Genomic DNA, 53,431 nt, shown 5'->3' with positions numbered 1-53,431 from the left:
CGGGCGAGCGAGCGAGCAAGCGGGCGGGCGCCAGCAAGCCGGAGGTGCGATGTCGGCATCCGATCAGGATCGTCTGTTCACGGGCTCGATTCCGCAGCTCTACGACGAGTACATGGTCCCGCTGATCTTCGAGCCCTATGCGGCCGATCTGGCCGCCAGGGTGGCGAGCCGGCGGCCATCCAAGCTGCTGGAGATCGCCGCGGGCACGGGCGTCGTCACCCGGCAGCTGGCACGCGCGCTGGCGCCCGAGGTGGGGATCGTCGCGACCGATCTGAACCAGGCCATGCTCGACCGGGCCATCGAGGTCGGCACGAGCCGCCCCGTCCAATGGCGCCAGGCCGACGCGACGCAGCTGCCCTTTGCCGACCAAAGCTTCGATCTCGTCGTCTGCCAGTTCGGCGTGATGTTCTTTCCGGACAAGCCCCGGGCCTTCTCCGAAGCCCGACGCGTCCTGCGCCCCGGCGGCGCGTTCGTCTTCAATGCCTGGGACCGGATCGAGCACAACGAGTTCGCCGACGCGGTCACCTTCGCGCTGCAGCAGATGTTTCCTTCCGATCCGCCCCGCTTCATGGCCCGCGTCCCGCATGGCTACGGCGACACCACGGCGATTGCCGAAGACCTGGCCGCGGGCGGCTTCGTGCGCCCGGCCATGATCAGCACGCTGGCGGCAACGAGCCGCGCCGCTTCGCCCAATATTCCGGCCATCGCCTACTGCCAGGGAACGCTGCTCAGGACCGAGATCGAGACCCGGGCGCCTTCGCGCTTGTCGGAGGCCACGGCGGCCGCCGCGGCAGAGATCGGCCGGCGCTTCGGCCAGGGTGCCGTCGAGGGGAAGATCCAGGCGCATATCGTCGCCGTCGAGCGCTAGGGCGGCACGCGCGCCCCTGCCTCAGGGCCGCGCCCCCAGGCCGTCCACCGCGTCTCGCAGGCAGGCGATCAACTGCTCGCTGGCCGGCGTGCGCATCCGCCCCCTCATCGTGATGATCCCGACAGGCGGCAGCGCGATCGGTACCTCGACGTCCAGCGTGGCCAGCAGGCCCTCGCGCTCGAAGTGCCTGGCGACCTGGCTGGCGACGAAGCCGACGCAGCCGCGTTCGCGAACGGCGCACAGCGTGGCCAGGAAAGACGCCGTCTCGATCAGGTCGACCGGCGGGTTCAGGCCGTGCTGGTAGAACATCTGGTTCAGCTTGATCCGTGAGGACGCCCAGGGCGGCGGCACGACCCAGGCCTGCCCGGCGAGCTCGGCCCAGCCGGGCGGCTTCTCGAGCCGGCGCAGCGGATGCTCGGGCCGCACGACGATGGCCATGCCCTCCTCGTACAGCGCCTCGGTCTCCAGGTCCGGCGCCGCATAGCCGGGCTCCAGCCGGCCGACGATCAGGTCCAGTTCGCCGACGCGCAGGCGCGGCAGCAAGCGGGTCAGGTCGCCCTCCTCGACCAGCACCGAGGTTTGCGCCGATTGCGCCTTCAGCCGCGCGATCGCGTCGCTCAAGAGGCCCGGCATCGCCACCACCATCGCGCCGACATGGGTGCGGCCGGCCGCGCCGCTGGCCACGGCGGCGATCTCGTCGCGGGTGCGGTCGTAGTCGGCCAGCACCGAGCGGGCGAAGCGCACGACGCTGGCGCCATAGGGCGTCGGCTCGGTGCCGCGGGTCGAGCGGCTGAACAGGGCCAGGTCGAACATGCGCTCGATCTCGGCCAGGGTCTTGGACACGGCCGGCTGCGTCACCGACAGGAACTCGGCCGCCCGGCCGATGTGGCGGAACTCGTCCAGCGCGACCAGCAGCTGCAGATGGCGCAGCTTGAGGTTCGAGCGCAGGACGCGATCGGTGTCGCTCAACATAACCTCCCGGCAATGAAGACAGTCAAAAATATGATTGGATTGTAATGAAGCGATATCCAAGAATGGCGGCACCTGAATCCCTACATGGCAGGAGACAAGCCCCATGACGACGACGATCTCGAACCTGAAGCGCCGACATCTGCTGCTCGGCGGTCTCGGTCTGGCCGCCACGCTGAGCCCGCTGGGCCGCGCGCTGGCCGCCGGCTACCCGGAGCGCCCGATCACCTTCATCTGCCCCTGGCCGGCCGGCGGCACGGCCGATACCACGATGCGCGCGCTGTGCGCCGCCGCCTCGAAGTCGCTGGGCCAGACCATCGTCGTCGAGAACCGCGCCGGCGCCTCGGGCATGCTGGGTGTCAAGGCGCTGGCCAGCGCCAAGCCGGACGGCTACACGGTCGGCCAGATCCCGATCTCGGTGACGCGCTTCTCGCAGCTGGGCTCGGTGCAGCTCGATCCGCTGAAGGACTTCAGCTACATCGCCCGCGTCTCGGGCCAGACCTTCGGCATCGCCGTGCCGGCCACGGCGCCCTGGAAGACGCTGAAGGACTTCGTCGCCGCGGCCAAGGCGCAGCCGGGCAAGATCACCTACGCCAGCGCCGGCGTCGGCGGTGCGACCCATGTGGGCATGGAGGAGTTCGCGCTGGCCGCCGGCATCGAGCTGAACCACATCCCCTTCAAGGGCGGCTCCGAGGCGCTGCAGGCGCTGCTGGGCGACCATGTGGACGCTCTGGCCGATTCGAGCTCCTGGGCGCCGCATGTGCGCTCGGGCAAGCTGCGCCTCTTGGCCACCTGGGGTGAGCAGCGCACGGCCGAATTCAAGGACGTGCCGACCCTGAAGGACGCCGGCTACAACGTCGTCGTCGATGCGCCGAACGGCATCGGCGCGCCCAAGGGTCTGGACCCGGCCGTCGCCGCCAAGCTGCGCGAGGCCTTCCGTGTCGCCGCGGCCAGCCCGGAGTTCGCGGCGGCCTGCGCCAAGATCGACGCCCCCTTGATGTACCTGGACGCCGCCGACTACGAGAAATATGTGGCTGCGACCTACCGCAAGGAAACGCAATTGATCGAGCGTCTGAAGCTCAAAGAACTCATTGCGAAGGGCTGATCCGCGATGGCCACCATCACCGCCTCGCCGCTGATCCGGCTGCACGCGAACGACAACATCCTGGTCGCGCGCGAGCCGATCGCGCTGGGCCAGCAGATCGAGGACCTGGGCCTGCGAGTGCGTGCCCAGGTGGCGGCCGGCCACAAGATCGCCGCGCAAGCGATCGCCGCCGGCGCGCAGGTGCGCAAGTACAACACGGTGATCGGCTTTGCCGCCCGCGACATCGAGGCCGGCGAGCATGTGCACACGCACAATCTGCGCTTCGAGGAGTTCGACCGCGACCCGGCCTTCTGCGCCGATGTGCGGCCGGTCGAGCTACTGCCGGAAGACCAGCAGGCCAGCTTCATGGGCATCGTGCGGCCGGATGGCCGTGTCGCGACGCGCAACTACATCGGCATCCTATCCTCGGTGAACTGCTCGGCCACCGTCTCGCGCCGCATCGCCGACTGGTTCACGCCGGAGCGGCTGGCCGAATTCCCCCATGTCGACGGCGTCGTCGCCTTCACCCACAACAGCGGCTGCGGCATGTCCACGCCGGGCGCCGGCTTCGATGTGCTGCGCCGCACCTTGGCCGGCTATGCGCGGCATCCGAACCTGGCCGCCGTGCTGATCGTCGGTCTGGGCTGCGAGCGCAACCAGATCGCCGATCTGCTGGCCAGCCAGGGGCTGGAACGCGGGCCGAAGCTGATCGCCTTCAATATGCAGAACTGCGGCGGCACGCGGGCCACCATCGAGGCCGGCATTGCCGAGGTGAAGAAGCTGCTGCCGGCGGCCAACGACGTGCAGCGCCAGCCGGTCAGCGCGAAACACCTGGTGATCGGCCTGCAATGCGGTGGCTCGGACGGCTTCTCCAGCATCAGCGCCAATCCGGCGCTGGGTGCCGCGATGGACATCCTGGTGCGCCATGGCGGCACGGCCGTGCTGTCGGAAACGCCCGAGATCTATGGCGTCGAGGACATGCTGACCCGCCGCGCGGTGAGCCCGGCCGTCGGCCAGAAGCTGCTCGATCGCATCGAGTGGTGGAAGGACTATTCGCGCGGCCAGAGCGGGCAGATGAACGGCGTCGTCGTCGCCGGCAACCAGGCCGGCGGCATCGCCAATATCTTCGAGAAGAGCCTGGGCTCGGCGATGAAGGGCGGCACGACGCCGCTCAACGCCGTCTACGAATACGCCGAACCGATCACCGAGCGCGGCTTTGTCTTCATGGACTCGCCCGGCTTCGACCCCTGCTCGGCCACCGGTCAGATCGCCAGCGGCGCCAACCTCATCTGCTTCACCACCGGCCGCGGCTCGATGTTCGGCGCCAAGCCGGTGCCCTCGCTCAAGCTGGCCAGCAACACCGCCATGTACGAGCGCCTGCAGGAAGACATGGACATCAACTGCGGCGTCGTCGTCGATGGCCGGGCCACGGTCGAAGAGCTGGGCCAAGAAATCTTCGAGGCCATTCTGCAGGCGGCCTCGGGCCGGCCTACCAAGAGCGAAGAGCTGGGCCTCGGCGACAACGAATTCGTGCCCTGGCAGTTGGGCATCGTCACCTGAAAGACTCACTCTCCATGTCGTCCCTCACCCTGAGCCGAGGCGAGCTGCTGCGCTCGCAAAACTTCATCAATGCGCGCTGGCAGGACAGCGGCGACGGCCGCGCCTTCGAAGTCAGCAATCCTGCCGACGGCAGCCGCATCGGCACCGTGCCCGACAGCGGCCCGGCCGAGGCGCGCGCCGCCGTCGATGCCGCTGCCGCCGCCCTGCCCGGCTGGCGCGCGACGCCGGCGCGCGAGCGGGCGCGGCTCTTGCGCCGCTGGCATGCGGCGATCCTCGAACAACAGCAGGATCTGGGCCGGCTGATCTCGCGCGAGCAGGGCAAGCCCATGGCCGAGGGCATAGCCGAGGTCGCCTATGCGGCCAGCTATGTTGAATGGTTTGCCGAGGAGGCGACGCGCGCCTACGGCGATGTGATTCCGGCGCCGGTGGCAGGCCGCAAGATGATCGTCGTCAAGGAGTCGGTCGGCGTCGTCGCCGCGATCACGCCCTGGAACTTCCCGGCCGCGATGATCGCCCGCAAGATCGCGCCGGCGCTGGCAGCCGGCTGCACCGTCGTCTGCAAGCCGGCCGAGGACACGCCCTTGACCTCGCTGGCCCTGGTGCGCCTGGCCGAAGAGGCCGGCCTGCCGGCGGGCGTGCTGAACATCGTCACCGCCTCGCGCGAGCGCACGCCCGAAGTCGTCGACGCCTGGCTGGCCGACCCACGCGTGCGCAAGATCACGTTCACCGGCTCGACCCCGGTCGGCAAGCATCTGGCGCGCGAATCGGCCTCGACCTTGAAGAAGCTGTCGCTGGAGCTAGGCGGCAACGCGCCCTTCATCGTGTTCGAGGACGCTGATCTGGACGCGGCCGTCGAAGGCCTGATGCAGAGCAAGTTCCGCAACGGCGGCCAGACCTGCGTCTGCCCGAACCGGGTCTACGTCCACCGCGCCATCCACGATGTCTTCGTCGAGAAGCTGGCGCGAAGAGTCGGCGCCTTGAAGGTCGGCCCGGCCAGCGAGGCGGCTTCGCAGATCGGCCCGATGATCAATGCGCGCGCGGTCGAGAAGATCGAGCAGCACATCGTCGACGCCTTGGCCCATGGCGCGCAGCTGGTCGTTGGCGGGCGCCGCGTGCGCGAGCAGGACGGGCCGCACTACATCGCGCCGACGGTGCTGGTCGGCGCGACGCCGGCGATGCGCCTGGCGCAGGAGGAGACCTTCGGCCCGGTCGTGCCGGTGTTCCGCTTTGCCGACGAGGCCGAGGTGATCGCCCTGGCCAACGACACGCCCTTTGGCTTGGCCGCCTACGTCTACTCGCGCGATATCGCGCGCGTCTGGAGAGTCGCCGAGGCGCTGGAATGCGGCATCGTCGGCATCAACGAGGGCGCGCTGGCGGCCGAGGCCGCGCCGTTTGGCGGCGTCAAGGAATCGGGCTATGGTCGGGAAGGCTCGCGCTACGGACTGGATGACTATATGCACACGAAGTACTTGTGCCAGGGCGGATTGACATGAACAGCGGCAACCCCTTCAAGGCCGCGCTGGCGCGCGGCGCGCCGCAGATCGGTCTCTGGCTGTCGATGGCCCAGCCCTACAGCGCCGAGATCTGCGCGACGGCCGGTTTCGACTGGCTGCTGATCGACGGTGAGCATGCGCCGAACGATGTGCGTTCTATGCTGGCCCAGCTGCAGGCGCTGGCGCCCTACCGCGGCCAGCCGGTGCTGCGCAGCGTCGACGGCGATCCGGCCCGGATCAAGCAGCTGCTGGACATCGGCGCCCAGACGCTGCTGGTGCCCATGGTCGACACGGCCGAGCAGGCGCGTGCGCTGGTGGCCGCCACGCGTTATCCGCCGCAAGGCATCCGCGGCGTCGGCGCCGCGATCGCCAGAGTCTCTCGCTGGGGCGAGCGGGCCGACTATGTGGACGTCGCCAACGACGAGGTCTGCCTCTTGGTGCAGGCCGAGACGGTGACGGCGCTGAAGAACCTGGAGGCGATCTGCGATGTCGACGGCGTCGACGGTGTCTTCATCGGCCCGGCCGATCTGGCCGCCTCGATGGGCCATCGCGGCAAGCCGAACCACCCCGAGGTGCAGGCGGCGATCGAGGATGCGATCAAACGCATCTCGGCCAGCGGCAAGGCCGCCGGCACCTTGACCGGCGATGTGGCCGCGGCGCGACGTTATCTGGCCCTCGGTGCGCGCTTCGTCGCCGTCGGCATCGATGTGACCCTCTTGGCGACGGCGGTCCGCCAGCGCGCCGCAGAATTCGGACTCGGCCCGGCCCCGCTCGCGCGCAGCGGCCCCTACTGAACACAGAAGAGAACCACGATGAGCAAGAAGACACTGAAGATTGCCGTGATCCCCGGCGACGGCATCGGCAAGGAAGTGATGCCCGAGGGCCTGCGCGTGCTGAAGGCGGCCGCCCAGCGTTTCGACCTCGCGCTGGACTTCCACGAGATCGAATGGGCCAGCTGCGACTACTACCTGGCCAAGGGCCAGATGATGCCGGACGACTGGAAGGCCCAGCTCAGCGGCATGGACGCGATCCTGTTCGGCGCCGTCGGCTGGCCGCAGACGGTGCCCGACCATGTCTCGCTATGGGGCTCGCTGCTGAAGTTCCGCCGCGAGTTCGACCAGTACATCAATCTGCGCCCGGTGCGCCTGTTCGACGGCGTACCCTGCCCCTTGGCCGGCCGCAAGCCCGGCGAGATCGACTACTTCGTTGTGCGCGAGAACACCGAGGGCGAGTACACGAATCTGGGCGGCGTCATGTACGCCGGCACCGAGCGCGAGATCGTGATCCAGGAGACGGTGATGTCGCGCTTCGGCGCCGATCGCGTCCTGAAATACGCCTTCGAGCTGGCCAACAGCCGTGCCCGCAAGCACCTGACCGTCGCGACCAAGAGCAATGGCATCGCGATCTCGATGCCCTGGTGGGACGGCCGTGCCGATGCCGTTGGCGCCGACTTTCCCGAAGTGACCATCGACAAGCAGCACATCGACATCCTGAGCGCCCGCTTCGTCTTGCAGCCGGGCCGCTTCGACGTTGTCGTGGCGAGCAATCTGTTCGGCGACATCCTGTCGGACCTGGGTCCGGCAACGACCGGCACCATCGGCCTGGCGCCATCGGCCAATCTGAACCCGGAGCGTAAGTTCCCCTCGCTGTTCGAGCCGGTGCACGGCTCGGCCCCGGATATCTACGGCCAGAACATCGCCAACCCGGTCGCGATGATCTGGTCTGCTGCGCTGATGCTGGACTTCCTCGGCCAGCGCGCGGCCCACGACGCGATCCTGAAGGCGATCGAGCGCGTGCTGGTCGAAGGCCCGCGCACCCGGGATCTCGGCGGCCAGGCCTCGACGACCGAGATGGGCGAGGCGATCGCGGCCCTGGTCTAACTAGAATGGCGGCATGACCGCCTCCGCCCCCTCCCAATACGAAGACTTCATGCGCCATGTGTTCGAGCATGGCGTTGCCAAGAGCGACCGCACCGGCACCGGCACCCGCTCGGTCTTCGGCCACCAGATGCGCTTCGATCTGCGCCAGGGCTTCCCGCTGGTGACGACGAAGAAGGTGCATCTGAAGTCGATCATCCTGGAACTGCTCTGGTTCCTGCGCGGCGATTCGAACGTCAAGTGGCTGCAGGAGCGCGGCTGCACGATCTGGGACGAGTGGGCGCGCGAAGACGGCGAACTGGGCCCGGTCTATGGCGTGCAATGGCGCTCGTGGCCGACGCCGGACGGCGGCCACATCGACCAGATCGCCGAGGTCGTGAAGACCTTGAAGACCAATCCCGATTCGCGCCGCATCATCGTCAGCGCCTGGAACGTCGCCGACCTCGGCAAGATGGCCCTGATGCCCTGCCACGCCTTCTTCCAGTTCTATGTGGCCGAGGGGCGGCTGTCCTGCCAGCTCTACCAGCGCAGCGCCGACATCTTCCTCGGCGTGCCCTTCAATATCGCCAGCTACGCATTGCTGACCCATATGCTGGCCCAGCAATGCGATCTGGAGGTCGGCGACTTCATCTGGACCGGCGGCGACTGCCATATCTACAGCAACCATTTCGAGCAGGTGCGGACCCAGCTGGCACGCCAGCCCCTGCCCTATCCGCAGCTGAACATCAAGCGCCGCCCGGCCTCGATCTTCGACTACGAGTACGAGGACTTCGAGGTGCTCGGCTACGAGCACCATCCCCCGATCAAGGCGCCGGTGGCGGTCTGAGCGGCGGCATGAGCATCGTCAGGCTGATCGCCAATGTGGCGCGCGACGGCGCGATCGGACGCGGCAACGAGCTGCTCTGGCGCCTGCCCGAGGACATGGCGCGCTTCAAGGCGCTGACCCTCGGGCATCCGGTCCTGATGGGCCGCAAGACCTGGGACTCGCTGCCGGCGAAGTTCCGGCCGCTGCCGGGTCGGCGCAATATCGTGCTGAGTCGCCAGCAGGACCTGGTCCTCGACGGCGCCGAGGTCTTCACCTCGCTGGAGGCGGCGCTGGCCGCCTGCGCCGGGGCCGCGATCGTCGACGTGATCGGCGGCGCACAGATCTATGCGCAGGCGCTGGCTCGCGCCGACCGGCTCGAGCTGACCGAGGTCGATGCGCCGGCGCCCGGTGCCGACGCCTTCTTCCCGGTCTGGGACCGCGCGGCATTCCGCGAAATCGCCCGCGAGGCGAAGACCAGCGCCGAGGGCCTGGGCTTCGCCTTCGTCGGCTACCAACGCATCAGCAACAGCAACAATTCCTGAGGAGTCCCCGATGTCCGGAGGCGGTTTCCACGTCCACGGTCCGCATGACCATGAACTCGAGCATGCGGCCCAGCATGAACCCAAGGGCCTGGCCGGCCAGCTGGCGGTGATCACCGCGGTGCTGGCCACGGTCGGCGCGATGTTCGCCTATATGGGCGGCGCGACCCAGGCCAATGCGGGCCTGTACAAGAACAACGCCGCGATCAAGAAGACCGAGGCGGCCAATCGCTGGAACTACTTCCAGGCCAAGAGCAGCAAGCAGAACCTGGCCGAGCTGGCCCTGGACCTGGCGCCCAGCGAGGAGCAGAAGGCCAAGTACCGCGACAAGATCGCGCGCTACGAGAAGGAAAAGAACGAGATCAAGGCCGAGGCCGAGAAGCTCGAGGCCGAATCCGCCGACTGGGACATCCAGAGCGACGCGCAGCTGCACCAGCACCACCGCTGGGCGCAGGCGACCACCGCCCTGCAGATCTCGATCGCGCTGGCCGCGATCACCCTACTGACCCGGAAGCGCTGGCTGGAGGGCGCGACCCTGGCCGTCGGCGGCATCGGCGTGGCGCTGGGCGTGCTGGCCTGGTTCCACGTCTGAGGCGGGAGCGCCGGCCAGCGGGAGCGCTCAGCGCCGCCGCGTGCCGGTCGGGTCCGACTCGCCGTCCTCGCGCCGCTCTCCGGCCTCCGGCCGCTGCTGGATCGGCGTCTGCACCGTCCGGTCATAGCCCTCGCGGGCATTCTCGACCGCGGCGTCGACCTGTTCCTTGAGCCGTTCCGCGCCCTTGTCGGGCGGGGCCGGATCGGGGCTGGCGGCCGGCGGCTTGCCCGCGTCGTCGTCGTCATCGTCCATGGTCGTGCTCCTGTGCCGAGATCGTCGGCGCTGCAGCGGCAAGCAAGGTGCCTGGGCATGCACCTTGCCTTTACCGGGCAGACATGGAGGTTGCGATGAACGAGCCCCTCAGTAGCAGCAAGGACAGTTCCACACCACCGGGCGACGCGCCCGAGGACAACCGCGCGCTGAAGGATGCGGCCGAGGCCGGCCGCCGCGGCGGCGGCGCGATCGGCGCGACCGAACGCAGTCTGGGCGGCAACCCGGTGGGCGCCGCCGCCGGTGCGGTGGCCGGGGCGGCGGCCGGCGCGATCGGCGGCCTGGCGGCCGGGCCGGTCGGCAGCGCCTTCGGCGCGGTGGCCGGCGCGGTGCTCGGCGGCCTGGCCGGTGGCCGCGCCGAGACCGGCGCCGGCGAAACGGTTGCTGACGACGGCGCCTGGCGCGCGCATCACGCCGGCCTGCCGCCGGGCGGCGCCGCCTACGAGGCGCTGGAGCCGGCCTACCGCATCGGCGACGCAGCCGGCAGCGGCGACTGGGACGAGGACAGCCTCGCGCGCTCCTGGGCCGAGGCCGGCAGCGCCCTGCCCTGGGACCGCGCCCGCCCGGCAGCCCGCCATGGCTGGGAGCTGGCGCAGCGCCGGCGCGCCAGCGAGGCACCGGCGAACGATCCGCGGTCATTGAGCGATTACGACCCATACAAGGAATCCGGCTGAGCGCCAGGTCTTCGGTACGATCGCGGCATCGAACAAGAACCACCGATCCGCGAGAGAGAAATACCGATGCGCCTTGCCACCTGGAATGTCAACTCACTGGCCGTGCGCCTGCCGCAATTGCTGGACTGGCTGGCCGCCAATCCGGTCGACGCGATCGTGCTGCAGGAAACCAAGCTGACCGACGACAAGTTCCCGACCTTGGAGATCGGCGCGGCCGGCTACCAGGTGCAGTGGTTCGGCCAGAAGACCTATAACGGCGTGGCCCTGCTGAGCAAGCAACCGGCGCAGGACGTGGTCAAGAACATCGTCGGCTATGCGGACGAGCAGGCGCGCGTGATCGCCGGCACGGTGGCCGGCGTGCGCGTGATCGGCGCCTATTTCCCCAATGGCCAGGCGCCGGACAGCGAGAAGTTCGTCTACAAGATGGGCTGGCTGGACGGGCTGCGCGCCTGGATGGCCGAGGAGCTGAAGGCGCATGAGAAGGTCGTGCTGATGGGCGACTTCAATATCGCGCCCGAGGACCGCGACGTCTACGATCCGGTCGCCTGGGCCGGCCAGATCCATTGCACGCCGCAGGAGCGCGCGCATTTCCAGGGCCTCTTGGAACTCGGCTTCGTCGATGCCTTCCGGCTCTTCGAGCAGCCGGAGAAGAGCTGGAGCTGGTGGGACTACCGGAACTTGGCCTTCCGCAAGAACCAGGGCCTGCGCATCGACCACATCCTGGTCAGCCCGGCGCTGAAGGGCGAGGTCGAGGCCTGCGTGATCGACAAGCTGCCGCGCAAGAACGAGCGGCCCAGCGACCACGCGCCGGTCGTCGTCACCCTGCGCTGATTGCCTTGTCCAGCTCGGCGTAGAAGCGGCCGACGTGCAGGCCGTCCATCAGCGCATGGTGGACCTCGACGGCCAGCGCCATCGTGCGCCGCCCGTCCGCGCCGGCCACCATCTTGCCGAAGGCGAGCTTGGGCACCGAGTCGCGCCCGCCGCCGTCGCGCGCGTGGGCGAAGCTCGTGAAGTCCAGCCAGGGGATGGTCGTCATGTGCAGGAGCGCCGGCTGCTCGGACAGCTCGCCCAGGCCCGGCGCCGGCACCCTGGCCGCCGCCAGTGCCGGGAGCGCGCGCTCGACGAAGCGGCCGAAATCCGGCTCGTAAGGCAGGGTCACGATGGCGAAGCTCTCGTCGGCGCGCAGCAAGGTCGTGCTGCCGTCGATGCGCTCATGTTCGAGCACCTGGCCGTCCTGCAGGCGATAGCGGAACTCGGGCAGCGCATTGGCGGCCACCAGCGCCGCATGGTGGTAGGCGAGGAACCAGGTCGCGCCCGGATGGCGCCGCAGCCGCGCGGCCAGCGCAGTCACGTCGACGCGGGCGCAGACGCTGAAATAGGGATGGGCGAGGCGGCTGAAATGGTCAAAGGCGGCGCGGCGCGGCCACCGAGCGAGATCGAGGGCGATGGGCATATGCCAAATAGTACCGGCCCGGGGCCGGGCCTCGCCGGCTGAGCGATCAGCCGCCGCGGAGCTTGCGCTGCATCAAGGAACAAGCGGCCAGCCGCTGCGATGCTGCCCGCCGATGCGCCGCCCCCTTTCTCCTATGCGGCGCCGGAGCATGTCGATGAGAAGCAATCTGCCCGTCAGCCAGCGTGAATACCCGTTCCCGAGCGGCCGCCATCTGGTTTCCACTACCGATCTGAAGGGTCGCATCCTGCACTGCAATGCCGCCTTCATCGAGGCCAGCGGCTATGCGCGCGAAGAGCTGCTGGGCCAGCCGCACAACCTGATCCGCCACCCGGACATGCCGGAGGAGGCCTTCCGCGATATGTGGGCCACCATCGCCGAGGGCCGGCCCTGGTCGGGCCTGGTGAAGAACCGGCGCAAGAACGGCGACCACTACTGGGTGATGGCCAATGTGACGCCGCTGCTCGACGAGGGCCGGCCGGTCGCCTATATGTCGGTGCGCTCGGAAGCCAGCCGCGCGCAGATCGAATCGGCCGAGGCCCTGTACGCGCAGATGCGCGCGGAACAGGCCGAGGGCCGCCTGCTGCAGCGGCTGCAACAAGGCGAGTTGCAGCGCGGCGGTCTGGCCGGCCTCACCGCCCGGCTGGGCGAAGGCCTGCGCGCGCAGGGCCCGGGCCTGGCGATGGCCGCGATCGCTTGCGGCGGCCTGATGCTGGGCGCCGGCTTCGGCGCGCCGGCCGGTGCGATGGCCGCCGTCGCGATCGGGGGGCTGGCGCTGGGCCGTTTGATGGCCGGCCGCAGCCAGGCCGCGCTGCGCGAGTTGGAACAGTATGCGAACCAGCTGGCCGCCGGCGACCTGAGCCGCGATCTGCGGCCCAGCGGCCGGCGCCAGAGCCGCGGCCTGGAACGCGCGCTGCAGCAGATGGCCGTCAATCTGCGCGCGCTGGTCTCCGACACGCGCCGCGAGCTGGAGCAGATGAATCAGGTCAGCGAGGAGATCGTGCAGGGCAATCGCGAACTCTCTCAGCGCACCGAGGCCCAGGCCGCCAGCCTGGAGCAGACGGCGGCCAGCATGGAGCAGATCACCGCCACCGTGCGCCAGAGCGCCGATTCGGCACAGCAGGCCAGCGGCGTCGCCGGCGAGCTGAGCCTGATGTCGACCCACAGCGCCGCCGTCGTCCATTCGGTCGGCGACACCATGGGTACGATCGCCCAATCGTCGCAGCGCATCGGCGAGATCATCCAGCTGATCGACAGCATCGCTTTCCAGACCAATATCCTGGCACTGAACGCCGCGGTGGAATCGGCGCGCGCCGGCGAGCATGGCCGCGGCTTCGCCGTCGTCGCTGCCGAGGTGCGCGCGCTGGCGCAGCGCAGCTCCGGTGCCGCACGCGAGATCAAGCAGCTGATCGGCGAATCGTCCGACAACGTCGAGGCCGGCCAGCGCCAGACCGGCAACGCCCGCGCCAGCATCGACGAGACGCGCCAGTCGGTCGAGCAGTTCACCGGCCTGATCGGCGGCATCGCCCAGGGTGCGCGCGAGCAGCTGGACGGCATCTCGCAGATCAACCAGGCGGTACAGCAGATGGACGGCATCACGCAGCAGAACGCCGCGCTGGTCGCCCAGCTGGCGCGGGCCTCGGATCAGATGCTCGATCAGTCGGGCGAGGTGGCGGCGGCGCTGCGCGTGTTCAGGCTGGAACGCGGCGGTGCCGGCAGGGCGCAGGCGGATGCGGTGGCTCTGCGCCGCGCGCAGAAGCCAAGGCCGGCGCCGGCCCTGGCCTGAGGCGGCTCAGCCGGCGCCCTTCTCTTCCCGCAGCAGCGCCAGGCATTCGTCCAGCAGCGCATGCAGGCGCTGCACGCGTTCCTCGCCCAGGCTGGCGTTGACCGCGAGCTGGGCGCGCTTCCAGTCGGCCTTCATCGCCGCGCGCTTGGTGCGGCCGGCCGGCGTCGCCTGCACCAGGCGGCTGCGCGCGTCGCCGCCGGGCAGCAGCTCGACCAGGCCGGCGGCCAGCAGCGGCTGCAGATTGCGCGTCAAGGTCGAGGCGTCCAGATCCATGCGCCGCGCCAGTTGCCCCGGCGCCAGCGGCCCGAGCTGGTCGATGTGCGAGAGCAGCGAGTACTGCGTGGTCTTCAGCCCCGTCTCGGCAAAGAAAGGCTCGCAATGCTGCGACACCCGCCGGGTGAGCTGACGCAGCTTGAAATTGGTGCAGCCCTGCGGGCCGACGGTCTTTTCGCTTGCCATTGATTTATTGTATCTACAATAATTGCAGATACAACAGTTGGAGTGAACGATGGACAGCAGTCTCAGCAGCAGCCCGGAACAGACGCTGAAGCAATGGATGGACGAAGAGGTCGCGGTCCGCGCCCGCCTGGCCGAGCCGGGGCTGGCGCGGCCCGATCAGATCAAGGGCCGCACGGGCCTGCAAGTGCTGCAGGCGATGCTGGACGGCGAACTGCCGCCGGCCCACATCGCCCAGACGCTGGACTTCACGCTGATCTCGGTCGCCCATGGCGAGGCCATCTTCCAGGGCCGACCGCTGCTGCGCCACTACAACCCGCTGGGCACCGTGCACGGCGGCTGGTTCGCCACCCTGCTCGACTCGGCCCTGGGCTGCGCGGTGCACACGACCATGCCGGTCGGCCGCGCCTACACGACGCTGGAATTCAAGGTGAACCTGGTGCGCGCGCTGAGCGACAAGGTGCCGCTGGTGCGCGCGGTCGGCAAGGTCGTGCACTCGGGCCGCCAGGTCGCGACGGCCGAGGCCTCATTGCTGGGCCATGACGGCAAGCTCTACGCGCACGCGAGCACGACCTGCCTGGTCTTCGATCTGCCGACCGGCGCTTGATCAGCGCCTGATCGCCGCGGCCTCGGCCGCCAGCCGGGTGATGCGGGCCCAGTCGCCCGCATCGATCGCGTCCTGCGGCGTCAGCCAGGAGCCGCCACAGACCTTGACATTGGGCAGGCTCAGGAACTGCGGCGCGGTTTCCGGGGTGATGCCGCCGGTCGGGCAGAAGACGACGTCGGGGAAGGGGCCGGCCAGGGCCTTCAGCAGTTGAATGCCGCCCACCGCCACGGCGGGAAACAGCTTCAGAAAGGAATAGCCGGCCGCATTGGCCGCCATCACCTCGCTGGCGGTCGACACGCCGGGCAGCAGGGGCAGGCCCTGGGCCGCGCAGGCGGCGCCAATCTGCTCCGTGAAGCCGGGGCTGACGCCGAAACGGCAACCGGCATTCTTCGCCGCGACGACATCGGCCGGCGTGCGCAAGGTGCCGGCGCCGACTATTGCCGAGGGCACGGCCCGCGCCATCGCCTCCATCGCCTGCAGGGCCACCGGGGTGCGCAGTGTCACCTCCAGCACCTTGACGCCGCCGGCGACCAGGGCCTCGGCCAGGGGCACGGCATGCTCGAGCTGGTGGATCACGATGACCGGAATGACGGGGCCGTGGCTGGCCAGGCTGAGGGTTTCATTGCTCATGGGTTCGTTCTTCTTGTTCAAAGCCAGGTGACAGCGCCCTCTTCGGCGCTGCGTGCATTGCGGCGCATGCCGGCGAACAGCTCGCGGCCCAGGCCGTGGCCGTTGTCCTCGGCCTGCTCGGGCGTGATCCGCGCCAGTTCGCGCGCGTCCCATTCGGCCTGCGGCACCAGGGCCGACAGCTCGCCGCTGACGGCATCCAGCCGCACCAGGTCGCCGTCGCGCAGCTTGGCCACCGGCCCGCCATTCAAGGCCTCCGGGCTCAGATGGATGGCGGCCGGCACCTTGCCCGAGGCGCCGCTCATGCGGCCGTCGGTGACCAGGGCCACCTTGAAGCCCTTGCCCTGCAGCACCGCCAGCGGCGGGGTCAGCTTGTGCAGCTCGGGCATGCCGTTCGCGTGCGGGCCCTGGAAGCGCACGACGACGACGACATCGCGCTCCAGTTCGCCGGCCTTGAAGGCCTCCAGCATCGCTTCCTGCGTGGTGAAGATGCGGGCCGGCGCCTCGATGATGTGGCGCTCCTCGGGCACGGCCGAGACCTTGATCACCGCCCGGCCCAGATTGCCCTGCAGCAGCTTCAGGCCGCCGGTCGGGCTGAACGGCGCGGCGGCCGTGCGCACGACCGTGTCGTCGCCGCTCGCCGGGGGCAGGTCTTGCCACACGGCCTTGCCGTCCTGCAGCGCCGGCACGCGGGCGAAGGGGCGCAGCGAGTCGCCGGCGACGCTCAGCACGTCCTCGTGCATCAGGCCGGCGTCAAGCAGCTCGCGGATCACGAAGCCCGGGCCGCCGGCCGCCTGGAACTGGTTCACGTCCGCCGCGCCGTTCGGGTAGACGCGGGCCAGCAGCGGCACGACGCCGGACAGCTCGGAGAAGTCGCTCCAGTCGATCAGGATGCCGGCCGAGCGCGCGACGGCCACCCAGTGGATCAGGTGGTTGGTCGAGCCGCCGGTGGCCAGGAGCGCGACCATCGCGTTGACGATGGCGCGCTCGTCGACCAGTTTGCCGATCGGCGTGTAGCGGGCCTTCGGGCTGATGGACAGGGCCGTGCGCACCGCCTCGCGCGTCAGCAGCTCGCGCAGATCGTCGTGCGGATGGACGAAGGCGGCGCCGGGCACATGCAGGCCCATGGCCTCGAGCAGCATCTGGTTGCTGTTGGCCGTGCCGTAGAAGGTGCAGGTGCCGGCGCCGTGATAGGCGGCCGACTCGGCCTTCAGCAGCTCGTCGCGGCCGACCAGGCCTTGTGCGTACTGCTCGCGCACCTTGGCCTTGGCATTGTTCGACAGGCCCGAGCTCATCGGCCCGGCCGGCACGAAGACGCAGGGCAGATGGCCGAAGTGCAGCGCGCCGATCAAGAGGCCCGGCACGATCTTGTCGCAGATGCCCAGCAGCAGGGCCGCGTCGAAGACATCGTGCGAGAGCGCGATCGCCGTGCCCATCGCGATCGTGTCGCGCGAGAACAGGCTCATCTCCATGCCCGGCAGGCCCTGCGTCACGCCATCGCACATCGCCGGCACGCCGCCGGCAACCTGCACGGTCGCGCCCTGCCTCGCTGCCTCGTCGCGGATCAGCGTGGGATAGACCTCGTAGGGCTGATGCGCCGACAGCATGTCGTTGTAGGCGGTGACGATGGCCAGATGCGGCGCCTTCTCGGCGACGATGCGCAGCTTGTCATTGGCCGGCAGCGCCGCCACCGCATGGGCCACGTTCGCGCAGCCCATGCGCTCGACGCCGCGCTTGCGCCCGGCCAGTTTATCCAGCCCGTCCAGATAGCGGCCCCGGGTGGCGGCGCTGCGCTGGCGGATGCGGTCGGTCACCGCGCTCAATGTCTTGTTCATAGGCTCAGCCGATGTAACTCGGCCCGATCGGATTCGGTAACCATATTACACAATCCAACCGTCCCACGGGTTACAGCGAAGGTACGGCCGCAGCGGCGCTGAAGCCCAATGTGTCACCATTGCGGCGAGTCCGAAAGCCCACGATCGCCCATGCACGCTGCTCCCCGCGATACCGCCGCCCTGCTCGCCCGAACGCTGGCGCAATGGCAAGCCTCGGGCCCGCCGGACGCGGCGACACCGCCGGACCTGCTGCTGTTCGCCTACGGCTCGCTGATCTGGCGGCCCGACTTCGACTACAGCGAATGCAAGCTCGCCCGCGTGCAGGGCTACCACCGCGCCCTGCGCATGCGCTCGCGGGTCAACCGCGGTTGCCCCGAGCAGCCGGGGCTGGTGCTGGCCCTGCTGTCCGGCGGCAGCTGCCGCGGCCTGGTGTTCCGCGTGCCGGGCAGCCGGGGCGAGGCGGTGCTGCGCCAGCTCTGGGAGCGCGAGATGCCCAACGGCGTCTACGAGCCGCGCTGGCTCAGCTGCGAGACGGCCGACGGCCCCTGGCGCGCGCTGGCCTTCACCCTGTCGCGCCGCAGCCCGAACTGGACCGGCGCGATCGACGATGCCGATCTCGTGCACATCTTCCGCCATGCGCGCGGCCGCTACGGCACGACCCTGGACTATCTGCTGCGCACCGTGCAGGGCCTGCGCGCGCATGGCATCCATGATGCGGAGCTGGAGCGCCAATGGCATCTGGCCGCGCGGCACGGCCTGTGCCTGCCCTTGCTGGAGCCGAGCCCCTAACGCTTTTGCAGCAGCAGCGGCTCGGGCAGCGGCGGCTGCGAGGCAGCCATCGAGGCCTGCAGCCGGGCCAGATCCTCGGCGGTGTCGACGTCGACCAGCACGCCCGGGTCGTCGAGCTCGACCGCCTGTGCCGGATAGCGCGCGATCAGCCGGCGTGCGCCCTCGTCGCCCCGCAGGGCGACCAGCTCCGAATAGAGCTCGGCGCTGAAGCCAACCGGATGGCCCTGGCGGCCGCGGTATTGCGCATAGGCGACCGGGAACTGCTCGAGCGCATCGGCGACGGCCCGCATGCTGGCCGAAGTCAGCAGCGGCATGTCGGCCGGCACGATCAGCCAGCCATCGGCGTCGCCGCTGGCGGCCACGCCGGCCGCGATCGAATGGCCCATGCCGACCGGATTCGGCCGGCCGCGGTCATCCAGCTCGGGCAGTTCGAGCACGTCGCGCGCCGCCACCAGCTTGCCCACCGCAGGTGCGAAGGCCGGCGTCGTCACCACCACCACGCGCATGCGCGATTCGATCGCATGCCGCAGCGTGCGTGAGAGCATCGTGTCGGCACCCGGCGCCAGTTTTTGTTCCAGCTTGTGCCCGGCGCCACGAAAGCGCATGCCGCGCCCCGCTGCCAACACGACGACGGCAGGTCGTCGTTTGATCATCCGCTCTCGTCCTTCCTGAAACCCCTCGGCGTTGCCCGGTCATTGCGTTTCATCGCCGGGCTTTCGCTGTTCGCATAGCATGCGGGCCGCACGCGGGCCGCAGTAGTGGGGGCTTCACCTAGGGCTTTCTACCGTGACCGCGGCGGTAAAAACGTAACAGCGCTGCATACTTGGGCCATGAGCAATCTCTCCGACCTACGCAAGAGTTATGAACAGGGCGAACTGGACGAAAGCCGGGCCGCCGGCGAGCCGCTGCAGCAGTTCAAGCAGTGGCTGGAGCATGCACTGGCCTCCGAGGTGCCCGAGCCGAATGCGATGACCCTGGCCACCGTCGGCGCCGATGGCCGGCCCTCGACCCGCATCGTGCTGATCAAGGCTTATGACGCGCGCGGCCTGGTCTGGTTCACCAATTACGACAGCCGCAAGGGCCAGGAACTGGCGCTGCACCCCTTTGCTGCCCTGCAGTTCCACTGGGTCGAGCTCGAGCGGGTCGTGCGCATCGAGGGCCGCGTCGAGCGGGTCTCGGCCGAAGAGTCCGATGAATACTTCGATTCGCGGCCGCTCGATTCGCGGCTCGGCGCCTGGGCCTCGCCGCAAAGCCAGGTGATCGCTTCGCGCGCGGTGCTGGTGGCCAATGCGGCCAAGGCCGCGGTCCAGCATGGGCTGAAGCCACCACGCCCGCCGCACTGGGGCGGCTTCCGCCTGCAGCCCGATCGCTGGGAGTTCTGGCAGGGGCGCAAATCGCGCCTGCACGACCGCCTGCGCTACCGGCTCGACGAGGGCCGCTGGATCAGGGAGCGCCTGGCCCCCTGATCCGCCGGTCGCTCAGAAGCGCATCTGCAGACCGGTGCTGAGCGAGCGGCCCGGCAAGGGGCTCCAGCCGCGCACGGTCGCGGCCGAGCTGGCGTTGTAGGCCAGCTTGTCGCCCAGATTGTCCAGGCGCAGATACCAGAGCAGATCGGCCGCATCGAAGTGGAACTGGCGCGCCAGGCTGAGACGTACCATGCCGTAACCGGCGGTCGGCTTGTCCAGCGCCGGCACGCGGTCCTGGCGGGCGACCAGCCGCCATTCGAGCCGCCCCGACCAGGGGCCCTGGCTGCCGTCGAGCCCCAAGGTCGCGCGCAGCGGCGCCAGCCGCGGCAGCGCCTCGCCGCTGGCCCGGTTCTCGCCGCGCACGCCGTCGAGCTGCGCCGTCAGCGCCAAGCTGCCGCCGCGCGGCCGCAGCGCGCCCGGCAGCGTCCAATGGGCCTCCAGTTCGAAGCCACGCAAGAGCGCCGGCACCGCGTGATAGGCATAGACCGGCAGCGACTCGCCCTCGCTCTCGATCTGCTCGCCGGTCGCGTCCAGCGCGATATAGCCGTCGAAACGGGTCTGGTAGATGTTCAGGCGCAGCAGGTTCTCGTCCTCGTCCTTCCATTTGAGGCCCAGGTCCAGCCCGCGCGCGCGCTCGACGCGAAGCCCGGCGTCGCCGCGCTCGTAGGCGCCGCTGGCCACATGGACACCGTTGGCGAACAGCTCGTAGAAGGTCGGCGCGCGCTCGCTATGGGTCAGGTTGGCGTCGATGCTCCAGCGCGGCGCCGGCTTGTAGCTGCCGCTCAGCGACAGGCTGGCCGGTGTGAATTCGCGCGCCGTGGCCGGGCCGAAGCGCTCCGTGCTGCCGGCCGCATCGCCATCCGAATGGACGCGCACCGACTCGGCCCGCGCGCCGGCCGAGGCCGCCCAGGCGCCGGCCGAATACTGTTCCAACAGGAAGAGCGCCGCACTGCGCGTGCGCGTGCCCGGCACCAGGGCCTCCTCGCCCAGCGCGGAGAAGTCCGAGCGTTCGGCCTGCAAGCCAAGGACGCCGCTGAGCGGGCCCAGCGGCGCATGCTCGGCCTCGACGCGCATCTCGGCACCGCGGTTGTCGAAGATGGTGCCGACATGGCCCTCGCCATCGAGCTCGCGGTGCTCGTAGCGGGTGCCGCTCAGCTGCCAGCCGAGCCGGCGCAGCAGCGGCGCCTGCGCGTCCTTCCACTCGCCGGCCGTGGCCAGGCGCTGGCGCTGCATCTGCACCGTCGTGTCCGGCTCGACGGTGACGCCGTACTGCGTGTGATAGTCGTCGATCGACACGCCGGCATAGCCGCCGGCAAACAGCAGCGAGCCGCCCAGGGCGGCGCCGTGGCTGTCGGCCGCCGAGTTGCGCACCCGCGTGCCGGTGACGCCGTCCGGATCGACGAAGCCGGGCACGCGCTGGTCGCTGGCGCGCCGGCCGGCCAGATCCGCATGCCAGGCGAAACCCTTGGCACTGCCGCCGTCGAGCACGAGGGCGCCGCTGCGCTCGCCCTGCGCGCCGCCGAGCCGCAGCTCGGCCGCGCCGCCGATACCATCCTGCGCCTGACGCGGGATGCGGTTGTCCAGCGCATTGACGACGCCGCCGATCGCGTTGCCGCCGTAAAGCAGGGCCGCGGCGCCGCGCAGCACCTCGATGCGCTCGACCACCAGCGGATCGATGGGCACCGCATGGTCGAAGCTCAGGCTCGAGGCATCCAGTGAGGCGCCCGAATTGCTGAGCATGCGCACGCGGTCGCCGTCCAGCCCGCGTATCGCCGGCCGGTTGCTATTGGGCCCGAAATAGCTGGGCGCCAGACCAGGCAGGCGCTCCAGGGTGTCGCCCAGGGTCGCGCCGCGACTGAGGGTCAGTGCATCGCCGGCCAGGGAATCAGCGACGGGGGTCAGGTCTTTGCTGTTGAGCGGGTTGCCGGTCGTGACGACGCGCTCGAGCTTCTCGGCCTGCTGGGCGCTGGCGGCCAGCGCCCAGCACAGCAGGAAGGCGCCCACGGCGCTGGGCCGAGACGCGAATGGGTTGTGGGTCCGCATCGGGAACTCTCCATGGCCGCCGGCATGCTACCGGCGGCGCTCGCATGAACAAATGACGCTCCCGCGCTCGAGGCAAGCGCGGGTTCGAGGGGTTCAGGCGAGCACGGGAGGCCCGCGCGCGCCGCGCTTCCAGCGCGCGGCGGCGGCGGCATCGGCGGGCAGGGCCGCGCCGGCTTCGATGGCAACGCCGGCCAAGCAGGCCGGCGCGCCGCTGTCGCTCAGCAACTGGTCGTGGCTGAGCTGGTCAAACAGATGGCAGTCGGCATCGCCGCTCTGATGGCCCCAACCGTCGACGCTCTTGAGGACCACGCCGCTCAGCGCGGCGACATTGCCGAGCCTGGCGCCGTGCGCGATCCGGTGCCAATGACCGAGCCCCTGCGAGGCCAGCAGCGCCAGCGCGCACAACCAGGCCAGCCAGAACTGGCGGGCCGGGTGGCGGGGTTGGCTGCGGAGCGCGCGCATCGTTGTCCGGGGCGCCGGTTCAGTTCACCGGCTTCGCGTCGCTGACGCGGTAGAACAGGCCGTAGGGGTCGTCGCTGAGCACGGCCAGCACGCCCTCGACGACCACCGGCTCCAGGCTGTAGCGCACCGGCTGCAGGGTCTTGACCTCGACCAGGCCTTCGGGCCCGGCCGGCACGCAGAAGGAGCAGGTCGTCGGCACCGAGGACAGCAGGAAATGCTTCTGCTTGTCGCCCGGCTCCAGCGGCATCATGAAGCCCTGCACCTTGATCTTCTGCTGGTTCAGCGCCTGCACCGGCGCCGGGAACACCGGCAGCAGCTTGTTCTTCTCGACCCGCGTCGTCACCGAGGACAGCACGCTCCAGGACACGATGCCGGCCTTGTCCTCCAGCGGCTTGAAGGGGCTGCGCGGGTCGTGATAGCCGGGGCCCTGGCCGAGGGTCGGGGCCGGCTGGGCGGCGACCGCCGTGGCCGCCAGCAGCGCCGCCAGGAAGAATGGACTGCGAGTCATGAAGCAGGATTGTGCCTTGCCTAGCGCGGCGCCTGCAGCAGTTCGGTCACGTCGAGCCGGAAGGCACGCCAGGCGGGCCAGGCGGCGGCCAGCAGCGCCAGCGCGATCGCCAGCAAGGGCACGAGGGCCTCCGAGGGCGACAGCCAGGCGCCGGAGATCCGCAGCGACTGCTGCTGGGCCAGCACCTGGCCCAGCGCCGCCGTCAAGCCATGGCCCAGCGCCAGGCCCAGCCCGCAGGCCAGCAGCGCCAGGGCCAGCGCCTCCAGCGCGACCAAGGCGCCGACCCGCCAGGGCGGCGCGCCCAGCATGCGCAGCATGGCCAGATCGCTCTGCCGCGCGCGCACCGCATGCAACAGGGCGACGAAGACCGACAGCCCCGCCGCCAGCAGGAGCAAAAGGCCGAAGCCGCGCAGCACATCGCTGCCGGCACCGACCAGGCGCAGCAGCCGCGCCGTCTCCAGCGCCGGCGCGGCCGCCTGCAGGCCCGGTTGCGCATTGACCCAGCGCGGCAGGGCCATCGCCGCCAGCGGGCTGCGGTAGCTGACCAGCGCCAGCGTGATCTCGCGCTCGCCCTCGGCCTGCTCCTTGGCCTGCGCCTCGCCCTGCCCATGATGGGCCTCGTGCACGGCCCAGACCGAGGCCAGGTCGGTCAACACCAGGCGGTCCAGCACGGTGCCGCTGGCCTGCAACACGCCGACGACCCGGTAGTCCTGGCCGGCATGGGCCTCGCCCTGCGCGGCCAGGCCATGGCTGCCGGCGAAACGGTCGCCGACGCGCAGCCCGGTCGCGCGTGCCGCCTCGGCACCCAGCACCGCCTGCAGCGGCGCGTCCCAGAGCCGGCCGGCGGCCAGCCGGGCCTGGTAGAGATCGAGGTAGTCCGGCGTCGTGCCGACGATGCGATGGCCGCGCAGGCTGTCGCCGAGCGACAGCGGGATCACGCGCGCCACCAGCGGATGCGCGCGCAATTGGGTCAGACTCGCCAGCGGGATATTGCCGGTCGGCACGTCGAGATGGAAGACGCCGGCCAGCATGATCTGCATCGGGCTGCCCTTGGCGCCGACGACCAGGTCGATGCCGGCCAGATCGCGCCGCACGCCGGCCTCGATCTGCTCGTCGACCAGCAGCACGAAGCTGATGGCCGCCAGGCCCAGGCTCAAGAGCAGCAGGTTGAGGCCGGCCGTCAGCGCTTGCGACCACAGATAGCGCCAGGCCAGTTTCAGCAGCCTCATCGCAGCACCCGCTCGACAAAGGACGCGTCGGCCGCCGCGATCACCCGCGCGTCATGGGTGGCCAGCACCAGGGTCGCGCCCTGCTCGGCGGCGGTCTGCGAAAGCAGCGCCAGCATGCGCGCGGTATTGGCATCGTCGAGGCCGGCGCTGGGCTCGTCGGCCAGCAGCAGGCGCGGCCGGCGCATCAGCGCGCGCGCCAGCGCAACGCGCTGCGCCTGGCCTACGCTCAGCTGGTGCGGCAGCCGCTGCGCCAGCGCGTGCAGTTCCAGCCGGTCCAGCAACTCGTCGGCGCGCCCATGATCGACCGGCAGGCCGGCGCACAGCGCCGGCAGTTCCAGATTGCCGCGCACCGTCAGTGCAGCGCTCAGATGCAGGCGCTGCGGCACGAAGCCCAGCGTGGCGCCGCGCCAGGCATCGCGCTGGCGGGCGCTCATCGCGCGCAGGTCCTGGCCGGCGACCAGCAGACGGCCTTCGCTGGCACTCAGCAGGCCGGCCAGCAGAGCCAGCAGGGTCGACTTGCCCGAGCCGGAGGCGCCGCGCAGCAGCAGATGCCGGCCCTCCCGCAGCTCGAAATCATCGAAGACGATTTCTGTGCCCGCGGCATAGCGATGGCGCAGGCCTCGCCACTCGATCATCGCGGCGTCCACCTCAGCGCGTGAGCCGCTGGAAGGTGTGGAGGAATTTGTCGACCTTGGCCGCGACGACGAAGGCGCAATAGCCCTGCTCCGGGTTGCGCGCGTAGTAATGCTGGTGATAGGCCTCGGCCGGCCAGTAATTGCGCTCGGGTTCCAGTTCGGTCACGACCGGCTGCTTGTGCACCGCCTGCACCTCGGCGATCACCTCGCGCGCCAGCGCCTGCTGCTCGGGCGTGTGGAAGTAGATGCCGGAGCGGTACTGGGTGCCGACATCGGCGCCCTGGCGGTTCAGCGTGGTCGGATCGTGGATGACGAAGAAGACCTCAAGCAGCTCGCGCAGGCTGACGACGGCCGGATCGAAGTCGATGCGCACGACCTCGGCATGCCCGGTGCTGCCACTGCAGACCTGCTCGTAGCTGGGCTGCTGGGCCTGGCCGTTCGAGTAGCCCGACTCGACCCGCAGCACGCCGCGCACCCGCTCGTAGACGGCCTCGGTGCACCAGAAGCAGCCGCCGCCCAGGGTGATGCGTTCGAGTCGGTCGGGGGTCTCGCTCATGATGATGGTCTTGGAAGGGTCAATGCCGCTTGCATCGTCGAAAGGATAAGGGAGAAGCACCTAGGGCGGCTGCCGATTGAATTGTGCCTTCGCGCGGCCATCATGCCGACGCTCCAGCCCGTCCCGAAAAATGCCATTGTGAACCCCGCCGGCCTGCTCTACGAACTCAAGCCCTATATGCTTTTGCTGCTGCAGCCGCCGGTGCCGCTGCTGGCCTTGATCATGGTGGGCGCCGGCCTGCTGCGCCAGCACCGCGCGCTGGGCCGCACGGTGCTGCTGGCCGGGCTGATCGGGCTCTGGCTCTGCTGCACCGAGGGCGCCGCGCAATGGCTGTCCCATCAGCTGCTGCGGGTGCCGCCGGCGCTGTCGACCGAGACCATCGAGCAGCTGCGCGAGGAGGCGCAGCGCGAGGGCGGCATCGCGGTGCTAGTGCTGGGTGGCGGCGCCAATCCCTATTCGCCCGAGTACGACGGCGCCACGCTGCGCCCGCTGACCCTGGAGCGGCTGCGCTATGGCGTCTGGCTGTCGCGGCGCCTTGGCGCGCCGCTGGGCTTCTCGGGCGGCATCGGCTGGAACGCCAGGCATTTGCGGGTATCCGAGGCCTCGCTGGCGCGCCGCACGGTCGAGGAGGAATACGGCGCGCGCCTGCGCTGGGCCGAGGACCGTTCGCGCGACACGCGTGAGAACGCCGCGCTAAGCCTGGCGCTGCTGAAGGCCGATGGCGTGCGCCGGCTGCTGCTGGTCAGCCACGACATGCATCTGCCGCGGGCGCTGCAGGCCTTTGGCGAGGTCGCCGGCAATGAGGTCGAGATCATCGCGGCCCCCGTCGGCCTGCGTCGCGACGCGATGTCCGAGCTGGCGGACTGGTGCCCGTCCAGCGACGGCTTCTCGCGGGTGCGCTACGCGATCTACGAATGGCTGGGCCGGCTCGCGGGCCGGTGAAAAAACGGGCACCCGAAATAGAAACCCCTCTCAACCCGAAGGTTGAAAGGGGTGAGTGGCTGACGCCACCTTGGGGCTCTGAGGCAATCTGCCAAAGGGCTCCTGGCGCGCAATGATTGCGCCAGAGGTTGTGCCTTGAACAGGCAAGACAAACTTAGCCGACGCCGCTGGCGCTTTCAAGCCCCAGGCAAACCCGAGGCTGGGCTTGCAAACAGTTGCGTAAACAAAGCCTCGGCTTTGCGGGTCACCTCGGCCGGCATGGTGATCGCGCGGCCCCATTCGCGGCTGGTCTCGCCGGGCCATTTATTGGTGGCGTCAAGCCCCATCTTGCCGCCCAGGCCGCTGACCGGCGAGGCGAAGTCGAGGTAGTCGATCGGCGTGTTCTCGACCAGGGTCGTGTCGCGCACCGGATCCATCCGCGTCGTGATCGCCCAGATCACTTCCTTCCAGTCGCGAATATTCACATCCTCGTCGACGACCACGATGAACTTGGTGTACATGAACTGGCGCAGAAAGCTCCAGAGCCCGAACATCAAGCGCTTCGCATGGCCGGGATAAGCCTTCTTGATCGAAATCACGGCCATCCGGTAGCTGCAGCCCTCGGGCGGCAGGTAGAAGTCGGCGATCTCGGAAAACTGCTTTTGCAGTATCGGCACGAAGACCTCGTTCAGCGCGACGCCGAGGATGGCTGGCTCGTCCGGCGGCTTGCCGGTATAGGTCGAGTGATAGATCGGATCGGGCCGCTGCGTCAGCCGCGTGACCTCGAAGACCGGGAACCAGTCCTGCTCGTTGTAGTAGCCGGTATGGTCGCCGTAAGGGCCTTCCAGCGCGTGCAGATAGCCGCCCTTCTCCTTCAGCGGCACGCCGTCCTCGCTGAGTCCCTCATAGCCCGGCTCGGCGACGGGGATGTGGCCCTCCAGCACGATCTCGGCGCTGGCCGGCACCTGCAACATGCGGCCGGCCTCGCCGACGCCGCTGTCGACCAGCTCGGTGCGCGAGCCGCGCAGCAGGCCGGCGAACTGGTATTCGGAGAGGCTGTCCGGCACCGGTGTCACCGCGCCGAGGATGGTCGCCGGGTCGGCGCCCAAGGCCACGGCGATCGGGAAGGCTTGGCCCGGATTGGCCAGCGCGAAGTCGCGGAAGTCCAGTGCACCGCCCCGATGGGCGAGCCAGCGCATGATCAGCTGCTTGCGGCCGATCAGCTGCTGGCGGTAGATGCCCAGGTTCTGTCGCAGCCGCGGCTTGGCAATGGACTGCGGGCCGCGGGTGACGACCAGACCCCAGGTGATCAGCGGACCGATGTCCCCCGGCCAGCAGGTCTGGATCGGCAGTCGTTTCAGATCGACGTCGGCGCTCTCGAAAACCTCCTGCTGGCAGGCGGCGCGGCGAACCACGCTGGGTTTCATATCCCACAGCGCACGCGCCATTTGCAGCAGTCGTCCGGCGTCCTTCAAGCCCTTCGGCGGCTCCGGCTCCTTCAGGTTGGCCAGCACCTGACCGACCTCGCGCAGTTCGGCGAGGCTCTCGGCGCCCATGCCCAGCGCCACCCGGCGAGTCGTGCCGAACAAGTTGGTCAGCGCCGGCGTGGTGTAGCCCGCCGGCCGTTCGAACAGCAGCGCGGGCCCTTCGGCACGCAGCACCCGGTCGCTGAGAGCGGTCACCTCAAGTCGGGGGGATACCGGCTCCGAAATGCGCCGCAGCTCGCCCATCCCCTCCAGACCGTGGAGAAAGTCTCGCAAATCACGGTACTTCATAACTGATAGTAATTTTGAATTCAACCTACATGCTTGACGGGTTATTTTTGACCCCTAGAATCCGCCCTGCTCTGGTTCTCCAGGGTTTACCCGTGTCTTCGCCTTTGGGAGGGTGAAGACGCCCCGCTGCCGATGGACGCCGGCCCGAAGTTCTGCTGCAATGCAGCAAGACTTCGACAGGGTCGGCCCATTATCACTGCCGCCATCCGGGACTATGCGCAAGCATGGACCGCGGACCGGCAGAGAAGAAAGGAGTCGCATGACAGCGCGTCGTCTCGACAATTGTCTATCCCTCGCCCGCCAGACCGGCGCCGGACTGTCCGTCTTCGTGAAGGACATCGGCCAAGGTCTGCTGGTCGTCAGTCACAACACCCTGGCCTTGGTCGGCCTGGCCGTCGTCACCGCCCTGCTGATGTTCGGCAGCCAGGCGAATCTGCGCGAGCAGCTGGAATCCCACGCGCTGGGCTGGCTGCATGCGCGCTATGAAGCGCGTGCCGAAGCCGACGGCAATCTGCTGGTCGCCACCAGCGAGCCGGATGCGGTCGCCCGCGCCACGGCCGCCGATCCCAAGGAGCTGCCGCGCCAGCAGGCCGCCGTCGCCCAATGGCTGTCACGCCGCTACCGGGTCGCGCCGGAGCCGGTCAGCCGCCTGGTGCAGGAAGCCTGGGCCGTCGGCCAGCGCGCCCATGTCGAGCCGACGCTGATCCTGGCCATCATGGCCATCGAGTCCGGCTTCAATCCCTTCGCCCAGAGTTCGGTCGGCGCCCAGGGCCTGATGCAGGTGATGACCCGCGTGCATGACGACAAGTACGAAGCCTTCGGCGGCAACCACGCCGCCTTCGATCCGGTCACGAACCTGCGCGTCGGCGTGCAGGTGCTGAAGGAATGCATCCAGCGCGCCGGCGGCGTGCAGGAAGGCCTGCGCCACTATGTCGGCGCGGCCAATCTGGCCGACGACGCCGGCTACGCCGCGCGCGTGCTGGCCGAGCATGAGCAGATGAAGGCCGTCGCGGCCGGCCGGCCGGTGCCGGCCTTGCAGGCCAAGCCGGCGCGCGAGAGCGCCCCGGCCGCCGCCGACGAGCGCCTCGCGCTGCTGCAGCACTGAGCATTAAATTTGTCCGCCACGCCGGGCGTCGCGACGCCTGGCGCTACACTGCGGACTTCGCGCGACTGGCGATCAAGGCTGCTGTAGCGACGTCTCTGCAGCCCGAGGTGGTGGACCACCGGGGAGCGCGAACGATTGGCGGCTTGGCCGCTGGCCGTCTTCAGCCGTTCGCCTGGGCAGCCCTGCACTTTTGCCGCGCGCCAAAGCCGCCAGGGACTCCACTTCTAGAGCACTGCCACCACCATGTTTGATCGCAATACCTCCACCCTTGCCCTGGTCGACCCCGATCTGTGGGCCGCGGTCCAGAACGAGAACCGCCGCCAGGAAGACCACATCGAGCTGATCGCCTCGGAGAACTACTGCTCCCCGGCCGTGATGCAGGCCCAGGGCAGCCAGCTGACCAATAAGTACGCCGAGGGCTATCCCGGCAAGCGCTATTACGGCGGCTGCGAGTACGTGGACGTCGTCGAGCAACTGGCGATCGATCGCCTGAAGCAACTGTTCGGCGCCAACTACGCCAATGTCCAGCCGAACTCGGGCTCGCAGGCCAACCAGGGCGTGTTCTTCGCCCTGCTGCAACCGGGCGACACCATCATGGGCATGAGCCTGGCCGAGGGCGGCCACCTGACCCACGGCATGGCGCTGAACATGAGCGGCAAGTGGTTCAACGTGATCTCCTACGGCCTCGACGCCGAAGAGAACATCGACTACGCGGCGATGGAAGCGCTGGCGCGCGAGAAGAAGCCCAAGCTGATCATCGCCGGCGCCTCGGCCTTCTCGCTGCGTATCGATTTCGAGCGCTTCGCCAAGATCGCCAAGGAAATCGGCGCCTACTTCATGGTCGACATGGCGCACTACGCCGGCCTGATCGCCGCCGGCGTCTACCCGAACCCGGTGCCGCATGCCGACGTCGTCACCTCGACCACGCACAAGAGCCTGCGCGGCCCGCGCGGCGGCATCATCCTGTGCAATGACGAGGCGATCGCCAAGAAGATCAACTCGGCCATCTTCCCCGGCATCCAGGGTGGCCCGCTGATGCATGTGATCGCCGGCAAGGCGGTCGCCTTCAAGGAGGCGCTGACGCCCGAGTTCAAGGCCTACCAGCAGCAGGTGGTCAAGAACGCCAAGGTCTTGGCCGACACGCTGATCGAGCGCGGTCTGCGCATCGTCTCCGGCGGCACACAGAGCCATGTGATGCTGGTCGACCTGCGCCCCAAGGGCCTCACGGGCAAGGAAGCGGAAGCCATCCTCGGCGCCGCCCACATGACCTGCAACAAGAACGGCATCCCGAACGACCCGCAGAAGCCGATGGTCACCTCGGGCATCCGCCTGGGCACGCCGGCCATGACGACGCGCGGCTTCAAGGAAGAGCAGGTGCGCCTGACCGCCCACCTGATCGCCGACGTGCTGGACAAGCCGCACGACGAGGCCAATCTGGCCGCGGTGCGCGAGAAGGTCGCGGCGCTGACCCGCGACTTCCCGGTCTACCGCGGCTAAACCCGGCATCCGGCGATGCGCTGCCCCTTCTGCAGCCACGGCGAGACCCAGGTCGCCGAGACCCGGGAATCGGACGAGGGCGACGTCGTCCGCCGGCGTCGTCGCTGCCTGGCCTGCGACAAGCGCTTCACCACCTACGAGCGGGCCGAGATCGCCCTGCCCGTGGTGGTGAAGAAGGACGGCACGCGCGCCGACTTCGAGCCGGTCAAGCTGCGCGCCTCCATGCAGCTGGCCCTGCGCAAGCGCCCGGTCAGCATCGAGCAGATCGACGCGGCCCTGGCCCGCATCGAGGAGAAGCTGCTGACCAGCGGCGCCCGCGAGATCCCGTCCACCAAGCTCGGCGAGCTGGTCATGCGTGAGCTGAAGAAGATCGACAAGGTCGCCTATGTGCGCTTCGCCTCGGTCTACCGCAGCTTCGAGGACGTGGACGAGTTCCGCCAGCTGATCCGCGACATCTGATCCTCCACACCCCCATCAGGGGGTATTCACGCCCCCGCCGGAAGGACAGAAAGCGGCCGGGCGGTCTCCTAGATTGTGTTCATACGCAACGCAAATCCCGGAGCCGCCATGAACCAGCCGCAAAGCAGCCGCCGCCAGCAAGCCGGTTTCAGCCTCGTCGAGCTGGGCGTCACGATGGCGATCAGCGCCATCGTCTGCGGCGGCGCCCTGCCCTCGCTGGGCCGGATCAAGGAGCAGCAACAGCTGCGTCTGCTGGCGCAAACGGTGATGGTTGATCTGCAGCAGGCGCGCAGCGAGGCGGTGCTGTCCGGCGCTGGCGTGCAGCTGCGCTTCAGCCAGCACCCGGGCGGCAGCTGCTATCTGCTGCACAAGGGCGGCCAATGCCGTTGCGACGATAGCGGCCAACCGGTCTGCACCGGCGCCGCCCAGGTGCTGAAGCAGGAGTGGATTCCGGCCAGCCGCCGCCTGACGGTGCGCGCCAATGTGCAGACGATGAGCTTCCAGGCGCGCCAGGGCACGGTGACCAGCACCGGCAGCATCGACGTGGCGGGCAGCGGCGGCACGACCATCCGCCACGTGGTCAGCATCGCCGGCCGGGTGCGCAGCTGCACGCCCACGGGCGGCGTCTCCGGTCTGCCGCGCTGCTGAACGGACCGGATCGAGCCGTACACCCCCTGAGTAGGTGGGGCGCCGACGAGCGGCAGGCAGGTCTTGACGAGCGGTCGGGCCTGCGAATGTGAAAAAAGCCCGGGTTTCCATAATCCGGCCATGTCCAGGCACCGGAACCTCAGCTTCGCATCGCACTACCGCCGCGCTCTGAAATGCCGGGGGTTCACCTTGGCGGAGCTTCTGCTGGTGCTGGTCATCATCGGTGTCCTGCTTGGCGTGGCATTGCCGACCTATCAGCGGCATGTGATGAAGAGCCGGCGCAGTGACGCGATCACCAGCCTGTCGACGGTGGTGCAGGCGCAGGAGCGCTGGCGCAGCAACAATGGCAGCTACGCATCGGATTTGAGTGCCCTCTTTTCCTCCGCACCGCCGGCACCCAAGTATTACGTTCTTAGCCTGAACGGCCTCGGCGATCCGGAGAGCTATGTCGCCGGCTACCAGGTCCACGCCAAACCGATCAGCGGCGGTTCGCAGGCCCGCGATAGCGACTGCAGCGATATCTTCATTGAGGTCAGCGGCGGCAATCTGAACTACCGGGACAGCAACCCGGCCTCGACCCGGGCCGCGTCGATATGCTGGCCGCAATGACATCGAAGCGCCGTGGCAGCGGCGTCACCTTCGTCGAGGTGCTGATGGTCCTGGTCATCCTGGGCATCCTTCTCGCGGTGGCCGCCCCCTCCTTGGCCGACATGTTGAACCGTCGCCGCGTGCAAGCGATTGCCGAGCAGATCAGCACCGATCTTGCCTTTGCCCGCGCCGAAACGGCGCTGCGTCCCTTAAATGCGGTGAGGCTGATCTTCCGCAACGGTAGCGATCAGAGTTGCTACACCGTGTCTTATTTCGACACCTCGCCACGCTGCAATTGCCTCAATACCGGCGACGCCTGCATGTCCGCCACGACCGAGTTCAAGACGGAGCGCATTCCGAAGTCGGTCGGCGTCAGTTTCGCCTCCTCGGCGCCGACCGGCTCGACCGCCCCCTCCGGTACCGTCTCCTTCGAAACGCCCCAGTTGACCGCCTCGCCGCAGGGCTTCTCGGTCACCGTCAGTGGCGTGCGAGGCGCGCAGTTGAAACTCGAATTGAATGCAGCGGGCCGCGTGCGCACCTGCACGCCCAATGGGTCCTTCAGCGGAGTGCCGCCATGCTAGTCGGGCATAGCCAGCGCGGCCTTAGTCTGATCGAACTGATGATCGGCATCACGGTCGGCATGATCGTGGTCGCCGGCGCCAGCCTAATGATGACCAAGCAGGTCGACGAGCATCGTCGGCTGGTTCAGGAAACCCAGGTCCAGCAGGATCTGCGGGCCGCCGCCGATCTGATGCTGCGTGACCTACGCCGCGCCGGTTTCTGGGCCACGCCTGAAAGCGGCGTCTGGGCGCCCGGCGCGACCATGCCGGCGAGCAGCCCGTATAGCGACACGACGCCAGCCGTCGACACGCAGGCAGGCGATGTGCTGCGCTACAGCTACTCACGGGCCGACAACTACGTGCTGCCGCTGACGACGCCGCCGGGCGATGCTGAGGACAATGTCGTGACGGAGCGGGAATCGTTCGGTTTTCGAATCGACAACGGCGTGCTGCAATCGCTGCTGGGCGGCAACTGGCAACCGCTGACCGACAGGGAAACGCTGACTATCACGCGCTTCAATGTCAAGCTGACGGTGCAGCCGCTGTTTCTGGACGGCTTTTGCAGCGTGCCCTGTCCTGATCCGGCGGCCTGCCCGCTGCAGCAGATTCGCTACTTCGACATCACGCTCAGCGGCCATCCCCGGCGCGACGACAAGGCGCTGCGCACCGTGCGGGTCACCAGCCGCATGCGCAATGACCGCATCGTCGGGAGTTGCCCGGCATGAGCGACGTCCAGTCACTCGGCAATGCACGCCAGCGCGGCGCGGCAACGCTGGTCATCGTGATGGTGCTGTTCTTCATCATGGCGATGATGGCCGCCTATGCAAACCGCAATCTGATCTTTGAACAGCGCATCGCCAGCAACTACTACCGCAGCGGCGTCGGACTGGAGGCCGCCGAGGCCGGCAGCGAATGGGCGCTGGGCATGCTCAACGGCCTCAATATCAACGCCGCCTGCACCGGCAGCGGCAACCCGACCAGCAGTTTTCGCGAGCGCTATCTGGGGATGGACTCCGGTAGCCGGACGCTTAGCCCGCTGGTCGCATCGGCCACCTCGGCCAGCTGTGTGCGCATCGCGGCAGCGCAGGACGCGCAGGGCGGCTGGACCTGCCAGTGCCCGGCCGGTGGCTGGGCGGCAGCGAATGTCGCCCCCGCAGCGCAGATGCAGCCGAGCTTTCACATCAGCTTCGAGCCGGCCGCACGTCCCGGCGTGGTGCGCCTCATCTCGCACGGTTGCACCGGCAGCCAGTCCGATGTCTGCCAAACGCAGCAGGGAGCGGCCAATGCCCAGCTGCTGGGCGGCGCCACCGTGCGGGTCGAGGCGGCACTGATCAGCGCGCTGAAGATGCCGCCGGCCATGCCCCTGGTCGTGAAGCAGACCATCACCGACGGCACCGGCGCCCTGGGTCTGCACAACAGCGATCCGCGCAGCAGTGGCCTGCTCTTGCAGACGGGTGGGTCCGTGGCGGACTTGTCTACGGATCGACTGGACAGCCTGCCGGGCACGCCGGGCCAACAAGCATTGCTCGGTGACGACCAGCAATTCAGGGACCAGGCAAGCGACCTGATGTTTGCCCAGTATTTCGGCATGCCCCCGGCGCAGTACAAGAGCCAGCCGGCCATGCGCAGCATCCCCTGCACGGAAGGCAGCGACTGCAGCACGGCACTGCTGGCCGCCTTCAACCAGGGCATGCGGATGATCTGGGTCGACGGGCCCTTGACGCTGTCCAGCAATGTCACTCTGGGCAGCGCTGCCCTGCCGCTGAGCCCCCTGGTGATCGTCGCGAATGGACCGGTGACGATCACCGGCCCGCTTATCCTGAACGGCCTGCTCTATGTCCGTGGAAACCTCGACTGGAGCAATACCAGTGGGCATCCTGCCCTGGTCAACGGCGCCGTGATCGCGGAGGGGAACCTCCTGGCCGCCGGTCGGGTGGACATGCGCTATCACGCCGGCATCATGGACGCGCTGCGCAACGCGACCGGCAGCTTCGTGCGCGTGCCCGGCAGTTGGTGGGATCAAGACAAATGAAGCGTCGCGCTCCTACGTTCGTCAAGCGCTTGCGCGGCGTTGCACTGATCGAGGCCCTGGTCGCGCTGCTGATCATGGCCTTCGGGATGATTGCGCTGGCCGGCCTGCAGGGCAATATGCGGCGCAGCGCCGATCTGGCCAAGCAGCGCGGCGAAGCGATCCGGCTCGCGCAGCAGGAGATGGAGCAATTGCGCGCCTATTCGGTGCTGACACTGCCGAGCACGCCGCCGGCCGGCATGAAGGCGTATGCCGACATCATCACCGCCGACGTGGTCCCCGACGCCGGCGATCCCGACAGCAACGCCACGTTCGCGCTCACCCGCACGGTGACCGATTTGGTCGGATCACCGTTGAAGGCGGTCAATGTGCAGGTGAACTGGCGCGACCGCGCCAACGACTTGCAATTCGTCATCATCGACAGCTTTATCACCGGTGCCGATCCCAGACTGAGCGGCGCCTTGGGCATTGCGCCCGATGGCACGCCGCTGCGTCGCCCCGGCGACCGCCACACCACGATCCCGGTCGAAGCCAAGGATCTCGGCAATCGCCGCAGCGCGCTGGTGCCGAGCCCGCTGGCCACCGTCGCCTGGATCTTCAACAACCTGACCGGCGCCATCATCGGCCGCTGCACAGTACCGATGGGCACGGCAAGCTCCTCGCTGACGGCTGCCTCGACGGGGGCCGATGTCGCGGCCTGCAGCTACAACATGAGCGGCTTCCTGCTGAGCGGCCATGTGCGCTTTTCCTTCGGCGATACGCCGAGCGCCGAGCAGCCGGCCAGCTATGCGCTGCCGAACTTCGATATGGAAATCGTCCAGGCCGATGCGCCGCCGACGCCCGCCTCGGGACCTGCTCCGGCCCGCCCCGACGCGCCGTCCTACCAATGCTTCGACAACGCGCCGGTCGACGCTGCCTTCCTGCAGGCCTCGGTCGCCTACTACTGCATCGTCTTCCCGAACACCGACGCGACACCGAACTGGTCCGGCAAGCTCAATATCAGCGGCATCCCGTTGACGGGCGAACTGCGCTACAAGATCTGCCGCTACAGCGCCGACTACGACGGCGACACGCTGATCACGAACCTCGAGCATCCGCTGAACTACTACGGCGTCACGGGCGCGCTGCCGCGGCAGAACTTCCTGGTCATCAGCGCGAGCGCCAACTGCCCCGACGGTCATCGCGTCGACCCGGCGGCCGGCTTGTTCAGCGACACCAAGACGGTGCTGCACCAGCCCAGCTGAGCGCCGGCTTTCGCAGCGGCGGCTAGACTGCCGCCATGTCCACGCCGCCCCTTCCGAACCAGATTGCCGACGAGCTCGCCGCGATGCGCCAGGCGCTGGCGCTGGCCGAACAGGCGATCGGCCTGTCCGACCCGAATCCGCGCGTCGGCTGCCTGATCGTCGCGGCCGATGGCCGCGTGCTCGGCGCCGGCCATACGCAGGCGGCCGGCCAGGCCCATGCCGAGGTGATGGCCTTGCGCGATGCCGCCGCGCGCGGCGCCGATGTGCGCGGCGCCACCGCCTATGTGACGCTGGAGCCCTGCTCCCACCATGGCCGCACGCCACCCTGCTGCGATGCGCTGATCGCCGCCGGCCTGGGCCGGGTCGTCGCCGCCGTCGGGGATCCGAATCCGCTGGTCGCGGGCCAGGGCATGGCGCGGCTGCGGGCCGCCGGCATCGCCGCCGAGACCGGCCTGCTGGCCGACGAAGCACGCGAGCTGAACATCGGCTTCTTCTCGCGCATGCAGCGCGGCCGGCCCTTTGTGCGGCTGAAGATCGCCGCCTCGCTGGACGGCCGCACTGCACTGCTGAATGGCGCCAGCCAATGGATCACCGCCGAGGCCGCGCGCAGCGACGGCCACGCCTGGCGCAAGCGCGCCGGCGCGGTGCTGAGCGGCATCGGCACCGTGCGCGACGATGACCCGCGGCTGGACGTGCGCCTGGTCGAGACGGCGCGGCAACCGCTGCGGGTTGTCATCGACTCGCGGCTCGAAACGCCCGTCTCCGCCCGGCTGCTGCCGCCGCCGGGCCAGGTCTTGATCTATGCCGCCGTGCCGGCCGGCAGCCGCCCGGACCTGCAGGCCGCCGGCGCCGAGATCGCCAGCCTGCCCGGCCCCGGCGGCAAGGTCGACCTGGCCGCGGCGCTGGCCGATCTGGGCGCACGCGGCATCAACGAGCTGCATGTCGAGGCCGGCCACAAGCTCAATGGCTCCCTGCTGCGCGAGGGCCTGGTCGACGAACTGCTGGTCTATCTGGCGCCCAAGCTGCTGGGCCAGGGCCGCGAAATGGCCGCCTTCGGGCCGCTGGAATCGCTCAAGGACGCGCTGCAATGGCGCTGGCTGGACTGCCGGCCGGTCGGCCAGGACCTGCGGCTCCGTGCCCGGCCTGCATAGACACATACAATCGGGTTTATGCCCATATCACCCGTATCCGAGCTGGTCGCCGAGCTGGCGGCCGGCCGCATGGTCATCCTGGTCGATGAAGAGGACCGCGAGAACGAGGGCGACCTCGTGCTGGCCGCCGACCATGTGACGCCCGAAGCGATCAATTTCATGGCCAAGCATGGCCGCGGCCTGATCTGCCTGACCCTGACCCGCGAACGCTGCGAGCGCCTGCAACTGCCGCCGATGGCCACCCGCAACGGCACCAAGCACGGCACCGCCTTCACCGTCTCGATCGAGGCCGCCACCGGCGTCACGACCGGTATCTCGGCCGCCGACCGCGCCCGCACGGTGCAGGCGGCCGTCGGCCGCCATGCCGAGGCGCGCGATCTGGTCCAGCCCGGCCATATCTTCCCGCTGCAGGGGCAGGACGGCGGCGTGCTGATGCGCGCCGGCCATACCGAGGCCGGCTGCGACCTCGCCCGCATGGCCGGTCTGGAGCCGGCCGCCGTGATCTGCGAGATCATGAAGGACGACGGCACGATGGCCCGCCTGCCGGACCTGGAGCTCTTCGCCAAGGAACATGGCCTGAAGATCGGCACCATCGCCGACCTGATCGAGCACCGCAGCCGCAACGAATCGCTGGTCAGCAAGGTCGCCCAGCGCAAGCTGCGCACCGCCCAGGGCGAGTTCGACTGCAGCGTGTTCAGCGACCGCACCGGCGCGCTGCATCTGGCGCTCAGCCATGGCAGCTGGTCAGCGGCCGACGACGTGCTGGTGCGCGTGCACGAGCCGCTGTCGCTGCTGGACCTGCTCGAGGCCGGCCCCTGCAGCCACAGCTGGCCGCTGCCGCTGGCCCTGGCCGAACTCAAGCGCGCGCCGGCCGGCGTCGCCGTGCTGCTGAATTGCGGCGACGATGCCGCCGGGCTGCTCGAGCGTTTCACCGCGCAGAGCAGCGAGCCGCCGCGCAGCACGACGATGGACCTGCGCACCTATGGCGTCGGCGCGCAGATCCTGCGCGAGCTGGGCGTGCAGAAGATGCGCCTGCTCGGCAGCCCGCGCCGCATGCCCAGCATGACCGGTTACGGCCTCGAGATCAGCGGCTTCATTGCCGCTCCCAACAAGGACTGAGAATCAGATGCAAGGATCCGACAAGGGCCAGGCCGCTTCGCAAGCCTCGCTGAACGGCGAGGGCCTGCGCGTCGGCATCGTGCAGGCGCGTTTCAACGACGACATCACGACCGCGCTGGCCGAGGCCTGCCTGGCCGAGCTGCGCACGCTGGGCGTGGCCGGCGAGCAGGTCCGTCACGTGACCGTGCCGGGCGCGCTGGAAGTGCCGATCGCGCTGAACGCGATGGCGCTCAGCGACGATTTCGACGCGCTGGTCGCGCTGGGCTGCATCATCCGCGGCGAGACCTATCACTTCGAACTGGTCGCCAACGAGAGCGGCGCCGCCGTCACCCGCGTCGGCCTCGATCACCAGATCCCTATCGCCAATGCGATCCTGACGGTCGAGAATACCGAGCAAGCCTGGGCCCGCGCCGAGGAAAAAGGCCGCGACGCCGCGCGCGTGGCGGTCGAGATGGCCAATCTGATGAAAGCACTGCAGTGAGCACCACGAACGACGACAACAAGGCCGCCGCTGCCCAGACGGTCAAGCCGGCGGGCAAGCCCGCGGCGAAGAAGGCGCCGGCCAAGTCGGCGCGCCGGCGCTCGCGCGAGGCGGCCCTGCAGGGCCTCTACCAATGGCTGATCACCGGCGACGAGGTCGGCGCGATCGACGCCCATATGCGCGAGCAGGACGGCTTCGGCAAGCTCGACAAGGCCCATTACGACGCGCTGCTGAACGGCTGCATTGTCGAGGCCGCCGATCTCGACGCGGTGCTGGCCCGCCATGTCGACCGCAAGACGACCGAGCTGTCGCCGATCGAGCATGGCGTGCTGATGATCGGCGCCTACGAGTTGAAGCACTGCATGGACATCCCCTACCGCGTCGCGATCAACGAGGCGGTCGAGCTGGCCAAGGCCTTTGGCGGCACCGATGGCCACAAATACGTCAACGGCGTGCTCGACCGCGCGGCGGCCGATCTGCGCCCGCAGGAAGTGGCGGCGCGCGGCCGATGAAGCTGGCCCAGCGGCTCGACCATATCGAGCCCTTTTACGTCATGGAGTGCGCCAAGGCGGCCGTCGAGATCGCCAAGGGCCCGCTGTGCGACCCGGCCCGGGGCGGCCGGCCGATGATCTACCTGAACATCGGCGAGCCGGACTTCGGCGCGCCGCCGCTGGTGCAGCAGGCGGCGGCCGCCTGCATCGAAGCCGGCCGCACGCAGTACACGCAGGCGATCGGCCTGCCCGATCTGCGCCAGAAGCTCTCGATCTGGTACCGCGAGCGCTTCGGGCTCGACGTCGCGCCCGAGCGCATCGTGATCACCGCCGGCGCCTCCGCCGCGCTGCAGCTGGCCTGCCTGGCCCTGTTCGAGCGCGGCGACCAGGTGCTGATGCCCGATCCCTGCTATCCCTGCAACCGCCACTTCGTCGCCGCCGCCGATGCCGAGGCCCTGCTGCTGCCGGCCGGCGCCGAGCAGCGCTTCCAGCCCAGCAGCGCCCAGGTCGTCGCGGCCTGGACCGAGGCCACCCGCGGCGTGCTCCTGGCCTCGCCGAGCAACCCGACCGGCACCTCGATCGAGCATGCCGAAATGCAGGCCATCGTCGAGGCGGTGCGCGCGCGCGGCGGCGTCACCGTCGTCGACGAGATCTACCTGGGGCTGAGCTACGACGCGCGCTTCGAGCGCAGCGCGCTGGAGTTCGCGGGTCCGGAGATGGACGTGATCTCGGTCAACAGCTTCAGCAAGTATTTCGGCATGACCGGCTGGCGACTGGGCTGGCTGGTGCTGCCGCCGGCCCTGGTCGGCCCGGTCGAGCGCCTGGCGCAGAACCTCTTCATCTGCGCCTCCAGCATCGCCCAGCATGCGGCGCTGGCCTGCTTCGAACCGGCTTCGATGGCCGAGTACGAGCGCCGCCGCCAGGCCTTCCGCGAGCGGCGCGACTTCATCGTGCCGGCGCTGCAGCGGGTGGGCCTGCGCGTGCCGGTCGTCCCGGACGGTGCCTTCTACTGCTGGATCGACTGCTCGGCCCATACCGACAACAGCTGGGACTTCGCCTTCGAGCTGATGGAAAAGGCGCAATTGGCGCTGACGCCGGGCCGCGATTTCGGCCGCCTGGGCGCCGAGCGCTGGCTGCGCCTGTCCTTTGCCAGCAGCATGGGCGATCTGCAGGAGGCCGTCGCCCGCCTGGCCGGGGTACTGGGCCGATGAGCAGCCGCTTCGAACACCCGGTGCGCGTCTACTGGGAAGACAAAATTTTTCTGCAAAAACAATAACTTAGAAAAATTTTGGCGTAGCTGTAGCGTATCGGCTAGCGCCTTAAAAGAAGACACTCATCTAATCCGTGTTTTCTTGTATCTATCCCACGCATCGCTGAGTTAAAGCTGCACACGTTACGAGTAAGCAGCAGTGAAGGCGTCGTGGTTGGACAACCCTGACACTACTGAGCCGCACGCTCACACAGGTGTGTCAGCAAGAGGTAATCACCTCGACGGTTTTGCCGCTCGGGCATCGTGTTGACGTGAAATAAAAGCCATCTTTGCGGTCGGTACGCACGGCATGCCCACGCAGCGTCACATAGCCGCCCGCAATCGGTCGCGTAACCGTGAGCAACCCGGTCAAGCCCGAATCGCCAAATCGACACCCCGTCCCAGAGCTGCTTCCGGTCAAGGTAGCAATTTGCGCCGTGTTCGCACCGTCGGAGAATTTAAGCGTACCCGTGAACTGGCAGCTCGCACTGAGCGTAATTTTGACGCTCGACGATGAGTCAATAGTTACAACCAACGCCCTACGCACTTCATCGCTGCCATTCCAAGTGCCGACTGCATCCGTAGTACCCGTCGATGCGGTCATGTACTCAACAAAAGAGGCATCGAATGGTGCAGAGCCAACTGCGTATATCGCTGTACCAGATAACCCCACCCCTTGTCTGTATTGCCCACTTATGGAACCAGCGAATACGCCCGTCTGGGCAAAGTCGGTCATTGTCCCAGTAAATTGACCGGTCGCTCCTGAAACCATCCCATCGACGAATCCGCGTGACGAGCTGAAGGCGTCTTCATAGTAGATCGCAAACTTACCACTCGGAGCAACGATGATGTCTTCGAAAATCGGAAGCTTGCCAGCAGTGTTCTTTGCCTTGTAGTGCCCGACGGCTTGGATGTCGAGGCTATTTCCCTGATTGGCCGCGTTGGATGTGGTGCTTGACGCTCCACCCGAATCGCCACCGCCGCCGCCGCAACCCGTAAGACCATACGCGATGATGGCCATGCCAGCTAGCAAGTTCTTCAAGGCTCTCCTCCCTATTTTTTTCGACTGTTACGCATCCGAAATCGGGGGTCAAGTGTTGCCTTCTAAGGAATTGCCCTTCGTTGGCATGCCTCGGCTCACGATGCCTGCCGTCTGTCCGTGACAGCACCCCTTACACTTAATAGTTCGACTTCGCGGGCTAAGGACGCCGCTTTAGGCGGGATGTTCTGAGCAAAGCCGTATCAAGGAGACACCGATTGCGTCAGTGTCTTCCGCGTTTGGCGTAGAAATGGCGCAGCAACTACGCCAATAGAAGGAATGACAAGGAATCGAAAGTGACTCTAAGTGATTGAAAGTAAACAACTTTTAACAAGTGAGCAGCTATTCACTTGGGGCCTAAGAGTTTACTGGGAGGACACCGATGCCGGCGGCATCGTGTTCTATGCCAACTACCTGAAGTTCTTCGAGCGCGCCCGCACCGAATGGCTGCGCGCGCTGGGCTTCGAGCAGCAGCGGATGAAGCAGGAGCAGGACGCGATGTTCGTCGTCGGCAGCACCTCGGTCCGCTATCTGAGCCCCAGCCGGCTCGACGACTGCCTGCAGATCACGGTCGAGCCGCGCGAGCTGGGCCGTGTCAGCATGACCCTGTTCCAGCAGGCGCGCCGCGGCGAGCAGCTGCTCGCCGAGGGCGAGATCCGCATCGGCTGCGTGTCGCCGGCCACCCTGAAACCCGTTCGCATCCCGGCCGCCATCGTGGCGGCGCTTTCCAAGAGCCCATGAACCAAGACCTTTCCATCGTCTCGCTGATCGCCCACGCCAGCCTCACCGTGCAGCTGGTAATCGCGGCCCTGCTGCTGGTCTCGCTGGCCAGCTGGAGCGTCATCTTCGGCAAGCTGATCTCGCTCGCCAAGATCAAGAGCAGCAACGAGGCCTTCGAGCAGGAATTCTGGTCCGGCAAGAACCTCAACGAGCTGTTCAACGCGGTCGCCGGCAAGACCCATGGCGCGCCGCTGGAGCGCATCTTCGCCTCCGGCATGCGCGAGTTCCTGAAGCTGCGCGAGAAGCGCGTCGCCGATTCCAGCGCCCTGCTCGACGCCTCGCGCCGCGCGATGCGCGCCAGCTTCCAGCGCGAACTCGACGCGATGGAAAGCAATCTGTCCTTCCTCGCCTCGGTCGGCTCGGTCTCGCCCTATGTGGGCCTGTTCGGCACCATCTGGGGCATCATGCACGCCTTCGTCGGCCTGTCCAATCTGCAGCAGGTGACGCTGGCCACCGTCGCGCCGGGCATCGCCGAGGCCCTGGTCGCCACCGCCATCGGCCTGTTCGCCGCCATCCCCGCGGTGCTGGCCTACAACCGCTTCGCGCGCCAGATCGACCGCAGCGCGATCACCTTGGAGACCTTCATCGAGGAGTTCTCCAATATCCTGCAGCGCAACGCCGGCGCGCCGGCCCAGGGGCACTGAGATGGCCGCCATCGCCTCGCGCGGCCGCGGCCGGCGCCGCACGATCAACGAGATCAATATGGTGCCCTTCATCGACGTGATGCTGGTGCTCCTGATCATCTTCATGGTCAGCGCGCCGCTGATCACGACCGGCGTCGTCGACCTGCCCAGCGTCGGCCGCAGCAAGGCCCAGCCCCAGCATGTGATCCATATCGTGGTCGGCAGCGATGAAAAGCTCAAGCTCAAGATCGACCAGGGCGAGGACCAGCCGCTGCAGATGAAGCAGCTGGCCGAGCGGGTCAAGCAGGCGCAGGCCGGGCAAGACCAGACCCCGGTCGTCATCTCGGCCGACAAGGCGGTCAAGTACGAGGCGGTGGTCAAGGTGATGGACAGCTTGCAGACGGCCGGCATCCAGCGCGTCGGCCTGGCCGTTCGCAATGCCGGCAATGCGGGGCCGGCCAACTAAGTGACGGCGGCGACGACCATGTCCGGCTTCCACCTGCGCCGCCACGACCCGCTGCGCCCGCCCGAGGCGCCCGGCCTGGGCCGCGGCTTCGGCTTCGCCGTGCTGGTGCATGCGCTGCTGGTGCTGGCGCTGAGCGCCGGCGTGCAATGGCGCACCAAGACCCTGCCGACCTTCGAGGCCGAGCTGTGGTCGGCGGTGCCGCAGGCCGCCGCGCCCAAGGCGGTCGAGCCGCCGCCTCCGCCGCCCGAGCCCGAGCCCGAGCTCAAGCCCACGCCGAAGCCGCCGCAGCCCTCGCCCGAGGAACTGCAGCAGCAGCGGGACGCCGAGATCGCGATCGCCAAGGCCAAGGAGCTGAAGAAGAAGCAGGATGCCGAGCTGGAGGCCGAGCGCAAGAAACAGCAGTTGCTGAAAGAGCAGAAGGACAAGGCCGAGCGCGATCGCCAGGACCAGCTCAAGCGCGACAAGCTCGAGAAGCAGAAGCTCGACAAGGAAAAGCAGGACAAGCTGGACAAGGCCAACAAGGACGCCGAGGCCAAGCGCGAGGCGCAGCGCCAGGAGAATCTGCGCCGCATCCAGGGCATGGCCGGCGCCAGCGGCGACGCCAACGCCAGCGGCACGGCGCTGAAGAGCTCGGGGCCCTCGTCCAGCTATGGCGGGCGCATCGTCGCCCGCGTGCGGCCCAACATCATCTACAACGACGCCGGCAGCGGCAATCCGGTGGCCGAGATCGAGGTGCGTGCCGCGCCGGACGGCAGGATCATCGGCCACAAGCTGATCAAGTCCAGCGGCGATCTCGAATGGGATAAGGCGGTGCAGCGCGCGATCGACAAGACGGAGGTCCTGCCCCGTGACGTCGACGGCAAGGTGCCCTCGCCGATCGTGATCAGCTTCCGCCTGCGCGACTAACGATCCAGCCGTCGACCGACCAGCGGCCGGCGCCCCACAGCAGCACCGCGATCAGCAGCACGCCCCAGAGCTGATGCCCGAGCAGCGCCGCCGGCGCGATCTCGGCCAGGCTCAGCACCGCGACCAGGTTGACGACCGAGAGCCCCGCCGCCGCGAAGCGCCCGCACAGGCCCAGCGCCAGCAGCACCGACAGGCCCAGCTCGCCGGCCGTGCCCAGCCAGGCGGCCAGCTCCGGCGGCAACAGCGGCACATGGTATTCGTCCTCGAACAGGGCCAGGGTCACCGACCAGTCGCGCAGCTTGGTCAGGCCCGAGAGCCAGAAGACCCGCGCCACATAAAGCCGCGCCAGCAGCAGCCCCAGCGACTGTGCCTGGGCCGCCATGGCCCGCAGCGGGGCCGGCAGCCGCGCCGGCTGGGGCGCCAGGCCCGGGTCGCTGAAGCAGCGCCAGGCGCCGCAAGCCCATGTCTTCCAGATCCTCGTCATGCTGCCTGCTCCCGGATGAAGGCCGCCTGCAGCCAGGCCTCGCGCAAGGCGCGTTGCAACCAGGCGGAAAAGTCGAAGTCCGGCTCGACTGCCGTGGCCCGCGCCAAGGCGCCGGCGAGATCGACGCCGTCCAGCAGCGCCTGCATCAATGCCGCCGCGCCGGCCGACAGCGGCCCTTGCGCGGCGCGCCAGCCCTCGCGCCAGACCAGCAGCGGGCCGTACGACTGCCCGAGCACGACCAGCCCCGGCCGCAGCCGCAGGCCCAGGCGCTCGGGCGGCTCGTCGATCAGCAGCTGCAGCGTGCCGCCGTCCAGCACGGCATCGGCCGCACGTTCGGCCAGATGGCGGGCCCATTCCAGCCGCGCCAGATCGCACAGCGCCGGATCCATCCCGGCCTGCGCGGCGAGGAAGTCGGCCAGCGCCCCGCCCCATTGCGCCAGATCGCCGTGCTGGGGCGGCCGGCGGCGCCAGAGGGTCCGGGCCAGCGCGTCGAAGGAATCTTCGCCAAGCGCCTCGCGCAGCGCCGGATAGACGGCACCGAGCGCCCGCGCCGACAGCGCCCGCGCGTTCTGGCGATAGGCCTGCAGGCCGCGCGCCAGTCCGCCCCCGATGCCGGCCGGCGCGAGCAGGCCGTCGACGGCCGTGCCCTCGGTCAGCGCCGCGAGCAGGGCCTGCTGGCGCGCCGCCAGCGTTTCGAGCCCGCTCATGCCGCCATCCGTTCGCGTGCCAGCGCCGCCTCGTCCAGCAGCAGCTCCAAGCCGGGCACTTCGGTGTCCCATTCGATCAGGCTGGGCGCCGGCCCGCAGCGCCGCAGCGCATGCGCATAGACGCGCCAGACCTCGGCGCTGACGCGGCTGCCATGGTCGTCGATGACGATGCCGGGCAACTCGGCATGGCCGGCCAGATGGATCTCGCCGACGATGGCGGGGCGCAGCGCATCGATCCAGGCACAGGCCGCGTCGGCCGCGGCCGCACGATCGGCGCCGCGGTTGCGCGCATTGACGACCAGGTTGTTGACGTCCAGCAGCAGGCCGCAGCCGCTGCGCCGCGCCAGCTCGTTGAAGAACTCGGGCTCGGCACGCGCATCGTCCCGGTCCCAGGCCAGATAGGCGCTGAGGTTCTCGACCAGCAGCTGCCGGCCCAGCCGCTCCTGCACCTGCTGCACATGCCTGACCATCAGCGAGAGGCTGGCGTCGTCGAAGCCGATCGGCAGCAGATCGTTGGCATGCAGGCCGCTGCCCACTCGCGCGAACGAGGCATGATCCGACACCCTGAGCGGCTGCACCCGCTCGACCAGGGCGGCCAGGCGCTGCAGATGCCAGGGGTCCAGGCCGCAGGCCGAGCCCAGCGAGAGCCCGACGCCGTGCAGGCTGACGGGGTACTGCTCGCGCGCCTGCAGCAGCAGTGCCGGCGCCGCGCCACCCTCGGCGAAGAAGTTCTCCGAGTGGACCTCGATGAAGTCCAGCGGCGGGCGCTCGGCGAGCAGCGCGCGGTAATGCGGCTCGCGCCATCCGATGCCGACCGGGCCGGGCTTCATCGCGGGCCCGTCCTCACATCTTCATCTTGGCCTTGGCCTCGTCGGCGCTCAAGCCGCCCTCCTTCTTGCACATGCCCTTGGCCACGTACTTCCACTCGTCCGGCGCGGCATCGGCCTTGGCCTGGCCGGCGCAGCTATGGCTGCCGCTGAGGCTGGCGCAGTCGTTCTGGCCGGCCTTGACGATGCCAAAGCATTTCTCCTTGGCGGCCTTGTCGTCGGCGGCCGTGGCCTGGCCGACCAGGCCCAGGGCCAGGGCGCTGGCCATGGCCGAGGAGACGATGAGCTTCTTCTGCTGTGCGTTCATGATGGGGATCCTTCCTTGTCGGTAGCGGGGTTGTGGGGCCGAGGCATGATGCCGTCGGCCGCCTTGAGTCGCAAGAGCCGCCGCAGTCCTTACACTGCCAGCGGCAAACTTCAGGACCGCGTGCCCCTATTCCGTCCATGAGCGATATCGCCTCCGAGCTCGACGCGCTGCGGCCGCAGCTGCTCAAGTACGCCCGCATGCAGCTGCGCAACGAGGCCTGGGCCGAGGACGCGGTGTCCGAAACCCTGCTGGCGGCGCTGGAGAAGCCGCAGCGCTTCGAGGGCCGCTCGCAGCTGAAGACCTGGCTGGTCGGCATCCTGAAGCACAAGCTGATCGACCAGATCCGCCGCAACAGCCGCGAGATCTCGACGACGGTCGGCCGCGACGATGGCGAGGATCTCGATGCCGAGCTGTTCAAGCCCGATGGCCATTGGCGCGAGGATCCGGCCGACTGGGGTGACCCCGAGCATTGCCTGCGCCAGCTCGATTTCATCCGGGTGCTCGATGCCTGCGTCGAGGCGCTGCCGGGCCTGCAGGGGCGGCTGTTCATGATGCGCGAATGGCTGGAGCTGGACAGCGAGCAGATCTGTAAGGAGCTGGCGATCAGCCCGACCAATCTGTGGGTGATGCTGCATCGCGCCCGGCTGCGCCTGCGCGACTGCCTGCAGCTGAACTGGTTTTCAACGGCCGGCGATCAACAAGGAGCGACACGGTGATACCGCTGCGCCGCACATGCAAGGAGGTGACACGCCTGGTGCTGCTGGCCGAGGAGCAGCAGGCCCTGCCGCTGGCCGACCGCATCGCCGTCCGCCTGCATCTGCTGGCCTGCCACGCCTGCCCGCGCTTTCTGCGCCAGCTGCAGCTGATGCGCCGCGCGACCGAGCGTTGGCGGCGCTATAGCGAAGAGTGAGCGAGGCCGGGCGAGCGGCTCAGTCCAGGCTGCCGCCGCTCTGCCGCAGATCGGCCTCGGTCTGCAGCGCCAGCGTCAGCGCCAGCCTGAGGCCCTCGATCATTGCCTGCAGCCCCATGCTGGCCGGCGCCCCCGGCAGCCGCGCGGCCTGCTCGGGCAGCAAGGGAATGTGCATGAAGCCGCTGCGCACTGCGGGCCGTTCGCGCAGCGCATGCTGCAGGCCGTAGAACACATGGTTGCAGACGAAGGTGCCGGCCGTCTGCGAGACGCCCGCCGGGTGCCCGGCCGCGCGCAGGCCGGCGACCATGGCCTTGATCGGCAGCGTCGTGAAATAGGCGGCCGGCCCGCCGGGCACGACCGCCGCGTCGATCGGCCGCGCGCCGGCGTTGTCGGCGATGCGCGCATCGTCCACATTGATCGCCACCCGCTCCAGCGACAGCTCGCTGCGTCCGCCGGCCTGGCCCAGTGCCAGCACCAGCTCAGGCTTGAGCTCGTCCAGCGCGCGCTGCAGTTCGCTCAGCGCCGCGCCGAACACGCAGGGCAGGCGCCGCGCATGGACCCGTGCGCCGGCGATCACGGCGCCGTCCAGCGCACGCACCACCTCCCAGGACGGATTGACCGTCTCGCCGCCGAAAGGCTCAAAGCCGGTCAGCAGAATCGTCTTGTCGCTCACAAGGGTTCTCCATAGCCGCCGCCGCCCGGCGTCTCGATGACGAAGACATCGCCCTCGCCCATCTCGACCGAGCCGATATGGCCCAGCGTCTCGATGCGGCCGTCGGCGCGCTCCACCCGGTTGATGCCCGGCGCACCGGCCGCACCGCCGGCCATGCCGAAGGCGCCGTGCTGGCGGCCGTTGCTGAGGATGGAGGCGGTCATCGGCTCCAGGAAGCGGATGCGCCGCACGCCGCCATCGCCGCCGCGCCAGCGGCCGGCGCCACCGGAGCCGGCGCGGATCTCGTAGCTCTCCAGCCGCACCGGGAAGCGGAACTCCAGCACCTCCGGATCGGTCAGCCGCGAATTGGTCATATGCGTCTGCACGACCGCGGTGCCGTCAAAACCCCCGACGACGCGGCCAGCGTCGTCCTTCACGACACCCGCGCCGGAACCGCCCGAGATCGTCTCGTAGTACTGGTAGCGCGCATTGCCGAAGGTGAAGTTGTTCATCGTGCATTGCCCGGCCGCCATCACGCCCAGGGCACCGTAGAGCGCATTGGTCACGCAGCTGGAGGTCTCGACATTGCCGGCCACGACGGCACCCGGCGCGCGCGGGTTCAGCATCGTCCCCTCGGGCACGATCACCTGCAGCGGTTTCAGGCAGCCGGCGTTGAGCGGGATGTCATCGTCCACCAGGGTGCGGAACACATAGAGCACCGCCGCCATCGTCACCGACTTCGGCGCATTGAAGTTGTTGGCCAGCTGCGCGCTGCTGCCGGAGAAATCGATGCGTGCGCTGCGCGCGATGCGATCGACGCTGAGCTGCACGCGGATCACCGCGCCGTTGTCCAGCGGCAGCTCGTAGCCGCCGTCCTTCAGCGCGCCGATCACGCGGCGCACCGATTCCTCGGCGTTGTCCTGCACATGGCCCATATAGGCGGCCACCGTCGCCGCGCCGTACTGCGCGACCATCGCCTGCAGCTCCTGCTGGCCCTTCTCGTTGGCGGCGATCTGCGCGCGCAGATCGGCCACCGTCTGCTCCGGGTTGCGGGCCGGCCAGGGGCCTGCGCCCAGCGCCGCGCGCAGCTCGGCCTCGCGCAGCTGGCCCTCGCGGACGAGCAGGAAGTTGTCGAAGCGCTGGCCCTCCTGCTCGATCGTGGTCGAGAACGGCGGCATCGAGCCGGGCGTGATGCCGCCGATATCGGCATGGTGGCCGCGCGAGGCGACATAGAACCGGGGCTGCGCCTGTCCGTCCAGCCAGACCGGCGTCACGACGGTCACGTCGGGCAGATGCGTGCCGCCGCGGTAGGGATCGTTGAGCATGTAGACATCGCCCGGGCGCATCGCCGGATTGGCGGCGATCACAGTGCGGATCGACTCGCTCATCGAGCCCAGATGCACCGGCATATGCGGCGCATTGGCGATCAGCTGCCCGGCCGCGTCGAACAGCGCGCAGGAGAAGTCCAGCCGCTCCTTGATATTGACCGAGTGCGCGGTGTTCTGCAGGCGCTGCCCCATCTGCTCGGCGATGTTCATGAACAGCTTGTTGAACACCTCCAGCATGATGGGGTCGACCGCGGTGCCGACCGCGAAGCGCTCGCGGCGCGGCGCGACGCGGCGCAGCTCCAGCGCGCCGCCGGCGCTCAGCCGCCCCTGCCAGCCTGGCTCGACGACGACGGTGGCATTGCGCTCGGCGATCAGCGCCGGCCCGTCGATGAGGGCGCCGGGGCGCAGCGATTCGCGGCGGAACAGGCCGGCCGGCCGCCAGCCGTCCTCGCCCGAGGCCTCGTCGGCGCAGAACATCGGCAACTGGCGCAAGGGCTCGGCGCGGTGTTCCTCGACCGCGGCCTCGGCACGGCCGTCCAGCGCCGCGCCGGCCGCGACCAGCTCCACCGAGACCGCCTCGATGATCAGCGGCCGCTGCGGCATCAGGAAGGCAAAGCGCTGGCGGTAGGCGGCCTCGAAGCGCTGGCGCAGCGCGGCCAGATCGCCCCAGGGCAGGGCCAGCGCGGTGTCGGTGCCCTGGTAGCGCAGGCGGGCGCCGCGCCGCGTCTGCAGATCGGCCTCGGCCAGGCCCTGGGCGCGCAGCTCGGCGCGCGCCGCCTGCTCCAGCGCCGCGAAGCGCTGCTCGGCAGCGGCCAGGCCGGCCGCGTCCAGCGCCGCCTCCAGCTGCGCCTCGCGCATCGCGATGCGGTCGGCCAGGCCCATGCCATAGGCGCTCAGCACGCCGGCCAGCGGGTCGATGAAGACGCGGCCCATGCCCAGCGCATCGGCCACCGCACAGGCATGCTGGCCGCCGGCCCCGCCGAAGCATTGCAGGGTGTAGCCCGACACATCGTGGCCGCGCGCCACCGAGATCTTCTTGATCGCATTGGCCATGCCGGCGACGGCGATGCGCAGGGCGCCGGACGCCGCCTGCTCCGGCGTCGTGCCCATCTGCTCGGCCAGTTCCGCAAAGTGCCGTGCGACGACGGCGCCGTCCAGCGCCTGGTCGCCGGCCGGCCCGAAGACCTGCGGGAACAGCTCGGGCTGGATGCGGCCCAGCAGCACATTCGCATCGGTCGTCGTCAGCGGGCCGCCGCGCCGGTAGCAGGCCGGGCCCGGATTGGCGCCGGCGCTCTCCGGCCCGACGCGCAGGCGGCTGCCATCGAAGCGGATGATGGAGCCGCCGCCGGCCGCCACCGTGTGGATGCTCATCATCGGCGCGCGCATGCGCACGCCGGCCACCTGGGTCTCGAAGGCGCGCTCGTAGTCGCTGGCGTCGGCGCCGGCAAAGTGCGAGACATCGGTCGAGGTGCCGCCCATGTCGAAGCCGATCAGCTTGCGGTGGCCGGCCTGCAGGCCGGTGCGCACCATACCGACGATACCGCCGGCCGGGCCGGACAGGATCGCGTCCTTGCCCTGGAAATGCCGCGCCTCGGTCAGCCCGCCGCTGCTCTGCATGAACAGCAGCGGCACGCCGGGCATCTGGCCCGCGACCTGCTCGACATAGCGGCGCAGGATGGGCGACAGATAGGCATCGACGACGGTGGTGTCGCCGCGCGAGACCAGCTTCATCAGCGGGCTGACCTCGTGCGAGACCGAGACCTGGGCAAAGCCGAGCTCGCGCGCCAGCGCCGCCGCGGCCGCCTCGTGCACGGTATGGCGCCAGCCATGCATGAAGACGATCGCGCAGGCGCGCAGGCCGGCGTCCAGCGCCGCCTGCAGTTCGCCGCGCAGCGCCGCCAGGTCCAGCGGCAGGGCGATGGTGCCGTCGGCGGCGATGCGCTCGCGCGCCTCGACGACGCGGCTGTAGAGCAGCTCGGGCAGGCGGATATGGCGCTCGAACAGGCGCGGCCGCGCCTGGTAGGCAATGCGCAAGGCATCGCGGAAGCCGCGCGTGGTCACCAAGAGGGTCGGCTCGCCCTTGCGCTCCAGCAGCGCATTGGTCGCCACCGTCGTGCCCATCTTCACGCATTCGACCCGCTCGGGCGTGATCGCCTCGCCGGGCGACAGGCCCAGCAGCCGGCGTATGCCCTCGACGGCGGCATCGGCATACTGCTCCGGATGTTCGGACAGCAGCTTCAGGCTGCGCAGTCCGCCGTCCGGGCCGCGCCCGACCAGATCGGTGAAGGTGCCGCCGCGATCGATCCAGAACTGCCAGCGCGCGCCGGCCTGCGTCTTCGTCTCCTCGTTCATGCTGTCCATGCTAACCCGTAGCCACGGGGGGCCGTCCGCCGATGGCGGCCCAAATGGAATTAGCATGTCGGATGGGGAGCGAACACCGCCGGGCCATGCATGCCCGGCACGCCACAACGTCCCGGAGAACTGAATGCCCGATCTGTCACCGCTGAGCTGGCCCCATGGCAATGCCGAGCCCAAGCCGGCCAGCAGCCCGGCCGCCGGCCGCGACGGCGCCCCGTCCGACAGCTTCCAGTGGCCAGTGCCGCCCTATGCCGCCTATCCGCAGGCGCAGGCCCAGACCGGCCCCGAGCCCTGCGAGATCCTCGGCCTGAACAACAGCCGCAGCACCGGCCATGTGATTCTGGTCGCGCCGCGCGAGCGCCTGGTGCAGATCAATATGCCGCCGGCGCGCGGCGCGATGCCGCTGAAGTTCAGCCAGTTCCGCGCGCTGAAGCTGCTGCGCACGCTGGCCGTGCCGCCGCGCAGCGCCGGTGGCATCGATCTGGACCTGACGCTGAGCCTGGACCAGCGCCCGCGCAGCGAGTTCAAGCTGCAGTTCGTCGGCGGCGGCGAGATGAAGGGCGTGACCATCGGCCACCACCAGGACGAGCTGGGCCTGTTCCTGTTCCCGCCGGTGTCCGAGGCCGACGACTCGGTGCGCCGCGTCTTCGTGCCGCGCGAGGTGCTCGAGCATTTCGAGATCGGCGAGCGCATCGGCGAACTGCTGGTCAAGGACAAGCAGGCCACCTCCGAGCAGATCGAGGCGGCCGCGCACGAACAGCAGGAGCTGCGCTCGCGCAAGGTCGGCGACATCCTGGTCGCCAAGCAGATCGTCACGGCCGAGCAGCTGATGCATGCGATCGAGCAGCAGGCCAAGATGCCGATGGTGCGCATCGGCGAGGCGCTGCTGGCGCTGGACCTGGTTTCGCAGCAGCAGCTGGAGCAGGCGCTGGAGCAGCAGCGCGAGGACCGCTCGGTGCCGCTGGGCGAATTGCTGGTGCGCAAGGGCATCGTCACCCGCCAGGCGCTGCAGTCGGCGCTGGCGCGCAAGATGGGCTATCCGCTGGTCGACGTCGAGAGCTTCCCGGTCGAGCCGGACGCGGTCAACAAGCTGCCCTATGCGGTCGCCAAGCGCCTGGAGGTGCTGCCGCTGGTGCTGCGCGAGGGCCGGCTGATCGTCGCCATGGAGGACCCGACCCGGCGCGATGCGCTGGAGGAGATCGAGTTCATCACCCAGCTGAAGGTGACGCCGGCGCTGACCAAGATCGGCACGCTGCAGTTCGCGATCCCGAATGCCTTCGAGCGCTTCGGCGGCGAGACCGTCTCGCGCGGCGACCTGAACCTGCCGGCCTTCCAGCCCGACTTCACGCTCGAGAAGGCCGACAAGCTGATCGAGACGCTGGAGCGCGAGGGCAACGAGCGCACGATCCGCGAGGACGAGACGCCGATCGAGCAAAGCGACAACTCGCTGGTGCGCCTGATCAACACGATGATCATCGAGGCCAGCCAGCAGGGCGTGTCCGACATCCATATCGAGACCTACCCGGGCCGCGAGAAGCTGAAGATCC

Annotated in this window: 58 protein-coding genes and 1 riboswitch (1 of these 59 cut by a window edge); of the genes, 37 read left to right on the top strand and 21 right to left on the bottom strand. The window is 69.0% G+C overall.

The window, feature by feature from the left end; translation table 11 throughout:
* The first annotated feature begins 49 nt into the window (after positions 1–49).
* Positions 50–868, top strand: coding sequence for a class I SAM-dependent methyltransferase (locus QWJ38_RS09920; protein ID WP_290358991.1), 819 nt, complete (start codon positions 50–52; stop codon positions 866–868).
* A gap of 21 nt (positions 869–889) precedes the next feature.
* Here the strand turns inward: QWJ38_RS09920 and QWJ38_RS09915 are convergent, their stop codons facing one another.
* Complete coding sequence (locus tag QWJ38_RS09915) at positions 890–1,837, bottom strand: LysR substrate-binding domain-containing protein (protein WP_290358885.1); 948 nt, start codon at positions 1,835–1,837, stop codon at positions 890–892.
* Between the two features lie 106 nt (positions 1,838–1,943).
* Between QWJ38_RS09915 and QWJ38_RS09910 the strand changes: the two genes are divergently transcribed.
* From QWJ38_RS09910 to QWJ38_RS09875, 8 genes are read left to right on the top strand one after another with little or no spacing between them, the layout of a single operon-like run.
* Positions 1,944–2,942, top strand: coding sequence for a tripartite tricarboxylate transporter substrate binding protein (locus tag QWJ38_RS09910; protein WP_290358884.1), 999 nt, complete (start codon positions 1,944–1,946; stop codon positions 2,940–2,942).
* Positions 2,943–2,948: 6 nt separating this feature from the next.
* Entirely contained in the window at positions 2,949–4,481 is a 1,533-nt protein-coding gene (locus QWJ38_RS09905) for a UxaA family hydrolase (protein WP_290358883.1), read from the top strand.
* A gap of 14 nt (positions 4,482–4,495) precedes the next feature.
* Positions 4,496–5,974, top strand: a complete 1,479-nt coding sequence (locus QWJ38_RS09900; RefSeq protein ID WP_290358882.1) for an NAD-dependent succinate-semialdehyde dehydrogenase — start codon at positions 4,496–4,498, stop codon at positions 5,972–5,974.
* A complete protein-coding gene (gene hpaI, locus QWJ38_RS09895) occupies positions 5,971–6,768 on the top strand; it encodes a 4-hydroxy-2-oxoheptanedioate aldolase (protein WP_290358881.1) in 798 nt (265 codons plus the stop codon). Before QWJ38_RS09900 ends, hpaI begins: the two co-directional genes overlap by 4 nt.
* Positions 6,769–6,786: 18 nt before the next feature.
* On the top strand, positions 6,787–7,854 hold the full coding sequence (locus QWJ38_RS09890) for a tartrate dehydrogenase (protein WP_290358880.1): 1,068 nt from the start codon (positions 6,787–6,789) through the stop codon (positions 7,852–7,854).
* 13 nt (positions 7,855–7,867) lie between these two features.
* The gene (locus QWJ38_RS09885; protein ID WP_290358879.1) at positions 7,868–8,677 is read left to right on the top strand and encodes a thymidylate synthase; all 810 of its coding nucleotides are present in this window, start codon (positions 7,868–7,870) and stop codon (positions 8,675–8,677) included.
* 8 nt (positions 8,678–8,685) lie between these two features.
* Positions 8,686–9,198 carry a dihydrofolate reductase gene (locus QWJ38_RS09880; protein ID WP_290358878.1) on the top strand — a complete coding sequence of 171 codons (513 nt, stop codon included), beginning with the start codon at positions 8,686–8,688 and terminating at the stop codon, positions 9,196–9,198.
* Positions 9,199–9,208: 10 nt separating this feature from the next.
* Entirely contained in the window at positions 9,209–9,787 is a 579-nt protein-coding gene (locus QWJ38_RS09875; RefSeq protein WP_290358877.1) for a DUF4337 domain-containing protein, read from the top strand.
* Positions 9,788–9,814: 27 nt separating this feature from the next.
* Here the strand turns inward: QWJ38_RS09875 and QWJ38_RS09870 are convergent, their stop codons facing one another.
* Positions 9,815–10,039, bottom strand: a complete 225-nt coding sequence (locus QWJ38_RS09870) for a hypothetical protein (RefSeq protein WP_290358876.1) — start codon at positions 10,037–10,039, stop codon at positions 9,815–9,817.
* Between the two features lie 95 nt (positions 10,040–10,134).
* Here QWJ38_RS09870 and QWJ38_RS09865 point away from each other — a divergent pair, with 95 nt between their 5' ends.
* Positions 10,135–10,731: a hypothetical protein gene (locus QWJ38_RS09865; RefSeq protein WP_290358875.1), complete on the top strand. Its 597-nt coding sequence runs from the start codon at positions 10,135–10,137 to the stop codon at positions 10,729–10,731.
* Between the two features lie 66 nt (positions 10,732–10,797).
* A complete protein-coding gene (gene xth, locus QWJ38_RS09860; protein ID WP_290358874.1) occupies positions 10,798–11,562 on the top strand; it encodes an exodeoxyribonuclease III in 765 nt (254 codons plus the stop codon).
* On the opposite strand, the gene QWJ38_RS09855 is transcribed toward xth, so the two are convergent.
* The gene (locus QWJ38_RS09855; RefSeq protein ID WP_290358873.1) at positions 11,549–12,184 is read right to left on the bottom strand and encodes a CatA-like O-acetyltransferase; all 636 of its coding nucleotides are present in this window, start codon (positions 12,182–12,184) and stop codon (positions 11,549–11,551) included. The two genes, xth and QWJ38_RS09855, sit on opposite strands and share 14 nt — an antisense overlap.
* A 154-nt stretch (positions 12,185–12,338) precedes the next feature.
* Between QWJ38_RS09855 and QWJ38_RS09850 the strand changes: the two genes are divergently transcribed.
* Positions 12,339–13,967, top strand: a complete 1,629-nt coding sequence (locus QWJ38_RS09850) for a methyl-accepting chemotaxis protein (protein WP_290358872.1) — start codon at positions 12,339–12,341, stop codon at positions 13,965–13,967.
* A gap of 6 nt (positions 13,968–13,973) precedes the next feature.
* On the opposite strand, the gene QWJ38_RS09845 is transcribed toward QWJ38_RS09850, so the two are convergent.
* A complete protein-coding gene (locus QWJ38_RS09845; protein ID WP_290358871.1) occupies positions 13,974–14,426 on the bottom strand; it encodes a MarR family winged helix-turn-helix transcriptional regulator in 453 nt (150 codons plus the stop codon).
* Between the two features lie 49 nt (positions 14,427–14,475).
* Here QWJ38_RS09845 and QWJ38_RS09840 point away from each other — a divergent pair, with 49 nt between their 5' ends.
* A complete protein-coding gene (locus tag QWJ38_RS09840) occupies positions 14,476–15,030 on the top strand; it encodes a PaaI family thioesterase (protein WP_290358870.1) in 555 nt (184 codons plus the stop codon).
* Here the strand turns inward: QWJ38_RS09840 and QWJ38_RS09835 are convergent, their stop codons facing one another.
* Entirely contained in the window at positions 15,031–15,660 is a 630-nt protein-coding gene (locus QWJ38_RS09835) for a bifunctional 4-hydroxy-2-oxoglutarate aldolase/2-dehydro-3-deoxy-phosphogluconate aldolase (RefSeq protein WP_290358869.1), read from the bottom strand. It lies immediately after the preceding gene.
* 17 nt (positions 15,661–15,677) lie between these two features.
* The gene (gene edd / locus QWJ38_RS09830) at positions 15,678–17,492 is read right to left on the bottom strand and encodes a phosphogluconate dehydratase (RefSeq protein WP_290358868.1); all 1,815 of its coding nucleotides are present in this window, start codon (positions 17,490–17,492) and stop codon (positions 15,678–15,680) included.
* A 150-nt stretch (positions 17,493–17,642) separates the two neighbouring features.
* Here edd and QWJ38_RS09825 point away from each other — a divergent pair, with 150 nt between their 5' ends.
* Complete coding sequence (locus QWJ38_RS09825; RefSeq protein ID WP_290358867.1) at positions 17,643–18,281, top strand: gamma-glutamylcyclotransferase; 639 nt, start codon at positions 17,643–17,645, stop codon at positions 18,279–18,281.
* Here QWJ38_RS09825 and QWJ38_RS09820 read toward each other — a convergent pair.
* Positions 18,278–18,934 (bottom strand): nucleotidyltransferase family protein, encoded by a 657-nt coding sequence (locus tag QWJ38_RS09820; protein ID WP_290358866.1) that lies wholly within the window; start codon positions 18,932–18,934, stop codon positions 18,278–18,280. The two genes, QWJ38_RS09825 and QWJ38_RS09820, sit on opposite strands and share 4 nt — an antisense overlap.
* A 177-nt stretch (positions 18,935–19,111) precedes the next feature.
* On the opposite strand from QWJ38_RS09820, the gene pdxH reads away from it, so the two are divergent.
* Positions 19,112–19,747: a pyridoxamine 5'-phosphate oxidase gene (gene pdxH / locus QWJ38_RS09815; RefSeq protein WP_290358865.1), complete on the top strand. Its 636-nt coding sequence runs from the start codon at positions 19,112–19,114 to the stop codon at positions 19,745–19,747.
* Between the two features lie 12 nt (positions 19,748–19,759).
* Here the strand turns inward: pdxH and QWJ38_RS09810 are convergent, their stop codons facing one another.
* The 6 genes from QWJ38_RS09810 to msrA all read right to left on the bottom strand — a co-directional run bounded on the left by QWJ38_RS09810 (position 19,760) and on the right by msrA (position 25,180).
* Positions 19,760–21,790 (bottom strand): TonB-dependent receptor, encoded by a 2,031-nt coding sequence (locus QWJ38_RS09810; RefSeq protein WP_290358864.1) that lies wholly within the window; start codon positions 21,788–21,790, stop codon positions 19,760–19,762.
* A gap of 93 nt (positions 21,791–21,883) precedes the next feature.
* A complete protein-coding gene (locus tag QWJ38_RS09805; RefSeq protein WP_290358863.1) occupies positions 21,884–22,252 on the bottom strand; it encodes a hypothetical protein in 369 nt (122 codons plus the stop codon).
* A 19-nt stretch (positions 22,253–22,271) separates the two neighbouring features.
* Positions 22,272–22,760, bottom strand: a complete 489-nt coding sequence (locus QWJ38_RS09800) for a DUF3299 domain-containing protein (RefSeq protein WP_290358862.1) — start codon at positions 22,758–22,760, stop codon at positions 22,272–22,274.
* A 20-nt stretch (positions 22,761–22,780) separates the two neighbouring features.
* Positions 22,781–23,989 (bottom strand): FtsX-like permease family protein, encoded by a 1,209-nt coding sequence (locus QWJ38_RS09795; RefSeq protein WP_290358861.1) that lies wholly within the window; start codon positions 23,987–23,989, stop codon positions 22,781–22,783.
* Positions 23,986–24,624 carry an ABC transporter ATP-binding protein gene (locus tag QWJ38_RS09790; RefSeq protein WP_290358860.1) on the bottom strand — a complete coding sequence of 213 codons (639 nt, stop codon included), beginning with the start codon at positions 24,622–24,624 and terminating at the stop codon, positions 23,986–23,988. Before QWJ38_RS09790 ends, QWJ38_RS09795 begins: the two co-directional genes overlap by 4 nt.
* Before the next feature lie 13 nt (positions 24,625–24,637).
* The gene (gene msrA / locus QWJ38_RS09785) at positions 24,638–25,180 is read right to left on the bottom strand and encodes a peptide-methionine (S)-S-oxide reductase MsrA (protein WP_290358859.1); all 543 of its coding nucleotides are present in this window, start codon (positions 25,178–25,180) and stop codon (positions 24,638–24,640) included.
* Positions 25,181–25,318: 138 nt separating this feature from the next.
* On the opposite strand from msrA, the gene QWJ38_RS09780 reads away from it, so the two are divergent.
* Positions 25,319–26,122, top strand: a complete 804-nt coding sequence (locus QWJ38_RS09780) for a YdcF family protein (protein WP_290358858.1) — start codon at positions 25,319–25,321, stop codon at positions 26,120–26,122.
* 176 nt (positions 26,123–26,298) lie between these two features.
* Here the strand turns inward: QWJ38_RS09780 and QWJ38_RS09775 are convergent, their stop codons facing one another.
* Positions 26,299–27,876, bottom strand: a complete 1,578-nt coding sequence (locus QWJ38_RS09775) for a UbiD family decarboxylase (RefSeq protein WP_290358857.1) — start codon at positions 27,874–27,876, stop codon at positions 26,299–26,301.
* 259 nt (positions 27,877–28,135) lie between these two features.
* Between QWJ38_RS09775 and QWJ38_RS09770 the strand changes: the two genes are divergently transcribed.
* The 14 genes from QWJ38_RS09770 (at position 28,136) to QWJ38_RS09705 (ending at position 40,459) form a co-directional block, all read left to right on the top strand.
* Positions 28,136–28,981 (top strand): lytic transglycosylase domain-containing protein, encoded by an 846-nt coding sequence (locus QWJ38_RS09770; protein WP_290358856.1) that lies wholly within the window; start codon positions 28,136–28,138, stop codon positions 28,979–28,981.
* Between the two features lie 51 nt (positions 28,982–29,032).
* Positions 29,033–29,166: riboswitch (ZMP/ZTP riboswitch) on the top strand.
* A 58-nt stretch (positions 29,167–29,224) separates the two neighbouring features.
* Positions 29,225–30,478, top strand: coding sequence for a serine hydroxymethyltransferase (glyA, locus tag QWJ38_RS09765; protein ID WP_290358855.1), 1,254 nt, complete (start codon positions 29,225–29,227; stop codon positions 30,476–30,478).
* A gap of 15 nt (positions 30,479–30,493) precedes the next feature.
* Positions 30,494–30,937 (top strand): transcriptional regulator NrdR, encoded by a 444-nt coding sequence (nrdR, locus tag QWJ38_RS09760; RefSeq protein ID WP_290358854.1) that lies wholly within the window; start codon positions 30,494–30,496, stop codon positions 30,935–30,937.
* Between the two features lie 108 nt (positions 30,938–31,045).
* Entirely contained in the window at positions 31,046–31,585 is a 540-nt protein-coding gene (locus QWJ38_RS09755; protein WP_290358853.1) for a GspH/FimT family pseudopilin, read from the top strand.
* A gap of 120 nt (positions 31,586–31,705) precedes the next feature.
* A complete protein-coding gene (locus tag QWJ38_RS09750; RefSeq protein ID WP_290358852.1) occupies positions 31,706–32,194 on the top strand; it encodes a type IV pilin protein in 489 nt (162 codons plus the stop codon).
* The gene (locus QWJ38_RS09745; protein WP_290358851.1) at positions 32,191–32,754 is read left to right on the top strand and encodes a pilus assembly FimT family protein; all 564 of its coding nucleotides are present in this window, start codon (positions 32,191–32,193) and stop codon (positions 32,752–32,754) included. Before QWJ38_RS09750 ends, QWJ38_RS09745 begins: the two co-directional genes overlap by 4 nt.
* The gene (locus QWJ38_RS09740; RefSeq protein ID WP_341850493.1) at positions 32,748–33,458 is read left to right on the top strand and encodes a PilW family protein; all 711 of its coding nucleotides are present in this window, start codon (positions 32,748–32,750) and stop codon (positions 33,456–33,458) included. The genes QWJ38_RS09745 and QWJ38_RS09740 overlap by 7 nt, the downstream gene beginning before the upstream one ends.
* The gene (locus tag QWJ38_RS09735) at positions 33,455–34,765 is read left to right on the top strand and encodes a pilus assembly PilX family protein (protein WP_290358849.1); all 1,311 of its coding nucleotides are present in this window, start codon (positions 33,455–33,457) and stop codon (positions 34,763–34,765) included. The genes QWJ38_RS09740 and QWJ38_RS09735 overlap by 4 nt, the downstream gene beginning before the upstream one ends.
* Positions 34,762–36,006 (top strand): type IV pilus modification PilV family protein, encoded by a 1,245-nt coding sequence (locus QWJ38_RS09730; protein ID WP_290358848.1) that lies wholly within the window; start codon positions 34,762–34,764, stop codon positions 36,004–36,006. Before QWJ38_RS09735 ends, QWJ38_RS09730 begins: the two co-directional genes overlap by 4 nt.
* Before the next feature lie 35 nt (positions 36,007–36,041).
* Complete coding sequence (gene ribD / locus QWJ38_RS09725) at positions 36,042–37,157, top strand: bifunctional diaminohydroxyphosphoribosylaminopyrimidine deaminase/5-amino-6-(5-phosphoribosylamino)uracil reductase RibD (protein WP_290358847.1); 1,116 nt, start codon at positions 36,042–36,044, stop codon at positions 37,155–37,157.
* 18 nt (positions 37,158–37,175) lie between these two features.
* A complete protein-coding gene (gene ribBA, locus QWJ38_RS09720; RefSeq protein WP_290358846.1) occupies positions 37,176–38,276 on the top strand; it encodes a bifunctional 3,4-dihydroxy-2-butanone-4-phosphate synthase/GTP cyclohydrolase II in 1,101 nt (366 codons plus the stop codon).
* 7 nt (positions 38,277–38,283) lie between these two features.
* Positions 38,284–38,757, top strand: coding sequence for a 6,7-dimethyl-8-ribityllumazine synthase (gene ribH / locus QWJ38_RS09715; RefSeq protein WP_290358845.1), 474 nt, complete (start codon positions 38,284–38,286; stop codon positions 38,755–38,757).
* Positions 38,754–39,269, top strand: coding sequence for a transcription antitermination factor NusB (gene nusB / locus QWJ38_RS09710; protein ID WP_290358844.1), 516 nt, complete (start codon positions 38,754–38,756; stop codon positions 39,267–39,269). Before ribH ends, nusB begins: the two co-directional genes overlap by 4 nt.
* Entirely contained in the window at positions 39,266–40,459 is a 1,194-nt protein-coding gene (locus QWJ38_RS09705; protein WP_290358843.1) for a pyridoxal phosphate-dependent aminotransferase, read from the top strand. The genes nusB and QWJ38_RS09705 overlap by 4 nt, the downstream gene beginning before the upstream one ends.
* 258 nt (positions 40,460–40,717) lie before the next feature.
* Here QWJ38_RS09705 and QWJ38_RS09700 read toward each other — a convergent pair whose 3' ends face one another.
* The gene (locus QWJ38_RS09700) at positions 40,718–41,539 is read right to left on the bottom strand and encodes a hypothetical protein (protein ID WP_290358842.1); all 822 of its coding nucleotides are present in this window, start codon (positions 41,537–41,539) and stop codon (positions 40,718–40,720) included.
* A gap of 306 nt (positions 41,540–41,845) precedes the next feature.
* On the opposite strand from QWJ38_RS09700, the gene ybgC reads away from it, so the two are divergent.
* The 4 genes from ybgC to tolA are packed head-to-tail and all read left to right on the top strand — an operon-like array spanning position 41,846 to position 44,311.
* A complete protein-coding gene (gene ybgC, locus QWJ38_RS09695; protein WP_290358990.1) occupies positions 41,846–42,277 on the top strand; it encodes a tol-pal system-associated acyl-CoA thioesterase in 432 nt (143 codons plus the stop codon).
* Positions 42,274–42,960, top strand: coding sequence for a protein TolQ (gene tolQ, locus QWJ38_RS09690; protein ID WP_290358841.1), 687 nt, complete (start codon positions 42,274–42,276; stop codon positions 42,958–42,960). Before ybgC ends, tolQ begins: the two co-directional genes overlap by 4 nt.
* Position 42,961: 1 nt before the next feature.
* On the top strand, positions 42,962–43,405 hold the full coding sequence (gene tolR, locus QWJ38_RS09685) for a protein TolR (protein WP_290358840.1): 444 nt from the start codon (positions 42,962–42,964) through the stop codon (positions 43,403–43,405).
* An 18-nt stretch (positions 43,406–43,423) separates the two neighbouring features.
* The gene (gene tolA, locus QWJ38_RS09680; protein ID WP_290358839.1) at positions 43,424–44,311 is read left to right on the top strand and encodes a cell envelope integrity protein TolA; all 888 of its coding nucleotides are present in this window, start codon (positions 43,424–43,426) and stop codon (positions 44,309–44,311) included.
* Here the strand turns inward: tolA and QWJ38_RS09675 are convergent.
* The 4 genes from QWJ38_RS09675 to QWJ38_RS09660 are packed head-to-tail and all read right to left on the bottom strand — an operon-like array spanning position 44,289 to position 46,636.
* Positions 44,289–44,795 carry a DoxX family protein gene (locus tag QWJ38_RS09675; RefSeq protein WP_290358838.1) on the bottom strand — a complete coding sequence of 169 codons (507 nt, stop codon included), beginning with the start codon at positions 44,793–44,795 and terminating at the stop codon, positions 44,289–44,291. The genes tolA and QWJ38_RS09675 overlap by 23 nt on opposite strands.
* The gene (locus QWJ38_RS09670; protein ID WP_290358837.1) at positions 44,792–45,502 is read right to left on the bottom strand and encodes an HvfC/BufC N-terminal domain-containing protein; all 711 of its coding nucleotides are present in this window, start codon (positions 45,500–45,502) and stop codon (positions 44,792–44,794) included. The genes QWJ38_RS09675 and QWJ38_RS09670 overlap by 4 nt, the downstream gene beginning before the upstream one ends.
* Entirely contained in the window at positions 45,499–46,332 is an 834-nt protein-coding gene (locus QWJ38_RS09665) for an MbnB/TglH/ChrH family RiPP precursor modification enzyme (RefSeq protein ID WP_290358836.1), read from the bottom strand. Before QWJ38_RS09665 ends, QWJ38_RS09670 begins: the two co-directional genes overlap by 4 nt.
* Before the next feature lie 13 nt (positions 46,333–46,345).
* Entirely contained in the window at positions 46,346–46,636 is a 291-nt protein-coding gene (locus tag QWJ38_RS09660) for a BufA1 family periplasmic bufferin-type metallophore (protein ID WP_290358835.1), read from the bottom strand.
* A 137-nt stretch (positions 46,637–46,773) separates the two neighbouring features.
* Here QWJ38_RS09660 and QWJ38_RS09655 point away from each other — a divergent pair, with 137 nt between their 5' ends.
* Positions 46,774–47,352 carry a sigma-70 family RNA polymerase sigma factor gene (locus QWJ38_RS09655; protein WP_290358834.1) on the top strand — a complete coding sequence of 193 codons (579 nt, stop codon included), beginning with the start codon at positions 46,774–46,776 and terminating at the stop codon, positions 47,350–47,352.
* Positions 47,349–47,546: an anti-sigma factor family protein gene (locus QWJ38_RS09650; protein WP_290358833.1), complete on the top strand. Its 198-nt coding sequence runs from the start codon at positions 47,349–47,351 to the stop codon at positions 47,544–47,546. Before QWJ38_RS09655 ends, QWJ38_RS09650 begins: the two co-directional genes overlap by 4 nt.
* Before the next feature lie 19 nt (positions 47,547–47,565).
* Here QWJ38_RS09650 and pcp read toward each other — a convergent pair whose 3' ends face one another.
* Positions 47,566–48,219 carry a pyroglutamyl-peptidase I gene (gene pcp, locus QWJ38_RS09645; protein ID WP_290358832.1) on the bottom strand — a complete coding sequence of 218 codons (654 nt, stop codon included), beginning with the start codon at positions 48,217–48,219 and terminating at the stop codon, positions 47,566–47,568.
* A complete protein-coding gene (locus tag QWJ38_RS09640; RefSeq protein WP_290358831.1) occupies positions 48,216–51,878 on the bottom strand; it encodes a hydantoinase B/oxoprolinase family protein in 3,663 nt (1,220 codons plus the stop codon). The genes pcp and QWJ38_RS09640 overlap by 4 nt, the downstream gene beginning before the upstream one ends.
* Before the next feature lie 799 nt (positions 51,879–52,677).
* Between QWJ38_RS09640 and QWJ38_RS09635 the strand changes: the two genes are divergently transcribed.
* Positions 52,678–53,431, top strand: the beginning of a protein-coding gene (locus tag QWJ38_RS09635) for a GspE/PulE family protein (protein ID WP_434063962.1). 1,133 nt of this gene lie beyond the right edge of the window; only the first 754 of its 1,887 coding nucleotides appear in the window; the start codon lies at positions 52,678–52,680; its stop codon lies beyond the right edge, outside the window.

This window comes from Roseateles violae (genome assembly GCF_030410485.1).
GTDB lineage: Bacteria > Pseudomonadota > Gammaproteobacteria > Burkholderiales > Burkholderiaceae_C > Roseateles_D > Roseateles_D violae.
This window is presented reverse-complemented; position numbering and strand designations above follow the sequence as displayed.

Coding starts and splice junctions, on each gene's coding strand:
- QWJ38_RS09890 (WP_290358880.1), top strand. CDS start 6,787: ATGAGCAAGAAGACACTGAAGATTGCCGTGATCCCCGGCGACGGCATC.
- QWJ38_RS09880 (WP_290358878.1), top strand. CDS start 8,686: ATGAGCATCGTCAGGCTGATCGCCAATGTGGCGCGCGACGGCGCGATC.
- hpaI (WP_290358881.1), top strand. CDS start 5,971: ATGAACAGCGGCAACCCCTTCAAGGCCGCGCTGGCGCGCGGCGCGCCG.
- QWJ38_RS09845 (WP_290358871.1), bottom strand. CDS start 14,426: ATGGCAAGCGAAAAGACCGTCGGCCCGCAGGGCTGCACCAATTTCAAG.
- QWJ38_RS09705 (WP_290358843.1), top strand. CDS start 39,266: ATGAAGCTGGCCCAGCGGCTCGACCATATCGAGCCCTTTTACGTCATG.
- QWJ38_RS09755 (WP_290358853.1), top strand. CDS start 31,046: ATGAACCAGCCGCAAAGCAGCCGCCGCCAGCAAGCCGGTTTCAGCCTC.
- nrdR (WP_290358854.1), top strand. CDS start 30,494: ATGCGCTGCCCCTTCTGCAGCCACGGCGAGACCCAGGTCGCCGAGACC.
- QWJ38_RS09640 (WP_290358831.1), bottom strand. CDS start 51,878: ATGAACGAGGAGACGAAGACGCAGGCCGGCGCGCGCTGGCAGTTCTGG.
- QWJ38_RS09875 (WP_290358877.1), top strand. CDS start 9,209: ATGTCCGGAGGCGGTTTCCACGTCCACGGTCCGCATGACCATGAACTC.
- QWJ38_RS09745 (WP_290358851.1), top strand. CDS start 32,191: ATGACATCGAAGCGCCGTGGCAGCGGCGTCACCTTCGTCGAGGTGCTG.
- glyA (WP_290358855.1), top strand. CDS start 29,225: ATGTTTGATCGCAATACCTCCACCCTTGCCCTGGTCGACCCCGATCTG.
- QWJ38_RS09775 (WP_290358857.1), bottom strand. CDS start 27,876: ATGAAGTACCGTGATTTGCGAGACTTTCTCCACGGTCTGGAGGGGATG.
- msrA (WP_290358859.1), bottom strand. CDS start 25,180: ATGAGCGAGACCCCCGACCGACTCGAACGCATCACCCTGGGCGGCGGC.
- QWJ38_RS09855 (WP_290358873.1), bottom strand. CDS start 12,184: ATGCCCATCGCCCTCGATCTCGCTCGGTGGCCGCGCCGCGCCGCCTTT.
- QWJ38_RS09900 (WP_290358882.1), top strand. CDS start 4,496: ATGTCGTCCCTCACCCTGAGCCGAGGCGAGCTGCTGCGCTCGCAAAAC.
- QWJ38_RS09660 (WP_290358835.1), bottom strand. CDS start 46,636: ATGAACGCACAGCAGAAGAAGCTCATCGTCTCCTCGGCCATGGCCAGC.
- QWJ38_RS09790 (WP_290358860.1), bottom strand. CDS start 24,624: ATGATCGAGTGGCGAGGCCTGCGCCATCGCTATGCCGCGGGCACAGAA.
- QWJ38_RS09870 (WP_290358876.1), bottom strand. CDS start 10,039: ATGGACGATGACGACGACGACGCGGGCAAGCCGCCGGCCGCCAGCCCC.
- QWJ38_RS09770 (WP_290358856.1), top strand. CDS start 28,136: ATGACAGCGCGTCGTCTCGACAATTGTCTATCCCTCGCCCGCCAGACC.
- QWJ38_RS09675 (WP_290358838.1), bottom strand. CDS start 44,795: ATGACGAGGATCTGGAAGACATGGGCTTGCGGCGCCTGGCGCTGCTTC.
- QWJ38_RS09885 (WP_290358879.1), top strand. CDS start 7,868: ATGACCGCCTCCGCCCCCTCCCAATACGAAGACTTCATGCGCCATGTG.
- QWJ38_RS09800 (WP_290358862.1), bottom strand. CDS start 22,760: ATGACTCGCAGTCCATTCTTCCTGGCGGCGCTGCTGGCGGCCACGGCG.
- QWJ38_RS09750 (WP_290358852.1), top strand. CDS start 31,706: ATGTCCAGGCACCGGAACCTCAGCTTCGCATCGCACTACCGCCGCGCT.
- QWJ38_RS09655 (WP_290358834.1), top strand. CDS start 46,774: ATGAGCGATATCGCCTCCGAGCTCGACGCGCTGCGGCCGCAGCTGCTC.
- xth (WP_290358874.1), top strand. CDS start 10,798: ATGCGCCTTGCCACCTGGAATGTCAACTCACTGGCCGTGCGCCTGCCG.
- QWJ38_RS09670 (WP_290358837.1), bottom strand. CDS start 45,502: ATGAGCGGGCTCGAAACGCTGGCGGCGCGCCAGCAGGCCCTGCTCGCG.
- ribBA (WP_290358846.1), top strand. CDS start 37,176: ATGCCCATATCACCCGTATCCGAGCTGGTCGCCGAGCTGGCGGCCGGC.
- QWJ38_RS09840 (WP_290358870.1), top strand. CDS start 14,476: ATGGACAGCAGTCTCAGCAGCAGCCCGGAACAGACGCTGAAGCAATGG.
- QWJ38_RS09820 (WP_290358866.1), bottom strand. CDS start 18,934: ATGATCAAACGACGACCTGCCGTCGTCGTGTTGGCAGCGGGGCGCGGC.
- QWJ38_RS09865 (WP_290358875.1), top strand. CDS start 10,135: ATGAACGAGCCCCTCAGTAGCAGCAAGGACAGTTCCACACCACCGGGC.
- QWJ38_RS09835 (WP_290358869.1), bottom strand. CDS start 15,660: ATGAGCAATGAAACCCTCAGCCTGGCCAGCCACGGCCCCGTCATTCCG.
- QWJ38_RS09810 (WP_290358864.1), bottom strand. CDS start 21,790: ATGCGGACCCACAACCCATTCGCGTCTCGGCCCAGCGCCGTGGGCGCC.
- QWJ38_RS09905 (WP_290358883.1), top strand. CDS start 2,949: ATGGCCACCATCACCGCCTCGCCGCTGATCCGGCTGCACGCGAACGAC.
- pdxH (WP_290358865.1), top strand. CDS start 19,112: ATGAGCAATCTCTCCGACCTACGCAAGAGTTATGAACAGGGCGAACTG.
- QWJ38_RS09850 (WP_290358872.1), top strand. CDS start 12,339: ATGAGAAGCAATCTGCCCGTCAGCCAGCGTGAATACCCGTTCCCGAGC.
- QWJ38_RS09730 (WP_290358848.1), top strand. CDS start 34,762: ATGAAGCGTCGCGCTCCTACGTTCGTCAAGCGCTTGCGCGGCGTTGCA.
- QWJ38_RS09735 (WP_290358849.1), top strand. CDS start 33,455: ATGAGCGACGTCCAGTCACTCGGCAATGCACGCCAGCGCGGCGCGGCA.
- QWJ38_RS09665 (WP_290358836.1), bottom strand. CDS start 46,332: ATGAAGCCCGGCCCGGTCGGCATCGGATGGCGCGAGCCGCATTACCGC.
- QWJ38_RS09920 (WP_290358991.1), top strand. CDS start 50: ATGTCGGCATCCGATCAGGATCGTCTGTTCACGGGCTCGATTCCGCAG.
- QWJ38_RS09825 (WP_290358867.1), top strand. CDS start 17,643: ATGCACGCTGCTCCCCGCGATACCGCCGCCCTGCTCGCCCGAACGCTG.
- QWJ38_RS09910 (WP_290358884.1), top strand. CDS start 1,944: ATGACGACGACGATCTCGAACCTGAAGCGCCGACATCTGCTGCTCGGC.
- tolR (WP_290358840.1), top strand. CDS start 42,962: ATGGCCGCCATCGCCTCGCGCGGCCGCGGCCGGCGCCGCACGATCAAC.
- tolQ (WP_290358841.1), top strand. CDS start 42,274: ATGAACCAAGACCTTTCCATCGTCTCGCTGATCGCCCACGCCAGCCTC.
- QWJ38_RS09795 (WP_290358861.1), bottom strand. CDS start 23,989: ATGAGGCTGCTGAAACTGGCCTGGCGCTATCTGTGGTCGCAAGCGCTG.
- QWJ38_RS09805 (WP_290358863.1), bottom strand. CDS start 22,252: ATGCGCGCGCTCCGCAGCCAACCCCGCCACCCGGCCCGCCAGTTCTGG.
- QWJ38_RS09740 (WP_341850493.1), top strand. CDS start 32,748: ATGCTAGTCGGGCATAGCCAGCGCGGCCTTAGTCTGATCGAACTGATG.
- ribD (WP_290358847.1), top strand. CDS start 36,042: ATGTCCACGCCGCCCCTTCCGAACCAGATTGCCGACGAGCTCGCCGCG.
- edd (WP_290358868.1), bottom strand. CDS start 17,492: ATGAACAAGACATTGAGCGCGGTGACCGACCGCATCCGCCAGCGCAGC.
- ribH (WP_290358845.1), top strand. CDS start 38,284: ATGCAAGGATCCGACAAGGGCCAGGCCGCTTCGCAAGCCTCGCTGAAC.
- tolA (WP_290358839.1), top strand. CDS start 43,424: ATGTCCGGCTTCCACCTGCGCCGCCACGACCCGCTGCGCCCGCCCGAG.